Source organism: Kribbella capetownensis, assembly GCF_004331485.1.
Taxonomy (GTDB): Bacteria; Actinomycetota; Actinomycetes; order Propionibacteriales; family Kribbellaceae; genus Kribbella; species Kribbella capetownensis.
The window spans coordinates 686589-744059 of the sequence record NZ_SJKD01000003.1 but is presented as its reverse complement, the minus strand read 5'-3'; the positions used below and the strand labels follow the sequence as shown (position 1 = coordinate 744059).

Here is a 57471-nt window from a genome sequence, read left to right as displayed (position 1 = left end):
AGTCGAAGTACCCCTCCAGCAGGGCGCGCGGCTCGACCTCGCCCAGCGCCTCCTGAGCCACCAGGAATGCCTCTTCCTCGTCGATGATCGGCTGCACGATGCTGCGGACCAGTTCCTCGCGGGAGGAGAAGTGGTAGTACAGCGCCGGCTTGGTGATGGCGAGCCGGTCGGCGATCTCCTGCAGGCTGGTCCGCTGCACGCCCTGCTGGGCGAAGAGCTCGCGGGCGACCTCCTGGATCCGCTGCTTGGTGTCCGAGGGGCGAGGCATGTCGCCAGTTTATCTGACTTAACGATAGGTAAGTAATCATGCTAAGCTTACCGACCGTTAAGTAAGGGAGGCATGCTCATGCGGATCCTGGTCTCCGGCGCCAGCGTCGCCGGTCCGGTACTGGCGTACTGGCTCACCCGACACGGCTTCTCCGTCACCGTCGTCGAACGCTCGCCGGCGTTGCGGAAGACAGGCGGCCACGCGGTCGACCTGTTCCGGCCCGCGATGGACATCTCGGAGAAGATGGGCGTGCTCCCGCGCGTGGAGGAGCGAGCCACCGGCACGAACCGGATGACCCTGTATCGGGAGGGCGTACGGCGTCCCGTCCGGGTGAACCTCGCGAAGATCTTCAGCGCCGCCTCCGAGGGGCACGTCGAGGTGATGCGCGACGACCTGAGCGAGATCTACTACGACGCCGCTTGTGACGACGTCGAGTATCTCTTCGGCGACTCGATCACCGAGATCTCACCCGACGGCGCAGTGCGGTTCGAGAACTCCGCGCCGCGTCGCTTCGACCTGGTCATCGGCGCGGACGGCTTGCACTCCAACGTGCGCCGCCTCGTCTTCGGCGACGAGTCCCAGTTCAGCTCGTACATCGGGGCTTACCTCGGGGTCCTGAACCTGCCCAACACCGCCGGCCTCGACCGCGAGCTCCTCATCCACGTCGGTATCGGTCGCACGGTCGGCATGTACGGCGCTCCGCACCTCGGCGACGCCCGGGCGTTGTTCCTGTTCCGGAGCGAGGGCGAGCTCGAGTACCACCACCGCGACGTACGCCGGCAGAAGGACCTGCTGCGCGGTGCGTTCGCCGGCATGCACCCCGAAGTGGATCGTTGGCTGGACGAGCTCGACCGTACGGCGGCGTTCTACTTCGACTCGATCACTCAGCTCCGCATGGACACGTGGTCGCGCGGGAGGGTGACGCTCGTCGGCGATGCGGGGTACTGCCCCGGCCCGGCTGTCGGTGGGAGCGCCACCCTGGCCGTCGTCGGCGCGTACGTCCTCGCTGGGGAGCTGGCTCGCGCCGGGGGCGATCACGAGCGCGCTTTCCCTGCCTACGAGCGGGCGATGGCGGAGCACGTGCGCGGGAGCCGCGCGGTCGGGCTGAGCGCGGCGAAGACTCTGATCCCCACGTCCCGTCTCGGCGTTGCAGGACTGGCCCAGGGTTCCCGATTGATCTCTGTCCTGCCCGCGGGGCCCAGCCGCGCGCTTCTTCGCCTCACAACCAAGAGCGCACGCGTGTACAACTCCATGATTGTCGACGATTACCCGCCAGCCGCCTCCAGCGCAGCGGGAAGCCAAATCAACCCCGCAGGCGTCCCGGGCAGCAGGATGGAGTGATGAATGCGCGCCGCCCCACCCGGCGACCTAGTCGTGGGATTGTTGACAATGTCTAGCTGAGCAGGCGAAGTGCGGTGAGCGCGTAGGTGCGGGCCGCGGTGACGAGTTCGGTGATGGGGACCGACTCGTCGGCGCGGTGGGCCTCGGTGGTGACCGAGCCTGGTCCGAGTACGACGACGGGTACGCCGAGGTCGCGGGCGACGTACCCACCATCGCAAGCGGCGGTCCAGCCGGCGAGCGGGAGTGCAGCGCCGCCGGCGTCGAGCCGGGCGGCCTCGGTCGCAACGACCAGCGCGTCATCGGCCGCGGTCTCGAAGGCCGGCATCTCCATCGGCATGTCGAGGTCGACGGTGAGACCGCGCGACTTCAGATCCAAGCCCGCGACCCGGCTCCGGAGGTCGTCGAGGACAGTCGCCGGCGATTCGCCCGGGAGCAGGCGGCGATCGGCGACGATGACGCACTCTGCCGGGACGATGGAACCGCCGGTGCCGCCGTTGATCTGGCCAACACTCCACGTCGCCGGACCGAGTAGCGCATGAGGTGCTGCGGCGAGGTCGGCGTGCAGGCGTTCGATCTCGGCGACGACCGCGGCGGCGCCGTAGATCGCGTTCGCGCCATCATCGGGGTTACCCGCGTGACAGGCGCGGCCATGGATCGCGACCCGCAGGTAAGAGTCACCGCGGGCCGCGATGATTGTCTGCAGATCAGTCGGTTCTGCGGTGATGCAGCCGAGGAAGGATCGGGGCCGTCCGCCCGCGGAGGCGACGTACGCGCGAATCCCCTTACCGGTCTCCTCTTCATCGACCACGGCCGCGAGCTCCACCGGACCGCTCAGCTCGGTACCGCGCAAGGCGGCCAGAGCAACAAGCGCCGCGGCCAGACCGCCCTTCATGTCGGACGCGCCTCGGCCGTAGATCCGGCCGTCCCGCACCTCGCCGCCGAACGGAGCCGTCGTCCAGCCATCGCCGATCGGTACGACGTCCGTGTGCCCCAGCAGCAACAGCCCCGGACCGTTGCCCCCGGCAAGCGTGATGCCGACGTTGTCGCGACCTGGCTCGACGGGCGAGGTCGCAACGTCGAGCCCGAGCTCCCGTCCGGCCGCGGCGAGTACGGCGACGGTCGCGGCCTCCTCACCTGGTGGGTTCTGACCGGTCGCCCGCACCAGGTCCGCGGTGACCCGCACCAGTAGGTCTTCGTCGATCCGATCCAGGACTGCCTGCTCGGCGGGCGTCACGCTCATGCCGACCAACCCTAGTCGGACCTCCCGGCCAGGTACGCACGCCAACCGCCGTACGACGTGATGTCACGCCCCACGTCCGCAGCATCGGCCGTGCACACGAACCCGAGCACGCTCCGTCCGTCCGACAGCTCCACAGGCCCGATCGCGAGCGGCGGTTGGATTGTTGACAAAAGGCCACCGAGCTCCGCGGCCGGCAGACTCCACACCTCCACCTCGATTCCCGGGCCGTCCGCTTCCGAGACCGTCGGCGTCAGTCCCGGGCGCGGTCCGTCGACCAGATACATCCGGTACGACGACGCGGTCCGTGCAGCGAACGCGAGTCGAGCACCACGCCGTACCAGCTGATCGTTCAGTGGCTGGCCGGACAGGTGAGCGCCGGCCACCGCGAGCAGTACGTCGGCGTCCGGATCCTCGCGCTCCGGCACAGGCTCACCACACCAGACAGCCGCCAGGTCGATCACTTCGTAGTCGTGACCGGCCGGAGCCAGAAGCTGGATTCCGAAGGGCAGACCATCCGTCCGATCCGGTCCCGGGACCGCGACGGCGCAGAGATCGAGCAGGTTGACCATGTTCGTGAACCGCCCGAGCCGGCTGTTGACGCCGATCGGATCCTCGGCGACCTCGGCCAGGGTCGGATGCCCGGGTGTCACCGGCAGCAGGAGTGCGTCGAGCCCGGTCCAGAGGTGTTCGCTCGCACGGGCCAGCGCGGCGAGTCGATCGAACCCCGCGAACGCCTCGGCGGCCGTCAGGGCTGCGCCACCACCGACGATCGTCCGCACAGTCGGGTCCACTGCGGGCGAGTCGTCGAGCTTGTCGCCGAAGGCGAGCCAGCGCTCGGCCAGCCATGGCCCGGAGTACAGCAGTTCGGCCGCGGCGAGCAGCGGCTGTACGTCCACCTTCACCACGTCGCCGAGACGATCCGCCTGATCGAGCGTCCGCTGCCACGCCTGCTCGTGCAGCGGATCGAGCTCCAGCGCAGCATCGGGTACGCCGATGACAGGGGAGCTCCCCACCCGGCGGCCGGGCCGGCGATGCGGAAGCGCCGACCATCGCCGTGACCACGCATCGTCCGGGTCGAACGCGACCATCACGTCGAAGGCCTGGCGGGCTGTCTCGACCGAGCGGGCCATCACTGTCACGCAGTCGAGCGACCGGCAGGCGGGTACGACGCCTCGGGTCGAGACGAGACCGCGCGACGGTTTGATGCCGACAATCCGATTGAAGGCAGCCGGCACCCGACCGCTGCCGGCCGTGTCCGTGCCGAGCGCGAAATCGACCTGTCGGGATGCGACCGCGACCGCGCTGCCCGAGCTCGAGCCGCCCGAGACATGCTCAGAGGACAGGACCGAGTGGCAAGCGCCGTACGGCGATCGGCTGCCGACCAGACCGGTCGCGTACTGATCCAGATTCGTCTTTCCCAACGGGACGGCGCCGGCCTCCAGCAGCCGATCGACCACGAAGGCGTTCCGCGCAACAGGACGTGAGTTGCGCGGGTCGCCGGCCGTGGTCGGCACACCCGCCAGATCGATGTTGTCCTTGAGAGCCATCGTCAGCCCGTGCAACGGACCGGCGGCCGGCTGGATCGGTTCGACCCGGCTGATCCACTCGTTCATGCTCCCCACCGTGCCCGCTCGGCCTCGAAAGCGGCGCGTCGTTTGGCTCGTACGGTCGCGATGTCCACGGGTGCCTCCTGCTCGATCCGGCGTACGTCGGCGATCGAGAACGTGGCCGGGCCGACCCGCAGGTCCGCTCGTCCGGCGCTGATCTCGGCCCGCTCGTGGGCGAGTTCCTCAGCGGTCACCGGCGTGAATCTGATCAGGTCGAACTGCCTCAGCAACCACGGCTGCTCGTCGCCGGGCGCGAGCCGCCAGACCGGGACGGTCCGTCCGACCAACTGGTACCCACCCGGACCCTCCATCCCGTACACACACAGGTAGATCCCCCCGATCCCGACCGCGTTCTGCGGCGTCCAGGTCCGGGCCGGGTTGTACTTCGTGGTGACGAGTCGGTGCCGGGGATCGATCGGTACGGCGACCGGCGCACCGAGGTAGACGTCGCCCAGTCCGACGACCAGGTACGTCGCGGCCCGGACGATGTCGAACACCTCGTCGCGGTGCTGCAGATCGTTGACACGACGGATGAACTCCACGTTGTCCGGGCACCAGGGAGCGTCGGGCCGGACCGAGGTCGCGTACCGGCGCATCGCTTCGTGGGCTTCCGGGTGGTCGAAGGCAATCGGCAACGTCACCTCACGCGCCGGCAGCACCACCGTCTCGGGATCCGCCAGACCGGTCGCCAGGAACGCGAGCCGCTCGGCCAGCTCGACCAACCCAAGGCGGGCGGAGTCCACCGCGATCAGGAGTGATCGCACCCCTTCCACCATCTCCGTCACGCCGTCCGGCCGGTGGGCTCGCAAGGCCTGGGCGAGGAGGTGAATCCAGACCCGGACGGTGAGGTCGAGCTCGGTCGGCCCGGCCTCGACCAGCAGATGCCGTTCGCCCGCACAGCGGATCGTGTACGGCGGTGTGCCGTCGGACCGATGGAGTACGTCGGGCCGCGCCGGACCGGCTGCGATCGCGACCGGTGGTGCGGGTTCCTGCCGGAGGTCCGACAGCCAGACTCGTCGTTCCTCGATCGCCTCGGCCGCCGTCTCTACCGTCACGGGGACCAACCGGACGGAGTCGCCGGCTCGTAGTTGCCCGAGCATCCACCGATCCGTCTCGATCACCACGGCCGGTACGACGAAACCGCCGAGCGACGGCCCGTCCTTGCCGACGATCACCGGGGTGTCGCCGGAGAGCATGATGCCGCCGACGGGGTAGGCGGAGTCGTGCACGTTGGACGGGTGCAGTCCGGCCTCGCCGCCGTCGGTCCGGGCCCAGCCGGGCATCGGGCCGGTCAGTCTGATCCCGGTGCGATCGGAGCGATGGTCGACTATCCAATTGCTGGCAAAGAACGCGTCGACGCCGTCTGCCGTCAGATGATCCGGCGCACCGTGCGGTCCGGGGATGACCCGGACCTGCCAGCTGTCCGACATCGCCGGCGGCTCGACCGACTGCGGGCTGAGCAGGTTCTCCCGGCGTCCAAGAGGGAGTTGGTCACCGGCCGCGAGAGGCCTGCCTTCGTGCCCGCCGAACCCGCCCAGCACGAAAGTCGCGCGGCTGCCGAGAACGAGGGGTACGTCCAGGCCGCCCTCGATCGCCAGATACCCGCGCGTGCCTGGTCCATCGAGTGGCCCGAGATCGAGGACGGATCCGGCCGGCAGCCGTACGACCAGACCGGGGCGAACGCGCCAGCCGTCGATCGTCGCATTGTGGACAGCGCCGCCCACGCAGATCAATCGATCCTCGTCGCAGGTCAGGACGGGTCCGGTGAGCACACACTCGAGTCCGGCCGCGCTGCTGGGGTTGCCAACGGCGGCGTTCACCAGCGCGAAGCTGAGTTCGTCGGCCGCTCCTGACGGGGGTACGCCGACGTCCCACAGCCCCGGCCGGCCGGCCAGGTCCTGAACGGTCGTCTGCACTCCCGGGGCGACCACGGTGATGACGGCCATCGTCACCACCAGCCCAGGAGCTGGACCGGGGTCGGGTTCCAGCCGTTGCACGGATTGTTGACCTGCGGACAATTGCTGATCAGGACCAGGAGGTCGCGGCTCGCGGTCAGTTCTACGTACCGGCCGGGTGCCGAAAGGCCGTCGTCGAACCTCAGGTCGCCTACGGAGGTGACCGGCACATTCATGAAGAAGTTGACGTTGTGGGTGAGCTGTCGTTGCCCGATGCCGGCTCGCGCGCCGTAGGTGAGAAAGGTCTGGCGGCACGCGTGCTGGTGACGAGTGTGTACGCCGTACCGGATGACGTTGCTCTCCTGGGAGCACGCGCCGCCGACGGTGTCGTGCCGGCCGCAGGTGTCGTCGGTGATCACGGCGAGCTCGTCGCCGCTGGTCGACAGCAGACGCGATCCGGTGGTGAGGTAGACGGCTCGTTGCGCGCGGATCGTGTCGAAGGCGGAGTAGCGGTTGTCGATGTCGTGGGAGTCGTAGAACAAGGTGTCCACGGCCTGGTTGCCGTGCAGGTCGACAATCCGCAGCCGGCCGTTCGCCGGTACGGTCAGCAGGGCGCCGTCGCCGGGTTCCACCACGGTGTCCAGGCTCATGCGATCAACTCCCGGGTCAACTCGAGCGCACGCACGGCTTCGGCCCGGAGTTCCGGACCACCGGGCTCGGCGGGTTCGGTCTGTACGGAGGTTTCGATGTGTACGGCGATCGGCGCGGGTTCCGTGGTGGACAACGGGTGCGCGGCGGTGGAGACGAACACGAGCAGGTCCTGTTCCGCCCGCAGGGTGACGCTGTCGCCGGTGCGAGCGTGGTCCGGATCGAAGGTCAGCGAGGCTCGCGCGTCGTCGGTGACGCGGACCTTCGAGAAGAAGTTGACCGAGCCGTGCAGATCTGCGGCGCCGAAACCGTGTTTGGCCAGCTCGAGCTGCAGCAAGCGGTCGGGCGGGGCTCCGATCAGGCAGTCGTGCCAGTCGGATCCGGAGGCGACGACAGTGGCCAGGGCGAGACCGCGGTCCGACATGAGGACCATGCCGGCCCGGATACGCGCGGACATCTGCGACTTCAGTGTGTCTGGGATGTTGAGGCGGTCGAGTCGGTCGGCGCCGATGATCAGCGTCGAGGCGTTCGCGTTGTCGGCCAACGCGGTCAGGGTGATGGTGCGTCCGGCCCGGACGGGTGCGGACCAGGCTGCGGCGGCGGGAATCTCGTGCTTCATGCGACGGCACCTTCCACACGGGCGCCTTCACCGAGGCTGCCTTCAGTACTGGGGACGATCGATGCGTGGTACGCACGCCGCTGACCGCGGTACGCGATCAGCCCACCGACGGCCACGATTCCGAGCGTGAGCAGCGGCAGATAGTGCAGGTACCACCCCTCGCCCGCAGGGTCGTAGACCTCCGCGCGCGGCCACCCGAGGTTGATCGCCATCGCGAGTCCGTAACCGACAGCAAGAATGTTGACAATCAGACCGAACCGCCCGAGCGAGAACAACGGGCGCCCGTTCTCGTCCACGCCGGAGGACAGTCCGCCGGTCGTCAACCGCCGTACCAGCAGCGGCGTGGTCACCATCAGATAGGCGACGTACAGCAGCATGATGCAGACGCTCGCGAGGCCGAGGAACAGGCCCGTGTTGCCCACGTTCACCAGCAGGCACACGGCGGCCAGCACCCCGGGCACGATCGTCGCCGCGACCGGAGTGCCGGTACGACGCGACACCTGATGCAACTGGGCCGACGCCGGCAGGACGTTGTCGCGCGCCATCGAGAAGATCATCCGGGCGGCCGCGGTCTGGATCGCCAGCGTGCAGACGCACACCGCGAGCGCGACATCGAGGAGCAGCAGCTTGCCGGGCGTCGTACCGAGGCTGCTGGTCAGGACGTAGGGGAGGCCCTGGGTGGCGAGATCGCCGTCGGTCAGCGACGGCGCGGCCATCAGCGCGGCGATGATCAGGAACGCGCCGCCGATCCCGGAGGCGATGACGGCGCGGATGATCGTCCGCGGGGTGGTCGCACGCGGCTTGTGCGTCTCCTCCGACAGTTCGCCCGCACTGTCGAACCCGACCAGCACGTACGCCGCCATCAAGGTCGAGATCAGCAGTGGCACGACGTACCCGGTGGTGCTGTCGAGGTTCGTCGTGTGCAGGACGACCGACGGACCGCGCTCGGCTCGGCTTGTCAACAAAACTACGATCAGTACGACGCCGACGAGCTCACAGGTCACGCCGACCGAGTTGACGAACGCGGTGATCCGGACGCTGGTCGCGTTGAGCAGCGTGGTCGCGGCGAGGAGCAGGCAGCCGAGGACGACGGCGTTCGTGGCGCCGTCCTTCGAGGACAGCGCGGAGTCGGTCCCGACCAGCTGGAAGCCGGACCAGACCGCGGGCAGGACGACCTGAAGCGCGATCGCCGCGGTGGCCAGCGTGATGATCTGCGCGATCACCATCGCCCAGCCGGCGAACCAGCCGATGACGGCGCCGCCGAGCCGTCGGGCCCACTGGTAGATCGCCCCGGACAACGGGTAGCGGGTGGCGAGCTCGGCGAAGCACAACGCCACCGTGAGCTGACCGGCCAGCACCGCGGGCCAGGTCCAGAAGAAGGCCGTTCCACCGAAGCCGAATCCCAGGCCGAACAGCTGGAAGACGGTGGTGAGGATGGACACGAACGAGAAGCCGGCAGCGAACGACGCATAGCTGCCGACCCGGCGTGAGAGCTGCTGGGTGTAGCCGAAGCGGCCCAGATCGGTTTCAGAAGTGGCTGACATTCCGGTCTCCGTCGGATCGGCCCGGAATGCGCACGGCAGCCCGGGGCCTTCAAGGCCTCCCGGGCTTTTGTCCCGCCGTGGAGCGGTGCCGCAGCACCGCCTCCCCTCTCGGACCAGGCCTGCCGGTCAGCGGCAGCGGAACCCTAGGGGCGCCCCGCCTCAGGCGGGTCTGTTCCAGTTCAGGGCGCTCCGGTTTCAGCGGGCGTCCTCGCGTGTAACGGCGGCGTAAAGGAATCCTCTCACCGGGGGCGGACCTGGCGAGAGAGCGGAGAGGCTGTCCGTCTGCTGCTGTGGCTCCGTGGATCGCCAGGCGTTGCTTAGGGCAACAACTTGTCGGCGGCGCGGCGCAGGCGGGCGACGCCTTCGTGGATGCGGTCGGGTGGGGTGGAGGCGAAGCAGAGCCGGAGGGCGTCGGTGAAACGGCCGGTGGGGGAGAACGCCGGGCCGGGGATGAAGGCGACACCTTCGGCGAGCGCGATCTCGAACAGGTCGGCGGTGTTGACGCCGTTCTCCAGGGTGACCCAGAGGAAGAAGCCGCCCTCGGGGTCGGTCCAGCGGGCGATGTCGCCGAAGTGTTCCTGCAAGGCCGAATACATCGCGTCCTTGCGCCGTTTGTACTCGAGTCGCTGGGTGACCAGGTGGTCCTCGAGGTGCCCGCCGGTCAGGAAACCAGCGAGCAGTCGCTGGGCCGGCAGGTTCGTGCAGGTGTCCATTGCCTGCTTCGCGTTGATGAGCAGCGGCTGCAGTTCGGGGTCGGTGTCGACCCATCCGACCCGGAGTCCGGGCGCGATGATCTTCGAGAACGTCCGTACGGCGAAGACGAGCGGGTCACCGGCGCCGAGCTCACGCAGCGTCGGCAACGGGTCCCCGGCGAAGCGCAGGAGTCCGTACGGATCGTCGTCGATCACCATCGATCCCCAGCTCCTGGCCAACTCGAGCAGCCGATGACGTCGTTCCAGGGAGAGGGTCGCGCCGGACGGGTTCTGGAACGTCGGGATCGTGTAGATCGCCTTCGGTCGACGATCCCCTAGTAGGCGCGGTAGATCGTCGACAATCATCCCGTTGTCGTCGACCGGGGCCTCCAGCAGTTCGGCGCCGTACGAGAGGGCTGTGGCGCTGCCGTTCGTGTACGTCGGTGATTCGACGACGGCCAGATCGCCCGGGTCGACGAAGATCTTGCAGAACAGGTCGAGGCCCTGCATCCCGCCGGCTGTGATCGTGAGCCGGTCGGCCGTGGTCTCGTCGCTGGTCCCGCGGAGCATCTCGAGCAGGGCGTCGTGCAGCGGCGGGTCGCCCTCGGTGGCCGCGTAGTCGTACGCGTCGGGGCGGTTGAGTTGCTCGGCGGCGATCGCGGCGAGGATTGTCGACGGTACGGCTTCGGCGGCCGGCGACCCCATCGCGAACCGGACGATGTCATGGGTCTGCTTGTGCAGCAGCGACGTACTCGAGTCGATCACCGACCCGACCAGCCCGGCGACACGTCCGGCGTACGGGAGACGTTGGGTGGTTCCGGCTCCTGGCACCCGATCACTTCCTTGCACGGGCTACCTCCTGATCGTGAGTTCGTGGGGGAGACCGGTCAGGCGTGCGACGCCGTCTTCGGTGACCACAACGGGTTCGGACAGTTCGTAGCCCCAGCCGTCCATCCACATGCCGAGGATCACGTGGAACGCCATGCCTGCGGTCAGCACCGTGGTCTCGCCAGGGCGCAGGCTGACGGTGCGCTCACCCCAGTCGGGCGGGTATCCGATGCCGATCGAGTACCCGATCCGCGAGTCCTTCACCAGACCGTGCGCGGCGATCACGTCGTTGAACGCGGAGTGGACGACGCTGCCGGTGACGCCTGCGCGGATTGTCGACAATGTGGCGCGCATACCTTCAGCGACGATCTTGGCGGTTTCGCGCAGTCGCTGTGGTGGATCGCCGAGCATCACGGTGCGGGCGAGGGGAGCGTGGTACCGGCCGAAGACACCGGCCAGCTCGATCGTGGTCGCCTCGCCGGACACGAACGGGCGGTCGGTCCAGGTCAGATGCGGCGTACCGGCGGCGTCGCCAGTCGGAAGCATCGGCACGATGGCGGGGTAGTCGCCGCCGTGCTCGGGTGTGCCGGTCGCCTGCGCGGCGAGGATCTCGGCGACCAGATCGCATTGACGCTTGCCCGGCTGGAGTTGGTCGAGGGCGATGCGCATCGCGTTCTCTGCGATCGCGCCGGCGATTCTGAGTTGGCGGAGTTCGTGCGGTGACTTGACCAGGCGGATCCAGTTCACGAGCTCGGTGGAGTCGACCAGCCGATGGCCGGGCAGGCCGTTGCCGAGGGCAAGGTAGCCGCGGGCGGAGAAGTAGTGTGCGTCGGCCTCGACTGCGACGTCCACGCCGGCCGGGATCAGGTCGCCGGCCATGCCGGCGATCCAGTCGTACGGATGGACGTCCGGTCGGTGGACCAGATCCTCCGGGTAGCCGTGGATCTGGTCGTCGCGCAGGTTGCAGGTGTACGACGCCCCGGCTGCGTCCATCGCGCGGGCGAACAGGTGTGGTTCCCCATCCGTGGGGACGACCAGGCACTGCGGGGTGTAGAACGACCAGGCGTCGTACCCGGTCAGGTAGAAGAGGTTCGCCGGATCGCTAACCACCAGCGCGCCGAAACCACGCTCGGCCAGGGCCGCCCGGACCCGGCGGAGCCGCCCGGCGTACTCGGTCGGCTCAACCGCCTGCTCCAGCAGGTCCGGCACACTCATCACCTCACCTGGTTGCAGATTGTCGACAATCCTAACGTCAGATCACTCCCAGAAAGAAGAGCAGCCACGCCGCGCGCCCAGCCAGCGCCGGGCGTGTGCGCCGGAGTGCGGAGTGCGGGGAGTGGGATTGGGGAGTGGGGAGTGGGGTCGTGGGGATGGGTGTGTGTGGTCGGGGTGGCTGGTCAGTCAGGTGTGGAGGAGGCGTTGGCCGGGTGCGTGGCCAGCGAACGCGGTCGTGTGCGGACGGCGTCGCTGGGCGGTAAGCGCGTTGGGGGTGGGTGTGGTCGGGATAGCTGGTCGGGTCTGGAGGAGGTGTAGGCCAGGGAGTGCAGTCGTGTGTGGTGAGGGTCGGCGGACGGTAGCGGTGAGCGCGGTCGTGGTCGTTGGGGGTGGCGGGGTGGGTGGTTAGGTGTGAAGGAGGCGTTGGCCGGGGCCTTGAGGGTGGTGGCCCACCAGGTCCAGGGCGGCCCACATGGTGACTTGGTTGGCGGTGAGGACCGGTTTGCCGAGGGTGGCTTCGAGGCCGGCGATGATGTCGTAGGTCGGGAGGTTTGTGCAGCTGATGAAGACTGCCTCGGCGGCAGGGTTGTCGACGCTGCGGACGAGTTCGACCGTGGTCTCGTACGGCACCGCCCAGATCTGTGCAATCAGGCCCAGCCCAGCCGTCGCGACCACCTCGACGCCGGCTTCGGCGAGGAAAGTGGTCAGGCCTTCGGTCAGGTCGTTCGTGTACGGCGTGACCGTCGCGACCCGCGTGATGCCGAGGTGTCGCAGCGCCATCAGCAACGCCCCGCTCGTCGTCACCGCGGCCGGGGCGCCGGCCGCCACCATGGCGTCGACGAGCGCGGCTTCACCCGCCAGACCACCGACGAAGCTCCCGAACGTGCAGGCGTACGCGACGGCCAGCGGTGCGACCGGCAGGACGTTGACCGCGGTCCGGGCGATCAGTTCCGGATCGGAGATGTGAAGCGCCATCTCGACCGTCGCCGCGAGCGGGGCGTACGGGGTCCGGGTGAAGTGCAGCGTGACGTCGTCGGGGACCCAGCGCCACAGCTCGCGGTCGAGCGCGAAGTCGTACGGCGCGACGACGCCGATGCCGGTCTGGAGCAGCCTGGGCACCGGCGCCGGCAGCGGGTGCGTGGGAGGCCGCAGGGTCATGCGGTCAGTGTGCGGCTCACCGAGGATTGTTGACAATCCTACGGACGGGTTTCTAGCCTCGATGCGTGCCAGCCACCTCCGAGCGTCCCGTCGTCGCGGTGCTCTGTGAGCGGGCGACCGACCGGCCGCCCGGGCTGGAGGACCTCGCGGTCGAGTTCCGGTACTGCGCCGCGGACGGTCTGCCGGAGGCCGTTCGCGGTGCCCGCGCGTTGATGCTCTGGGATTTCTTCTCGACTGCGGTCCGCGACGTCTGGGCCGACGCCGGCACGCTGGAGTGGATCCATGTGACGGCGGCAGGCGTCGACACTCTGCTGTTCGACGAACTCCGCGACTCCGATGTGGTCGTCACCAACGCGCATGGGGTGTTCGACCGGCCGATCGCGGAGTACGTGCTCGGTGCGGTGATCGCTCATGCCAAGGACAGCCGGCGCAGTCTCGACCTCCAGCGTCGGCATGAGTGGCGGCACCGGGAGACGCGGAGCATCCTCGGTGCAACCGCGCTGATTGTCGGCACCGGGGCGATCGGACGAGAGACTGCCCGCTTCCTGCGGGTCGCCGGGTTACAGGTGCGCGGTGTTGGGAGGGTCGCTCGCACCGACGACCCGGACTTCGGTGAGGTTGTTGCCAGCAGCAACCTCGCGGACGAGGTGGCCTGCGCGGACCACCTCGTCCTGGCGGCTCCCCTGACGGCGGCGACGCGAGGGCTGGTCGACGGCAAAGTCTTGTCGGCGATGCGATCGGGTGCGCAGCTCATCAACGTTGCTCGTGGTCCGATTGTCGACGAACGTGCCTTGCTCGAGCATGAAGAGATCGCCGCGACGCTGGACGTGTTCGACCGTGAACCCCTCCCGCCGGACCATCCGCTGTGGGACGCGCCGAACGTGACGATCACCGCACACATGTCAGGCGACGTGATCGGCTGGCGCAACACCCTCGCCGAACAGTTCGCGACCAACGTCCGCCGTTGGCTGGCCGGCGAGCCGCTGCTCAATGTGGTGGACAAGAAGCTCGGCTACATCCCCACGAGAAGCCGATGACGCAGACCGACGGGAGAGTGCTGGTGGAGGCAGGCGAACTGGTTTCGGGGTACCGGTCCGGGGCGGTGTCGCCGGTGGAGGCGACGCAGACCGCGTTGGATGCGATCGAGCGATACGACGAGCAGGTGAACGCTTTCGTGCTGGTCGACGCCGAAGGCGCGCTCGCTGCCGCGAAGGAGTCGGAGGCCCGGTGGCATTCCGGGGAGCCACTGGGCCCCGGCGATGGCGTACCGACTTCGATCAAGGACGCCCTGTGGACCAAAGGCTGGCCGACGCTACGCGGCAGCACCATGATCGACGAGGCCGGGCCGTGGAGCGAGGATGCGCCGGCCGTCGCCCGGCTGCGCGAGACCGGCGCGGTGATTGTCGGCAAAACCACGACTCCTGAGTACTCGTGGAAGGGCGTCACTGACTCCCACAAGTACGGCGCGACGGGCAATCCGTGGAATCCGTCCAAGACGCCCGGTGGATCGAGCGGTGGTTCGGCGACCGCGGTCGCGCTCGGGATGGGTACGTGGTCGGTCGGCACCGACGGCGGTGGGTCGGTCCGGATTCCGGCCGCGTTCACGGGCACGGTTGCGCTCAAGCCGACGTACGGGCTGATCCCGCTGTTTCCGCCGAGTGCGTTCGGGACCCTGTCGCACGCGGGCCCGATGACGCGGACGGTCCGGGACGCGGCGGCGCTGCTCGACATCATCACTGGATTCGATGCCCGCGACTGGTCCTCGATGCCGACGCCGACGACCTCGTTCCTGGACGGGATCGATGACGGCGTCGCCGACCTGAGGATTGCCTTCTCGTCTGATCTTGATTTTGTTGACAATGATCCGGAGGTCGAGGAGTTGGTCCGAGCGGCGGTCGGTGTTCTCGCGGCCGCAGGTGCCGAGGTGACCGAGATCGATCCTGGGTTCACCGACCCGATCGATGCGTTCAACGTGCTGTGGTGGTCCGGCGCTGCCAAGGTTCTGGAGGCGTACACAGTCGACGATCGCGTTGATCCCGGACTCCGCCGGGTCGCTGCGATCGGGTCGGCGTACTCGGCGTCGGACTTCCTCGACGCGACCGCGGCGCGGATGGAGCTCGGGTTGCTGATGGGACGGTTCCATCGCAAGTACGACGTACTCCTGACGCCGACGTTGCCGATCACGGCGTTCCCGATTGGTCAGGACGTGCCGGATGGCTCGGAGTCGCCGGACTGGACGAGTTGGACGCCGTACACGTATCCGTTCAACCTGACCCAGCAGCCCGCGCTCAGCGTTCCGTGTGGGTTCACGAAGGCCGGCCTGCCTGTTGGATTGCAGATTGTCGGCGCTCGGCATGCGGACGCGCTGACCTTGCGGGTCGGGCGGGCGTACGAGGCCGCCACTGATTGGCACCAGCGCACACCCACCTTGGAGGCACGATGAGCAAGTACGTCACCGTCAGCCTGGACAAGCGCGGTGTGAGCTGCGTTGCGCAGTTGCTCGAGGACGTCGCGCCGCGGACCTGCAAGGCGGTGTGGGATGCGCTGCCGTTGTCGGCGCCGGTGTTTCATGGGAAGTACGCGCGGAACGAGATCTACACGCTGCTGCCTGGGTTCGCGGCGGCTGATCCTGGCAAGGAGAACACGACTGTCACGCCGATTCCGGGCGATCTGTGCTGGTTCTCGTTCGACTCCGATGATCTGGGGAATCCGGCGTACGGGTACGAGAACACGACGGGGACGGGTACGACGGGGGCGATTGTCGACCTGGCTGTGTTCTACGGGCGGAACAATCTGCTGATCAACGGCGACCAGGGGTGGGTGCCGGGCACTGTGTTCGGTGCGATTGTCGACAATCTGGATGGCTTTGCGGCGGCTTGCCAGGATCTGTGGATGGGCGGCGCACGCGGCGAGACGCTGAGCTTCGACCGCCGCGACTGAAGCACCCGGCAGCACGAGAGCACCCCGGCAGTTGTCTGCCGGGGTGCGGTTGTTGTTGTGGGTTAGAGGCCCTTGCGGAAGCCTTCGCGCCAGGAGGCGTAGCCGGGTTGCCAGTCGAAGGTCGCCTTCGCGAGGGAGTTGTCGGCACCGCGCATCGTGGTGAAGGCGGCGACGCCGACCTCGCCGGCGGCCAGGCGGCCCAGCCAGACGGGGACGTGGCGCGGACCCTTCACGCCCAGGATGCGGGCGAACTCCGGCAGCCAAACAGCAGCCTGAGCCGGGTCGTCGTCGGCGATCTGGTAGATGCCGGTCGCATCGCTCTCGACCGCCTTCACGGTGGCGTCGGCCGCGTCGTCGTAGTGGATGAACGACCACACACCGGCGCCGTCGCCGATCAACGGCAGTTGGCGCTTCCGGATCATCTCGACCATCGATCCACCCTTGCCGATGTCACCGGTCGGACCGTAGAACGCCCCGTACCGCAAGGCGATGCCCTCGATCCCGGCGGCGTTGGTGACCGCCGACTCCACGTGCTTGATCCCGGCCATCGACTGCCGCTGGGCGGCCGCCGGGTTCGGGTCGAGCGGGTCCGCCTCGGTCTTCGTCGCGGATCCGCCGTGTTGCAGGTTCCAGCCGGCGTACGACTGGACGACGAACCGTCGTACGCCGGCAGCCTGGGATGCGGAGAGCAGGTTGTCGGTGCCCTCGATGCGCAGCCGGTTCGTCATCGCGAAGCTCTCGTCGAACTTCTTGAAGTTGATCCCGCTCTTGAGCGCGGTCATCTGATGTACGACGACCTCCGGGCGGACGGTGTCCACCGCGGCCTTCACCGCGGCCGCGTCCAGACCGTCGGCCAGGACGACGTTCGCACCGAGCGCCTTGATCGAGGCCGCCTTCGACTCCGACCGGATCATGCCGACCACCTCGTGACCGGCCGCCACCAGTTGCGGGACCAGCGACCGGCCCAGTCCGCCGGTCGCGCCTGCCACCAATACCTTCATTGTCATTCCTCCGTCGTCTGTTGTTACGACCCGGAGGACACGCGACGGCGGCGCCTTGTGACGTGATCCATGTCACGCGCGTGCGTCGTACCCCGCCAGGCCGGGGTACGACGCACGCTGGGGGAGGGGTCAGCGCGTCAAGGTGATGAGTTGTGCGGTGCCTGGCTGGACCGTGGCGGCGAGGGTGTTGCCGTCCACCGGGACCCGCTGCCCGACCGGTGCGCCGGTGGCCGTGCCGTTCGGACGGATCTGCCGGTCGCCGAGCGTGACCTTGGAAGCGTCCGACGAGGCGAGGCCGGCAACGTCGCTCGAGCGCAGCGTGACGCTCTTGCCGTGACGGAACCGCGAGGGCAGGTCGAGCGTGACACGCGAGGCGGTGCTGTCCGCCGCGGCCGGGTCCTGAACGTTGATCAGTACGACGGTCAGCTCACCGTGCCGGCCCTCGACGCCGTACGCCCGCAGTTTGCCGAGCTCGGTCTCCGGCAGATCCAGGTCGACGAACCGGCCGCGAGGCACCTGACGGAACGCCCAGATGCCGTAGTACAGCGGTGTCGCGGACAGCTCACCCTTGTCCATCGCCGCCTGATCGGCGGCGCAGAACGCACCGTAGTACCGGTACGAGATTGGGTACTCCGGCGAGTCGCGCGGCTTGAAGTCACCACAGATGGCGGCTGTGTTGGTGTGGAACTGCACGCGGCTCACACCGCTCTGAGCGGTCTGGAGCAGGTAGTCGAGCGACCACAGTGACGTCGCGAAGCTGGTGCTGACGCCGGGCTGGCCGCTGCACGACGCGCTGTTGGACTCGTTGATCGTCATCGGGATGCCCGGCAGCCGGCTGCTCAGCTGCATGATGCCCTGCAGCTTGGCGTCGGTATTCGTGTGCGTGGTGGCCGACATCAACTGCGGGATGGTCAGGTTGGACGAGCCGCAGTGACTACCCGGGTACCAGTGCGAGGCGATCTCGCTGATCACCTCGTCCGGCTTGACGCTGGTGTCCGCGGCAACAGCGGCGGTGAACTCGTCCAGTTTCGTGTTCGTCTTCGCGGTGTTCGCCGATGGCCCGGTCACCTTGATCCTTGCGTGTGGCAACCGTTGCTCGATGGCCGCGGCGTACTGCTTCATCGTCTCCCAGTACTGCGCCGGCGTCAGCGTCGTGACGTGGTCGTACTCATTGCCGAGCTCAACCGAGAGCAGGTCGTCGCCGAGCGTCGCGTGGGCGGCGGCGACCTCCTCGACCACCTGGTCGAGGGTGACCTGTCCGTTGAGCACCGACAGCAGCGGCGCTCCCAGAGTGACCTTCCAGCCGGACTCGTGCAGCAGGGAACGGAGCTCGGTGAAGTCGCCCTGGTCGACGGTGCCACCGATGGCCCAGTCGGGTGCCGGGGTGTCCTTCGCGGCGCCGAACGCCGGCCAGACCAGATCCATCGAGTAGCCGCCGAGGCGCAGTACGCCCGGACCCAGGGTCTTCAGCCGCTGCGCCATCCGTTGGCGGGTCAGGTACCCGTGCGCGAAGTCGGCGGACTCGACCGAGAAGCCTTGGTTGTCACCCGTGATCGAGGCGTTGGTCCGGTCGCTGGTGACGGTCAGCCGGACATCGCTGGCGAGCGGCGGCGGTGTGTCGCTGGTAGGTGGCGGGGCGGCGCCGGCGACCAGGGTTCCGGTGCCGGCGAGCGCCACCGCCAGGGTGGTGGCGAGCAGGGATCTCATCGGGGCGGTCTCCTCACGGATGATTGCTGATGACAACGACCTCGCCGGGTACGAGGGTGGTGGCTGTCTGGTGGGTGAGCCGAGGACGGAACCCGGGCCAGCTGCCGTCGGCCCGGACTGCCTGCTCGTCGATACGGACCTGAGGCGCGTCGAGGGTCCGGCCGGCACCAGTCGGGTCGTACGGCGTCAACCGGTCGACAAAACCACGCGGTGTGGCGACGGTGATCGGATGGTCGGTCTTGTTGATCAGGACGAGGCGGCCGTCGGCGCGCCACCCCTGGACCTCGGTGCCGGTGGCAACCGGCCGCAGCGTCTTCGCGCCTTGAACGAAGTGCGAGAAGAGGAGCAGGGCGTAGTACTCCGGTTGCGCGGTGGGCGCACCGATCGCCGGGGACGGGTCGTAGTTGACGGCGTTGTAGTAGCCGTTGCCTTCCTCGGGCTCGAAGAACGCACGAACCTCGGCGTTGTGCAGGTTGACGCCGACCCCGCCGATCCGGCAGTCGGCGTTGCTACCGGGTTCGTCCGGCGGCTGTGGGCAGGCGACGTGGAACATCATGTCCACGGCGTACGTCGCGCTGGCGGCGACGTTGCTCACGCCGTCCGCGCCACGACCGGCGGCCGTGTTGGTCTCCTCGAGGCGGTAGGTCAGGCCGCGCTGAGCCGCGTCGGCGCTGTGCACCGCCACCTGGTAATCGAGGCTCGCGAGGTGTTCGGCGGAGAGAAGCGCTGGGATGGACGGGCAGCGGTACGGCTTGTTCACACAGGTCCGCGCGAGCGGATAGAAGTGGTCGCTGCTGTGGACCGGACGCTGGGTGTCGAGGATCTGTTGCCAGTTCCAGAACCATCGCGTCGGGACTGTGCGTTCATGGATCTGCTCCCAGGGCAGGATGTCCTCGCTCGTGTTCGGCGTGATCGCCTTGGTCGGGCTGATCGCGGCCGCGTACAGGGGCAGATCGGCGACGTACCGGTCGAGCCCGGAGGTGCCGTACGACAGATCGGGTTCGTTGCCGAGTTCGATGCCGATCACCTGTCCGGGCCGGAAGGTCTCGCGGACCGCGGTCGCGAACGCCTTGGCGTGCTCAGGGCTGACGAACGGCCGCGTCTCCTTCGGCGGCGACATCGCCGTGCCGAGCACAACCCGCCAGGCGTCGTGGCCGTGGCTTGCCTGGTCGAGTGTCGCGCGGATGTTGCGGAGATCCTCGGGCGTGATGATCTCGTCGGTGTTCGGCGCGGCCGGGTCGAACGGCATCAGGTCCTGGGACGAACCGCCGATGCGCAGTACGCCGCTGCCGAGGTTCCGCAGCAGTTGCACGAACGCCGGCCGCGCGGTCGGGCCCATGTAGCGCTCGATCAGCGACCACTCGATGCTCAGCCCGACGAAGTCGCTCGCCACAGCTCTCGGTGCCGCAGGGAGTACGTCGGGCGCGGCATCGGCGTCCGGAGTACTGGGTGCGAGCAAGGTCAGGGGGAGGGCGAACAGCGCGAGGGCGGTAACGACCGCCCGGCGCCTGGGGCCGCGTCGGCTCATCAATCAACCTCTGGGGAGGCTCCGGCAGGGCACCGGAGTGGCTGAGAAAACGTTGTCTGATTAGACTTCTGTGAGATTCTAACCATGTCAACCCCTCGGGCGTGGCGAACTTCCCGCGGATCGCTGACCGCGCGCTGCGGGTAGCCTCGTGCCCGCAGACCTGTAGGGGAGGACCGTGACCAGATCCGGGAAGCGCACGACGATCGTCGACATCGCGCGTCAAGCCGAGGTGTCGATCTCCACTGTGTCGCGGGTGCTGAACGGGCGACCGGTCGCCGACGAGGTGCTCGCGACCCGAGTGCGGAAGGCGGCGACCGAGCTCGGCTACCGGCCGAACATGGTTGCGCGAGACTTCCGGCGTGGCGTGACCAGCACGATCGGTGTCGTCGTACCCGATCTGGCGAACCCGTTCTTCCCGCATGTGCTGAAGGGGTTGGCCGAGGAGGTGTCTGCCGGTGATCATCGCCTGCTCGTGGTGGACTCTGGTGAGGACGCTGATCAGGAGCTGCAGCTCGTGGCTCAGTTGGCGGGTAGTTGCGACGGCATCATCCTGTGTTCACCGCGGATGCCGCAGAGCAGTCTCGCCACGTTGCCGGCGCTCGGCGTACCCATCGTCTGCACGAACCGCTCGGTGGGCGACTTGCCGTTCGGGACCGTGGGGATCGACTCCGCCTCGGGCATGCGGCAGGCGGTTGCACATCTCGCGCAGCTCGGGCACCAGCAGATCGGCTACCTCGGTGGTCCGGGTACTTCGTGGTCGGACGGCTTGCGGCGAGAGGGCCTGAGTACCGCGGCCGCGGACCTCGGCGTCAGCGTGTCGTCGACGGAGGCAGGGTCGACGAGCGACGACGGTCACGCCAAGCTGCCCGAGCTACTCGATCAGGGTGTGACGGCGGTGATTGCCTTCAACGATCTGGTCGCGATCGGTGCGCTGGCGCGGTTGCGGGAGCTCGAGATGGACGTGCCGTCGCGGCTGTCTGTTGTCGGGTTCGACGACATCCCGGTCGCTGCGTTCCTCGGCCCGCCGCTGACCACCGTCAGTCTGCCGAAGGAGGAGCTCGGCCGCCGCGCGTGGGCCGGTCTCCATCAGCAGTTGGAGACCGGGCAGGTGCCCCAGGAGGAGCTCCTGCCCGCGTCTCTCGTCGTTCGGCACTCGACCGCCGCGCCCGCCGACTGACGCCGCCCGCCGGCAGCCCCCATCAGCCGACCGTTACTCCGATGTCAGCGTCAGCTCGGTCGGGCCGAAGGACACGTTGAGGTTGACGTCGATCGTCATCTGCCCGTCGGCCGTGCGGCAGGCGAGCCTCGCGACGAACGGCGTTTCGAGCCAACGGATCGTCGCGACGAACGCGTCGCCGTCACCGTAGGCACTGGTCACGACGCGCTGCACCTCCGGGGCGACCGCATCCAGGAGTACGCCGTTACTCGATTGCTCACGCCAGTCGCCGCCCGCGCAAACGATCTCGGTCGGCCCGTCCGAATCCCGCTCGACGCCGAGCAGCGAGAACGTGCCGGTCCCGTCGGGGTCGAGGCGAACTGCCGTCAGCCCGACGATGTTCTCTGCGAACCGGTACGTCTGGCCGTCCCCGCCCGTCGGTGCGGGACCGGTCGGCGGCGGCAGCTCGAGCCGATCGGGCCGCGCCACCGGCGTGACCTCCTTGCCCTCGAGCGCGGGCAGCAGGTGGTCCCAGACCGTGTCGACGATGGCCTGCATGTCGCCCGTCGCGCTGGTGACGATCAGGGCCGCGTCGTGGTCGGGGAGGATCATGACGAACTGACCGAACGCGCCGTCGCCGCGGTAGGTGTTGTTCCGCCCGCGCCAGAACTGGAAGCCGTAGCCCTGCTGCCAGTCCGGGTTCTCCTGGTGGTCGTTGGGCACCTGCTTGGAGGTCGCCGCCTCGTACCACTCGGCCGGGACGAGTTGCTTGCCCTCCCACGCGCCGTGTTGCAGGAGGAGCTGGCCGAACTTCGCCAGCGACTCGGTGTTGATGCTCAGCCCCCAGCCGCCGACGGTGATGCCTTCCCTCGACACCTGCCAGGTCGCCTCGGTGATCCCGAGCGGCTCGAACAGCCGCGGCTTCAGGTAGTCGAACAGCCGCTCACCGGTCAGCCGCTGCAGGATCGCGGACAGCATGTACGTCGCGCCGCTGTTGTAGACGAACACCGTTCCCGGCTCGTGGTCGACGTCGAGACCGAGGAAGATCTTGACCATCCGGCGGTCCCGTGAAAGCGCCGCGACGGTGTCCTCGCTGTGGCCTGTCGTCATGGTGAGCAGATGCCGGACCGTCATCGCGGCCAGGTTGTCGCTGATCGTCTCCGGCAGCTCGTCGGCCTCGAAGAACGAGATCACCTTGTCGTCCAGCGCCAGCAGGCCGGCGTCGATCGCCAGCCCGACCCCGGTCGAGGTGAAGCTCTTCGACACCGAGAACAGCAGATGCGGATCGGCCAGCCGGTACGGCGACCACTCCTCCTCGAGTACGACGTGACCGTGCTGCAGCAGCATCACGGTCTGGATCTCTGGCTCGGACTCGTCCAGGGCGACGACGAACGCATCGAGTGCGGCGCCGGACAGTCCCTGGTCCTCTGGGGTACTCCGTGGAAGGCTGCTCACCCCAGGCACGTTATCTCCCGGATCGGACAAATATCAGGTGCGTTCTACCCAGCGGGCAGCCGTGATCCTGAATCGGTGAAGGTGGCTGATGTCGAGACAGGCGGGGACGCGACCGTGCGGGTGGGTCCTTCAGCCTTGGTTGTCGGCCTGGTCTGAGGGTTGGAGGTGGTCGAGTTTGTCGGGGTTGACGACGCCGTGGATGGTGGTGATCTGGCCCTCGGCAACGACGAAGGACCAGACGGCGGCCGTGCGGTTCGCGAGGTCGCGGATGCGGAGGGCGGGCTGACCGCCGACGTGTACCGGCTCGGCGGTCAGGTCATGACCGCGGAGCTTGACGAACGCACCGACCAGCATCCGGGCAACGTTCCGCGCTCCATGCACCGGCCGTGGGAACCCACCCTTCCCACCACCGTCGCCGGTGAACGTCGCGTCCGGTGTCAACAACTCGACCAGCTCCTCGAGCTCACCACGTTGCGCCGCCGCGACGAAGCGCCGTACGAGCTCGTCTCTTTCCTGCCGGGACGCGTCGAAGCGCGGGCGTTCGTCGGCGAGCCGGCGACGCGCGCGTACGGCGAGTTGGCGGCAGGCTGATGGGGTCTTGCCGATGATGCCGGCGACCTCGTCGTACGGGTAGCCGAAGACGTCGCAGAGGAGGAACACCGCACGCTGATCGGGAGACAGCCGCTCGAGAACGACGAGGAACGCGGTCGATAGCGAGTCCGAGAGCGCGGCTCGGTCGGCGAGATCGACGTACTCGTCGACGGCCGGTTCGGGCAGCCACGGGCCGACGTACAGCTCGCGTTTGCGGCGCGCGGACCGCAGTTGGTCGATCGCGAGCCGGGTCGTGACGGTGGTGAGGAACGCCTTCGGCGACTCGACGTCCTTTTCGCGGTGCAGCCGGAGATAGGCCTCCTGAACGACGTCTTCCGCGTCGCCGAAGCTCCCCAGCATCCGGTACGCGATCGACAGCAGCAGTGGCCTGAGTTCCTCCATCACACCTTCACAGACGATCGAGGCGGTCTCTGAGTGACACTGTCACACGATCGATTGTCCGATCGTCTGCAATCGACATGAACACAGTCACCTGGATCTTCACCGGCGTCCTGGCCGTGGTCTTCACGGTCTCCGGTGTCGCCAAGTCCACGATGTCCCGCGATCGCCTGATCGCGACCGGTCAGACCGGCATCGCGCCGTTCCCGATGCCACTGGTTCGAGCCGTCGCGATCTGCGAGTTGTTCGCCGTCGCCGGCCTGTTCGCGCCATGGCTGACCGACACAGCCCGCGTCCTGACGCCGCTGGCTGCGGTCGGCCTCACGATCGTCATGATCGGCGCCGCGACCTCCCACGCCTCCCTCCGCGAACCCAAACCAGTAGCCGCCAACACCACCCTCCTGGCCCTGGCCGCCTTCGTAGCAGCCACCCGCTTCGCCGCCCTGACCTGAAAGGCACCACCCGCAGAGCCGCCGGAGACCGGCCAGGTGCCGGCCGGTCTCCTCGAGCGACTATCGCTGCACGAGTACGGCGACTGTGCGGGGCGGAACCGTGGCGGTGCCGGTGCTGGAGGTCCAGGTTGTTGCCTTGACCACCGGATCCGAGCCTGCGGCCTGGACGAGGGACAGTGACAGAGATTGGCCGGCCAGGGCCGGAATGGTTTGGGTCACCGCGGAAGCGGTGGTGTTGAAGACGACTACTACGCCCTTGAGGGTTGGGTCGGTGTTGGGGCCGGTGGTGTCGTCGACGTGCATGGTGATGACGCCGGGGGTGGTGCCGCTCAGGGGGAAGCTGAGTTTCTGGTTGATCAGGTTCGCGGTGCCCAGGCGGAACAGGGGAGTGGAGAAGCGGAGCTTCAGGAGGTCGTCTGCGGCAGCGGAGGCGGTCGCGACGTCCGTGGCGGTCGGCTTCAGGGCTGGGTTGGCGAGGAGTGGCTGCATGTACTGCCACTTGGCCTCATTGTCCGGCTTGGGCGGCAGGCCGTGGCCGAAGCCGTTGTCGGCGCCCGTCCAGTCGAGCATGTTGAACCAGTCACCGGAGTCGTACGAGTTGCGATCCAGCGACTTGCTCCGCAGCATGTCCGCACCGGCGTGCCAGAACGACGGGGTCTGCGCCAGCGCGGTCGTTGCCAGCGACACCGTGTTCATCCGGATCCGGTCCGGCATCGTCATTGCCGTCGGCAACTTGTAGGTCAGCGAGTCCCACAGCGTCTCGTTGTCGTGGGCATCGACGTACGTGATCACCTCGTCGGGCTGGTCGGCGTACCCGGCTGGTGAACCGTTGTAGTCGACCCCGTCACCGCGGACGACCGCACCGGTCTCCGCGGACGTGAAGCTGAACGCGCGCAGGTTGCCGGTCAGGCCGAGCTGGACGAGGTCGGTGTCGTGGGCGAGCCGTTTCGCACGGTCCGCTTCCGAGCCGTTCACCGGGTCCCCGTTCGGGTCGCTCGCGGCGCCGGAGCCGAAGCCCTGGATCCGCGGGTTCTCGTCGAACGGACCGCCACCGCGGACCGCGTCCCGGAGCCGGTCGGAGAACGTGCCGATCCCGGTGCCGCCGAGGTTGCCCTGCCGGGCCTGGACGAACAGCGCGTCGTTCGCGACCTCGCCGAAGTTCCAGCCCTCGCCGTACAGATAGATCTTCTTGCCGTCGACACCGTCCTTGGCGAGCGTCAACTTGTCGAGCGCGGCCCGGACCTTCAGCATGTTCGCCTTGCTGTGGTGGCCCATCAGGTCGAACCGGAAGCCGTCGACGCGGTAGTTCCGGGCCCAACTGACCGTGCTGTCGACCATGATCTTCTCGGCCATCGCATGCTCGGTCGCGATGTTGCTGCAGCAGGTGGACGTCTCGACCTTCCCGGTCGCGTTGAGCCGCTGGTAGTACCCGGGCACAACCTTGTCCAGCACCGACGTCGGCGCTTGACCGGCCGCCGGTGTGTGGTTGTAGACCTGATCGAGTACGACGCGCAGCCCGGACTTGTGCAGTCCGCCGACCATCGTGCGGAACTCGGCGACGCGGGCGAGACCGTCGCGCTGGGTGGCGTACGAGCCTTCCGGCGCGAGCCAGTGGTACGGGTCGTAGCCCCAGTTGAACCCGTCCTTCGCCGCGACAGCGGTCACGCACGCCTGCTGCTGGTCGGAGTCGGGCGGCAGCGCTTTCAGATCACACGCCGGCGACTGCTGCCCGGTCTCCGGGATTGATGCAATGTCGAATGTCGGCAATAGGTGCACGGTGTTGAGCCCGGCGGCCGCGAGGGCGCGCAGATGCTTCGTCCCGTTCCCCTCGTCGGCGAAGGCGAGGTACGTCCCACGGTGTGCGGCCGGGACGGTGCTGTCGCTGATCGAGAAGTCGCGGACGTGCAGTTCGTAGATTGTCGAATCGACCGCCTGCGCGAGTTTCGGCGACGGCGTACTCGACCAGAGCGCCGGCTTCCCGGCCGGATCGTTCAGATCGACCGCCACCGAGTACGCCGAGTCGGTCGTGAGCGCGACCGAGTACGGATCGGTGACGACGTTCGTCTCCACCTTGCCCGTCGACGGTGCGAAGGCGGTCACCTGGTAGCGGTACGCGGCGTTCTTCCACGACCGTGGCCCGCTGACCGACCAGGATCCGTCGTCGCCGCGCTTCATGGCGATTGTCTGCAATCCGACGAGAAGATTGACCTTTTGTGCAGTCGGCGCCCACAGCGTGAACCGCGGCGCGCCACCCTGCCAGGTCACGCCGTACGAGCGCCCAGCCGCCGACCTGCCGTACAGGTCGTCGAGGACTCCAGGGATCTGTACGCCGGTCGCATCGAGCAGACGCCCGGCGTCGTCGTACTGTGCGAGGCCGAGCTGCCCGGTCAGGATCTTGCGGGCATCCGCGTGGTCCAGTCGGAGCGCGGTGTACCCCTTCAAAGCAGGGAACTTCGCCAGCACCGCAGCAGGGATCCCAGCGCTGTCATAGCGCAGTCCGGCCGACGTACCACCGATGTCGTCCGCATCCACCTTCAGAGAACCGTCATCCGACCAGTGCAGCCGCCAGCGCGACCGCTCCGGGTGGGCAACCGGCGGTACGGCGAGCAGGTCGCGGCCGAGCCAGTAGGCCTTGGCCTGGCTCAGGTCAGGCTGCGCACCGGGTTTGGACGTGGTCACAGTGAGGGCGTGGGTCGCGAGCACGTACGAGAACGTGACGACCAGCCCGTCCGACGGCACGGTGATCGGAACGTTGTTGGCCGGGTAGCTCTCGTCGAAGGACAGGTTGTGTGCGACCTTCGCCTCATAACTGCCCGCTTTCAGCTCGCTGGTGGACCAGGTGTAGGTGCCGTCGCCGTTCTCGTCCGTCAGCCAGGGTCGCATGCAGGCCGGATCCCAGTCGGCCGGACAGCCCAGCTCCGACTGGAACGAACCGGGCACGGTGATGATCGGCCCCTCCGCACTGGAGGTGGCGAAGTGCCTGCCGTGCTCGTAGTAGAACGTCACCGGTCCGGCGGGCGCGGTGTACGAGATGTTGGCGCCGTTCAGGTTGCCACCGGCACCGTAGTTCTCGTCCCACGCCTTGTTGATCGCCGCCTTGTAGGCGTGCTCACCGGCCGGGATGGTGTAGGTGCCCTTCCACACGTTGTCCTTCGGGTCGCGCGTCAGTTGCGCCTGGTCGCAGTCCGGCGACCAGTCCGCCTGGCAGCCCATCTCACTGTTGTGGTCGCCCGGCACGCTGACGTTGGCGGGCTGCACGACCGGACCGGTGCCGCCGCCACCGCCGCCCGGAGCAGCAGGGTCGCCGACGACGCCGTACGACCCGGACACCGAGTAGTGGCCCGACACATCCCGCAGCACCGCGCGGTACTCGAGTAGCGTCCCCTTCGGCACCCCGGACACGTCCTGGAACACCCGGTACAGCGCATTGTCGTCAGAGCCGAGCCGCTTCCACGCAGTCGTCCCCACGGGCCGGTAGCCAAAGGTCACTGCCACCGGAGTGTTCGCGGGAACCGCGGCCGCGATCTCAGCACGCCCGCCGACAGTCGCACCGAGCTCCGGCGAGCTGATGTAGACAGCTGGTGCCTTGGACGGCGATGGCACCTTGCTCTGGGCCTGATAGACGGTCACGGACAGCGGCGCCTGGCTCAGCAGCACCCGGCCCTCGCGGTCGGTCCGCACCGACTTGGAGCCACCGTAGACCGGCTTGAACGAGGTGTTCGCCCCGTACGTCGGGATCGTCGCAGTCGCGGCGGACTTCGAGTTGTTCGCGACCACCAGATACTCGACGTTGTCGCTGCCGAGCCGGCTGAACGCGTACAGCCCACTGGTGTTCGACGAGTACCGGTGCACCTGCCGCCCGTCGGCCAGCGCCGGGTACTTCGCCCGCAGCTTCTGCAGCGCCGCGATGTGCTTGTACATCACCGCGTTGCCGTCGTACCTGTCCTGGCTGCCGATGGTCGTCGTACCGGTGCCGTCCACGATCTCGTCGTCGGTGTAGTCGCTCGTCTTGGTGGCGAACATGTCCTGCCGCGCGTCCTTGTCACCACCCGGACCGGTGAAGCCCTGCTCGTCGCCGTAGTAGATGACCGGCTGACCGCGAGTGAGGAACATCAGCGAGTGCGCCAGCTTGTCGCGGGCGAGCAACTCCTGGCCGTTCGCGCCGCCCTGCTTGAGGAACGTTCCGACGCGGCCCATGTCGTGGTTGCCGAGGAACGTCGGCAGTTGGTACGCGTTCGAGTCGGAGTCGGTGTAGTAGTCGTCGTTCGCGTAGAGGTCGCGCAGCTTCGTACTCGGATCGCCCTTCGCGAACGCCACCGCGTTCTGCTGGAAGCCGAAGTCGAGGGTGGCTTGCAGCGCGCCGGCCGTGGTGTACGTCGACATGAACTTCGGGTCGGCGTCGAACACCTCACCGAACATGAAGAAGTCCTTCGCGCCGGCGCCGTTGGCCGCCTCCAGGATCTGCGGCGAGAACTTCTGCCAGAACTCCAGGTTGACGTGCTTGACCGTGTCGATCCGGAACCCGTCGATGCCGAACTCGGCCCAGCTCTTGTAGACGTCGATCATCCCGTCGCGGACCCGCGGCTGCTCGGTGAACAGGTCGTCCAGGCCGACGAAGTCGCCGTACTCCGCGCTCTCACCGGCGAAGGTCGAGTCGCCGCGGTTGTGGTACAGCGTCGGGTCGTTCAGCCAGGCCGGCACCTTCACGGTCTCGTCGGCCCGAGTCCGGAAGACGGGAACGTTCGGGAAGGACGTGTTCCGGTCCAGCGGCGGGAAGACATCGCCACCGGCATAGGTCTTGTCGTCGAAGACGTTGCCGGCAGCATCCTGGTACGGCGAGGTGGACTTCGGGATGTAGCCGTACTGACCGGACTGGTATGCGATCACATCCGCGGTGTGGTTGGTGATGATGTCGAAGAAGACCTTCATGCCCTTGCGGTGGGCCAGGTCGATCAGCCGCTTCATGTCCGCGTTGGTGCCCAGATGCGGGTCGATCTGGGTGAAGTCGGTGATCCAGTAGCCGTGGTACCCGGCGCTCACGTCGGCGCCGGCACCCTGCACCGGCCGGTTCTTGAACGACGGCGTCAGCCAGATGGACGTCGTACCGAGGGCCTTGATGTAGTCGAGCTTCTGGATCACGCCGGTCAGGTCGCCACCGTGGTAGAAGCCCTTGTCGGTCGGGTCCAGGCCGGTCTGCAGCCGGTCACCGGTCAGCCCTCCGGCGTCGTTGGACTTGTCGCCGTTGGCGAATCGGTCCGCCATCAGGAAGTAGAACCGTTCCTTGGTCAGGTCCTGGCGCAGGCTCGGTGACGACAGCGCTCTGTCGGCCGGGGTCACTGCAGACCCGGCCAGGTCGACCGGCTTCACACCGACGACGTGGCTGGTGTCGTCGTAGCTGAACGCGAGCTTGGCCGGTCCCTCGATCCGCAGCGGGATGTTCGGGCCGTTCAGCACCCCACCGGCGCCGTAGTTCTCGTCCCAGCTCCCGTTGACCGCGACCTTGTACTCGTACGATCCGGCCGGCACGTCGAAGACCTTTGCGTACGGCGCGGCCGCGCCCAGACTGGTCGCCGCACACCCCGGATCCCAGTCGCCCGCGCAGCCGAGCTCGTTCTGCAGCGACCCGGCCAGCGTGATCACCCGATCGGCCGCGACCTGCGCGGGCGCCGGTGCCGCCGTACCGAGTCCGAGCACGACCACCGCTACCGCGGTGAACCCTGCCGTCCATCGCCTGAACCCGCGCATCCCGGTCCCCTCCCAGCCGACTGAGCCTGCCGGGACGCTAACCCGCCACTTTCACCGAGAGGAGGCCTCAAATGTCACGGTCGGATCACGAGCCTCGGCAAAGTGCTTTCGATGGGGGTGTGGAGGACGGTGGTCGCCTGGTCGTCGTATGGGGTTGGCTCGGCGTTCAGGATCAGCAGGGGTTTGCCGGCGTTGAGGGCGATGTCGCAGAGGCCGGCGGCGGGGTAGACCTGCAGGGACGTGCCGACGGCCAGGAACACGTCGGCTGCCTCGGTGGCCGCGACGGCGGCGTCGAGGACGCGGCGGTCCAGAGACTGGCCGAAGGAGACAGTGGCCGACTTGAGGATGCCGCCGCACACCTCACAGGCCGGGTCTTCGTCACCGGCGTCGAGACGCAGCAGTACGTCGGCCATCGGGATCCGACGGCCACACCCCAGGCAGTCGACGAAGCGGACGGTCCCATGCAGTTCGTGGACGAGGTCCGGTGACGAGCCGGCCTTCTGGTGCAGGCCGTCGACGTTCTGGGTGATGAGTCCGGTCAGGCGGCCCTGTCGCTCGAGCTCCACGAGCGCGAGGTGGCCCGGGTTCGGCTCCATCGTCCAGACCGGTACGGCGAGACGGTGCTTCCACGCCTCAACCCGGACCGCGCGGCTGGCGACGTATTCGTCGATGTCGAACATCGCCTGCGCGGCCGGGTTCTTCGTCCACACTCCCTGTGGGCCGCGGAAGTCGGGGATCCCGGACGCGGTCGAGATCCCGGCCCCGGTCAGTACGGCAATGCGCTCAGCGTCGATCAATCTGTCGATCACGCAGTCGAACGTACTGCCTTCCACTCGGGGGCCAGGATCGACATCAGGATGTCGTCGTGGCGTTCGCCGTCCAGCGCGACGGCCTGCCGCAGCCGGCCTTCCTCGACGAAGCCGGCCTTCTCGTACACCCGCCGCCCGCGGGGGTTGAAGGCGAAGACGGTCAGCGAGATGCGGTACAGCCCAAGCTGCTCGAAGGCATAGTCGACCACCATCCGGGTCGCTTCGGTCCCGAGTCCCTGGCCGCGGCCGTCCGCACCGATCATGATCCGGAAGTTGCAGGACTGGTCGTCCGGACTCCACTTGTTCAGCACTGCCTCGCCGACGGTCCGGCCGGTCGCCTTCGACACGATCGCCAGGTCGAGGCGATCGGTCTGGTCCTTCCGGGTCCGCAGCCATTCGCGGTACATCTCCTCCTCGACGCCGCTGCCGTCGTCGTGAGGATCGGTGAACCTCGTCACCTCAGGATCGGCCATCGCCGCCACCAGCGCGTCGTAGTCGCTCTCGTCCAGTGGGCGAAGGATCACGAGCTCACCGGTCAGAGTCGGCTTCTCCGCGAAGTCAGTCACGACGCGCAGTGTTTCAGCTGACTCGGCGGATCACATACCTGTTTTCGTCCGCCGACAGCAGGTCTTGGGAGCGCATCCGGCACCACGCTGGGATGTCGGTGGCGGCGGCCGGGTCGTCGGCGAGGACGGTGACGGTGTCGCCGATCGCGACGGTCGGTAGCGCTTTCGCCAGTTTGATCACCGGGAGTGGGCAGAGCAGGCCGCGGCAGTCCAGGTCGACGTTCACATCCCCACCTCCGCGCGGATCCGGCGCACGATCCCAGGCAAGACCGTGCAGAACCGGTCGATCTCGTCGTACGTCGTAGTCCGGCCCAGCGAGATGCGCACGTTCCCGTGGGTGAGTACGCCCATCGCTGCGAGGACATGGGACGGTCGCAGGGTGCTCGACGTACAGGCCGAACCGCTGGAGACAGAGAAGCCTTTCGCGTCGAGGGCGGTGACGAGTGCCTCGCCGTCGACGTACAGGCAGGAGAAGGTGAGGACGTGCGGCAACCGGTCCTCGGGGTCGCCGACCACCTCGACGTCCGGGATCCCGGCCGCCACTCGTTGCCTGAGCTCGTCGATCCAGGCGTGATGGTTCTTGTTCAGTTCGGCGGCTTCGGCGAGACGGGTCTGAAGGGCAGCCGCAGCGGCGAGCGTGTTGGGGATGTCCGGGAAGCCGGGGGAGAGGCCGTCCTCGCGCTCATCCATCGGCCAGGTAGGCGCGATCCGGGTCCCCTTGCGCACCGCCAGCAGACCGACGCCGGCAGGCCCGCCCCACTTGTGAGCGCTTGCCGTCAGCACCGACCATCCCGTCGGTACGGCGTCGTGCCCGATGGACGCGGCCGCGTCGACGAACAGCGGTACGTCGCCACAGACCTCGGCGGCGGCCTCGATCGGCTGTCGCGTACCGACCTCGTGGTTGGCCGACTGCAACGCCGCCACCGCGACACCCGGCGCCCGCACCGCCTCCCCGAACACATCCAGGTCGACCCGTCCGACCATGTCCACGCCGACCTCGACCCCCGCGTCCCCAGCGGTGTGCAGTACGGCGGAATGCTCGACGGCACTGTGGACGACGGCAGTGCCAACGCGCCTGCGGGCAGCCGTGACCGCAGTCAGTCCAGCGTGGATGGCCGCCGTACCGGAGGTGGTCAGGAACAGCTCGTCCGGCCGCACCCCGACCGCGTCGGCGAGGACCGCGCGGGCGTTGTCCAGCAGCAGTCGGGCGGTCCGGCCCTCATGGTGCAGGCGGACCGGATCGGCCCAGCCGGAATCGACTGCCGAGAGCAACATTTCCCGCGCTGCCGGGTGTAATGCCTCGGCCGACGCAGCGTCCAGATACGCACGCTCACTCACACGGGAAACGCTAGAGCATGTCTTCCCCTCCGATGCCGTCGCGAGGAGGTGCTCGGTGCCCCGCAGTCGGCAGCGGAGGGGAAGACATGCTCTTGGCCCTACCTATGCGCGGGAGTGAGAAAGGTGTCCAGTAGTGTTTGGTCGTCAGTCTCACTTGGGAAGGGAAAGGCGCCCCGTGGGTTCGAACGGCACGCCCGGAGTGGACGAGCGCGCGGCAGGTCTTGCCGGCGCCACACGTCCGGCGAAGCGACGCCTGCTGGTCGGTACGGGAGTGGTGGTCGCCACCCTGCTGCTGACCGGTTGTTCGTCGGCGACCACTGAGCAGTGGAAACGACTCGGTCTCCCCGAGGGCGCATCGGACCGGACCGAGGCTGTCCGAAGCCTCTGGGTCGGTGCCTGGATCGCCGCACTGATCGTCGGTGCGATGGTCTGGGGCCTGATCCTGTACGTCTCCGTGCGCTACCGCAAGCGCAACGACGAGGCTCCCCGGCAGGTCCGGTACAACCTGCCGCTCGAGGTGCTCTACACGCTGGCGCCGTTCGCGATCATCGGCGTGCTGTTCTTCTACACCGTCGAGCACGGCAACAAGATCACCGCGATGTCGGACAACCCGGCGCACACGATCAACGTGGTCGGCCAGCAGTGGCAGTGGACCTTCAACTACAAGGACACCGTCGACGGGCAGGAAGGCGTCTGGGAGACCGGCACGCTGCAGAAGCCCGCCGAGCTGTGGCTGCCGGTGAACGAGTCGGTCCACTTCGACCTGACCTCGCCGGATGTCATCCACTCCTTCTGGGTGCCGTCGTTCTACTTCAAGCTCGATGTCATCCCGGGCCGGACCAACCGGTTCGAGCTCACCCCGACCAAGACCGGGACCTTCGCCGGCAAGTGCGCCGAGCTCTGCGGGCTCTACCACAGCCGGATGGTGTTCACCGTCAAGGTGGTCACCAAGGACGAGTACGACGCGCATCTGCGTGACCTGGCCGCCAGAGGCCAGACCGGCGCCGCCACCGGTGGACAAGACGCCACCACCATCCCCGGTCACGGGGAGCAGGAGGGGGAGAAGTGACCGACTTCGCCGAGCGCACCGGCGCCATCGGTAGCACCACCGTGTTGCCGCGGCGGCGCAGCAAGGGCCAGCTCGCGGTCAAGTGGATCACCACCACGGACCACAAGCTGATCGGCCACATGTACCTGATCACCTCGTTCGCGTTCTTCCTGATCGGCGGCGTGATGGCTCTGCTCATCCGCGCCGAGCTGGCCAAGCCGGGCCTGCAGATCGTGAACGAAGAGGTCTACAACCAGCTCTTCACCATGCACGGCACGATCATGCTGCTGCTGTTCGCGACCCCGCTGTTCGTCGGCTTCGCGAACGAGATCATGCCGATCCAGATCGGTGCCCCGGACGTCGCGTTCCCGCGGCTGAACATGTTCAGCTTCTGGCTGTTCCTGTTCGGCGGCCTGATCACGATCAGCGGCTTCTTCACCCCAGGCGGCGCGGCTGACTTCGGCTGGTTCGCCTACGCCCCGCTGTCCAACGCGGTCCGCTCGCCGGGCATCGGCGGAGACCTCTGGATCATGGGTCTGTGGATGGCTGGTCTGGGCACCATCCTCGGTGCGGTCAACTTCGTCACCACGATCATCACCATGCGGGCGCCGGGTATGACGATGTTCCGGATGCCGATCTTCACCTGGAACATCCTGGTCACGTCGATCCTCGTGCTGATCGCGTTCCCGATCCTGGCCGGCGCGCTGCTGATGCTGGAGGCGGATCGAGCCCTAGGGGCTCACGTCTTCGACGCTGCGAACGGTGGGCCACTGCTGTGGCAGCACCTGTTCTGGTTCTTCGGGCATCCAGAGGTCTACATCATCGCGTTGCCGTTCTTCGGCATCATCACCGAGATCCTGCCGGTGTTCAGCCGCAAGCCGGTCTTCGGCTACATCGGTCTGGTCTCCGCGACCCTCGGTATCGCCGTCTTGTCGGTGGCGGTGTGGGCGCACCACATGTTCGTCACCGGCGCGGTGAACCTGCCGTTCTTCTCCTTCATGACGTTCTTGATCGCGGTGCCCACCGGGGTGAAGTTCTTCAACTGGATCGGCACGATCTGGGGCGGCTCGGTGTCGTTCGACACGCCGATGCTGTGGTCTATCGGCTTCCTCACCACCTTCCTCTTCGGCGGTCTGACCGGCATCATCCTGGCCTCGCCGGCACTGGACTACCAGCTGTCCGACAGCTACTTCGTGGTCGCGCACTTCCACTACGTGGTGTTCGGGACCGTGGTGTTCGCGATGTTCGCGGGCTTCTACTACTGGTGGCCGAAGTTCACCGGCCGGATGCTGGACGAGCGGCTCGGGAAGCTGCACTTCTGGTTGCTGTTCATCGGCTTCCACACGACCTTCCTGGTGCAGCACTGGCTGGGTGTCGAGGGCATGCCGCGGCGCTACGCGTCGTACGGCGCGAACGAGGGCTTCACCACGCTGAACGAGGTGTCCAGCGTCGGTGCCTTCATCCTCGGCCTGTCGATGCTGCCGTTCTTCTACAACGTCTACAAGTCGCGGAAGTCGCCGCAGGTGGGCGTGGACGACCCGTGGGGCTGGGGCCGGTCGCTGGAGTGGGCGACCAGCTCTCCGCCGCCGCGGCACAACTTCGAGAAGCTGCCGCGGATCCGGTCCGAGAGCCCGGCGTTCGACCTGCACCACGCCGAACTGGCTCTGGCCGAGTACCCGGACAACCGGGCCGGCAGGGACAACCTGCTGGACGCCGGTGAGGACGAGGGCCGGGTCGAGCACCTGGAGCAGATCGCCGCCGATACCGACGCTGAGGGGAAGGACAAGGCGTGAAGGTCGAAGCCTGGGTCTTCGGGATCCTGAGCGTGTTCGTGCTGGTCGTGACGCCGATCTACTGGCTGATGGCCGAAGACCCGACCGGCACCACCGCACTGGTGATGACGTTCTTCCTGTCGCTGCTGGTGGCGTTCTACCTGAGCATCACGGCGCGGCGGATGGACGCCCGGCCGGAGGACCGCAAGGAAGCCGAGATCGTGGAGGGCGCCGGTGAGCTCGGCTTCTTCCCGCCGTACTCGTGGTGGCCGCTGTGGTGCGGGCTGACCCTGGCGGTCGTCGTCCTCGGCATCGTGTTCGGCTGGTGGCTGTTCATCGCCGGCTGCGGGATCGGCATTGTCACCCTCTCGGGGTTCATCTTCGAGTACTACCGCGGTGACCACGCTCACTAGTTGAAGCTCGTACGGGCGCCATCCGGGAGCCAACCGGATGGCGCTTTCGTGCGTCTTAAGGGGTGCCACCGGAGAATGGGCCGTTGTGGTCCGTACCACTGTGGTGGCGGTGTGCTTGCGCGGGTATTCCGGTACTACGGGTTACCCTTGCGGCGGTTGAAGCAAACAGGGGAGAGCTGGGGAATGGTGAGCGGTTCGGTGAGGAAACACGGCCTTGCCGTGGTGGGGATCTGCGCGTTGCTGCTGGTCGGCACCGCGTGCAGCGACACCGAGGCGGGCGGATCGCCGTCGTCCGGGGCCACACAGACCAGTGGTACGCCGGGTGCCTCGACCAGCCCGGGCAGCTCGTCCAGCCCGTCGGAGAACCCGGCGTCGGCGAGCATCTCGGTCGTCCCGGCCAAGGGCGCCGCGTCGGTCAAGCCGGATCAGCCGGTGACCGTGAGCACCACCGTCGGCACCCTGAAGGCGATCACGCTCAAGGACGACGACGGCGACAAGGTGACCGGCAGCTTCAACGCCGACCGGACCAAGTGGACGTCCACCCCGCAGCTCAAGCCAGGCGCGTCGTACAAGCTGAGCGGCACGGCCGAGGGCACCGATGGCGCCACGGTCCCGATCAGCTCGACGTTCAAGACGCTGAAGGCGGCGAAGAGCCTGAAGGCCTCGGTCGCCCCGCTGAACGGCGAGACCGTCGGCGTCGCGATGCCGATCCAGATCTACTGGAACAACCCGGTCAAGGACCGTGCTGCGGTCGAGAAGCGCCTGTCGGTGAAGACCTCGGTCCCGGTCACCGGCAGCTGGCACTGGGTGAACAGCAAGCAGGTCAACTACCGGCCGATGAACTACTGGCCGGCCGGCACCAAGGTCACCGTCGACATCGCCACCCAGGGCGTGAACGCGGGCAGCAACACCTGGGGTACGGCGAGCCGGACGATCGCCTTCAACATCGGCAAGTCGGTCGTCAGCAAGATCAACGTCAAGACGCACTCGATGACGGTGACGATCAACGGCAAGCTCGCCCGGACGATCCTGATCACCGCCGGCAAGGACGGCTTCACCACCCGCAGCGGGGTGAAGGTGATCATGGAGAAGTTCACCACCAAGCGGATGGACGCGGCGACGGTCGGCATCAAGCCGGGCGACCCGGAGTACTACAACATCAGCAACGTGAAGTGGGCGGAGCGAGTCACCAGCTCCGGTGAGTTCATCCACGGCGCGCCGTGGTCCGCCGGCAGCCAGGGCAGCGCCAACGTCAGCCACGGCTGCGTCGGTATGAGCCTCAAGGACGCCCAGTGGTACTTCGCTCAGACCCTCCGTGGCGACCCGGTCATCGTGACCGGCACCACCCGCCACATGGAGCCCGGCAACGGCTGGACCGACTGGAACACGACCTGGGCCAACTACAAGGCCGGCTCAGCCCTGTCCTGACCCATCAGAGCGATTCTGCCCGGAGCAAGGCCCCGACCACTTCGTCGGCATGGAAGACGGGCAGCGAGTGGTGGGTCGCGGTCTCGATCCGTACGACGCTTGCCCCGGCGGCACTGGCTCGCCGGGCAAGTTGGTCGGGGTTGTGGGCCTTGCTGCGATCCGCGACAACGACCAGGGTCTCGGTCTGGAGTTGATGTACGTCGGGCCTGGGCGGCAGGACCGGTCGGGTGGTGGGCTCGACAGCTGCCAGGCCGGCCAAGCGCAACCAGTCCGGGTCGACCGGCAGGCCTTGCGTCTCCCAGCGCAGGAACGACTCCGTACGGGCGGGGCTGGGCCGCAGGAGCGAGGGGAGTGCTCTGGCGACGTACCGCGGCTTCAGGCCGGTGAAGCAGTCGGTCGGGTCGATCAGCGCGAGCCTGCTGACCCGCACCGGATGCCGGAGGGCGTATGTCAGTGCGATCCGGGTGCCGTAGGAATGCCCGCACAGCGCAGCCTGCCCGATCTCCAAGGCGTCCAGTACGCCGGTCAGCCAGGCCATCAGGTCCTCGACCGTGCTCGGTGGGGTCGCCGTACTGCGGCCTGCGTCGCCGGGGAGGTCGAGGGCGTAGACGCGGTACTGCTCCGCGAGTCGGGGCGCGACGGTGAACCAGACCGGTGACGTGGCGCCGTGGCCGGCGAGCAGGACCAGTGGAGGGGCGTCGGCCGGGCCGCACGCGTTCACGTGGGTGCCGGCGAGGTCGAGCTGTTCCACCGGGACACCCCAGCGGCGGAGGAGAGCGTCGTACGCGTCCTGGAAGGTCATGGCGCGAGAATAGCTCACTGAGTGAGGTAAGTTGACGGGCATGCGTGAAGGAGTGATGCCGGCCGACCCGGGGCGGGCCGCGGCGCTGGAGCTGGTGCACCGACTGCGGGAGGTCGCACTGCGGCTCGAGCGGGCAGTGGGGGAGTTCGCCCGCGCGACCGGTCTGCACGCGACCGACGTACGGGCGCTCACGCGGCTGCTGGACGCCGAGCGGGCCGGTGTGGAGGCGACGCCGGGATGGCTCGCCCAGCAGCTCGGAATGACCTCTCAGGCGACGACGGCGGTCATCCACCGCTTGGAGGCCGCCGGGCACGTCGAACGCCTCAGAAGCCGCTCAGACGGCCGCAGCGCTCGCCTGCAGGTGTCCGAGACGGCAGTCGACCTCGGCTGGCAGTTCTTCGGGCCGCTCCTCGAGCGCCTGATCGGCATCACCGAGCACCTGGACCAGCGCGACAGATCGGTCGTCAGCGACTACCTGTCCGCGGTTGCTGACACCCTCGAATAAACCAAAAGACCCCGGCATCCCGGCCGGGGCCTTTTGGGTCGTGCTGCGATCAGGAGCGGTCGCTGGTGACTTCGCGATACGTCTCGGTCTCGCTGATGTCGTGGATCTCGTCCGAGTCGTGAGCGTGCTCGTGAGCCGCCTCCAACTCGTGCGTCGTCGGCTTCTGGATCGCGTCGGCGTAGTAGAAGCGTGACAGCCGGGCGCGGAGCTTGTTCAGGGCCCGGCGTGGTGCGCGGACGCCGTTGTCGTCGGTCTCCGGACCGATGTCCAGCGGCAGCATCCGGTCGTGCGCCGTGAGGCTGTACGCCTCGTAGTTCGAGATCGGCGCGTGCTTCTCGGTGTACTTGCCCTCGGGGGAGCGGACGATCACACCGGTCTCCAGACCGTGCATCAGCCGGTCGTTGTCGGCCCGCTGCAGCGAGATCGCGACCCGCCGGACCACCCAGAAGGCGAGCACCGGGCCGATGAACACCGCGAACCGGAGGAACCAGGTCACGTTGTTCAGCGAGAGGCCGAAGTGGGTGGCGATCAGGTCGTTACCGCCACCGATCCACAGCAGCGCGTAGAAGGTGATGAACGCGGCACCGATACCGGTCCGGGTCGGCATGTTCCGCGGCCGGTCGAGTAGGTGGTGCTCACGCTTGTCACCGGTGATCCAGCCCTCGATGAACGGATAGAGCGCGACCAGGGTGACGAAGGCAGGAGGTATCAGCAGGGCCGGGATGATCAGGTTCCAGCTGAGCGTGATGCCCCAGAAGTGCGACTCGAATCCGGGCATGATGCGGACCGAGCCTTCCAGCCAGCCCATGTACCAGTCCGGCTGGGATCCCGCCGTCACCTCCGCCGGGTTGTACGGCCCGTACAGCCAGACCGGGTTGATCTGGAGCAGCGCACCCATCAGCGCGGTGATGCCGAAGACGACGAAGAAGAAGCCGCCGGCCTTGGCCGTGTAGACCGGGAACAGCGGGTAACCGACCACGTTCTTCGCGGTCCGGCCGGGACCGGCGTACTGCGTGTGCTTGTGGTACACGACCAGGAACAGGTGGACCGTGACCAGGGCAAGGATCAACCCCGGAATCAGCAGCACGTGGATGGTGAAGAAGCGGGAGACGAAATCGTCACCCGGGAACTCGCCGCCGAAGATGAAGAAGTTCAGGTACGTCCCGATCACCGGGGACGCCCCGATCATCCCCTGGGTGATGCGTAGACCGGTGCCGGACAGCAGGTCGTCGGGGAGACCGTAGCCGATGAAGCCCTCGATGATGCCGAGGAACAGCATGGTGAAGCCGATCACCCAGTTCAGCTCACGCGGCTTGCGGAACGCGCCGGTGAAGAAAATGCGGAGCAGGTGCACCATCATCGCGGCGATGAACAGCACGGCCGCCCAGTGATGGATCTGCCGCATCAGCAGACCGCCGCGGACGTCGAAGGTGATGTCCAGCGTCGAGGCGTAGGCCTCGGACATGTGCAGGCCCTTGAGCAGGCTGTACGAGCCCTGGTACTCGACCTCGCCCATCGACGGCTTGAACCAGAAGGTCAGGAAGATGCCGGTCAGGATCAGGATGATGAAGCTGTACAGCGCGATCTCGCCGAGCATGAACGACCAGTGGTCCGGGAAGACCTTGCGCAGGTTCTTCCGGCCGATCTTCGCGATCCCGAGGCGATCGTCGAGATATTTGACCGGTGGCGGGAACTCTTTGTCTGACACTGCAGTCACCCTCGTTCGAAGAAGCTCGGGCCGACCGGCTCGGTGAAGCCGCTCTGCGCAACCAAGTAGCCCTCTGCGTCCACTGCCAACGGTAGCTGAGGAAGTGGCCGGGCCGCAGGGCCGAAGACGACCTTGGCACCGTCGGCCAGGTCGAACGTCGACTGGTGGCACGGGCAGAGCACGTGGTGGGTGGTCTGCTCGTACAGGGAGATCGGGCAGCCGACGTGGGTGCAGATCTTGGAGTAGCACAGGATGCCGTCGACACCCCAGTTCTCCCGGCCCGGCGGCGTACGGATCTCGCTGGGCTTGATCCGGACCACGATCACCGCGGCCTTCGCCTTGGCGTTCTGGTACTCGACCGGGCTCTCCTCCTGCAGCGGAGCCAGGTTGGCGGGCGCGGCGTTGACCAGCTGGCCGACGATCATGTCGGAGGGCTTGATCGGGCGGTCGGTGACGTCGTTGACGACCCGGATGCCCTTCGCCCAGATGGTGTTGAAGAGGGCGCGGCCCGGCAGCGGACCGAGGTCGCGCAGCAGCACGATCGCCGGCAGGCCGAGCAGGCCCAGTCCGGTGAACAGCCCGCGGCGGATCAGCTTGCGCCGGGTGAAGCCCGACTCCGCGACACCCTGCTTGAAGGCGTCGCTGATGTCGGCGATCTGCTCCGGCGAGGAGTGGGCCGGGTGCCGGTCCTCGGAGATCTCCTCGTCGACCATCAGCTTCTTGGCCCACTGGATCGCGCCGGCGCCGAGCAGGAACAGGGCCAGGCCGATGCACAGGCCGATGATCATGTTGTTGGCGTTGCCGGACAACGGCCCGAACGCGATGGTGGAGTCGCGCGGGATGGCGAAGTACGCCACGCAGGACCCGAGGGCGAGCAGACCGGCCAGGGTGAACATCGCCGAGACCTGGCGCTCGACCCGGTCGGCCGCCTTGGGGTCGATGTCGGTGATCCGGTACTCGTGCGGCTCGATACCCGGGTCCGGGATCGGCTCCGCCACCTGCACCTGACTGTGCTCTTCGTCTGCCTTCACGGCAGGAAGGTTCTCGTCACTCATTCGGCCTTCGCTCCCTTGGCCTTGACGCCCTTGGCGCCGATCCACACCGCTACACAGACCAGCAGGCCGATACCGATCAGCCAGCCCCACAGACCCTCCGAGACCGGGCCGAGCCGGCCGAGGCCGAACCCGCCCGGGTCCTTCTGCTGCTGAAGCGCGTTCAGGTAGGCAATGATGTCGCGCTTGTCCTCAGGCTGCATCACCTGGTCGGAGAAGACCGGCATCTGCTGCGGACCGGTGAGCATCGCTTCGTAGATGTGCTTCGGGTCGACGTTCATCAGCGACGGCGCGTACTTGCCGTTCGGCAGTGCGCCACCGCGGCCGGCGAAGTTGTGGCACGCCGTGCAGTTGGTCCGGAACAGCTCGCCACCGCGGGTGATCTGCTCGTCGGTGGCCTTGCTGATGTCGTACGACTCCTGCGCCGGAACCGCCGGGCCGGGGGCGAGCGAGGCGACGTACGCGGCCAGGGCCTCGATCTCCTCCTGCGTGTACGTCGGCGTCTTGCGCGGCACCTGGGCACCGGGCTGCATGGCGGGCATCCGGCCGGTCCCGACCTGGAAGTCGACGGCGGCCGCGCCGACCCCGATCAGCGACGGGCCGGCCATCTTGCCCTCGCCGTTCGCGCCACCCTCGGCGTTCAGGCCGTGGCAGCTGGCGCAGCCGACCGCGAAGAGCTTCTTGCCCTCTTCGATCTGCTGGGACTGGGCCGAGTTGTCCGCCACCGCGTCGTCAGGGGCGAACGCGGCGTACGCCGAGCCCACTGCCAGGAGGCCGAAAAGAAGCACGACGAGGCCGGCGGACCGGTGCCGTCGTCGCGCGGAGAGAAAGCGCGCCGGTGACAAGGAAGGTCTCTTCTCACTCATTTGAGCAGGTAGATGGTCGCGAACAGGGCGATCCAGACCACGTCGACGAAGTGCCAGTAGTACGACACGACGATCGCCGAGACGGCCTGTTCGTGGGTGAACTTTCGAGCCATGTACGTCCTGGCGAGGACGAACACGAAAGCGATGAGGCCGCCGGTCACGTGCAGACCGTGGAACCCGGTGGCCAGGTAGAAGACCGACCCGTACGGCGACGACGAGATCGTCACGCCCTCGTGGACCAGCTTGGCGTACTCCGTCACCTGGCCGGCGATGAAGACCGCGCCCATCAGGTACGTGAGGATGAACCACTCACGCATGCCCCAGGACCGGATGTTCGCCAGTGCGCCGGACCGGCCCACCTTGCCGTGCTCGGCGGCGAAGACACCCGCCTGGCAGGTGAACGACGACGCGACCAGGACGAACGTGTTCACCGAGGCGAACGGGACGTTCAGCATCTCGGTGGACGCCTGCCACAGCGTCTCCGTACCCGGAGCGGCGGCAGCGGTCGTCACCGACCGGATGGTGAAGTATGCCGCGAACAAGGCGGCGAAGAACATCAGCTCGCTCGAGAGCCAGACGATCGTGCCGACACTGACCATGCTGGGACGGTCGTGGTGTCCGTGTTCACGAGACGCTGGGAGCGCGGTTGCAGTGGCCACGCGGTCATTATGTCGTTCCAGGTATCCACCGCCACGACCACCCCCATGCATGTCGTGAACTCGGTGTTCCTACTGTGGAAGCGTGCTTCCTCTCCACGCCGGGCCCGGCGACCAGATCGAGCCGTTCACGGCCCTCCGGTTGCTGACGGGCTGGACCCTCGAACCGGTGTTACTCGCCGTGATCGTTGTCCTCGGCGCCCTCTATCTGTACGGCGTCCACCGGCTCCGCAAGCGGGGTGACAAATGGTCCCGCGCCCGGACGTTCGCCTTCGTCGGACTGGGCCTGGGCAGTGCCGTGATCGCCACCCAGTCGGCGCTCGGCACCTACGACACGGTGCTTCTCAGCGTGCACATGGCCCAGCACATGATCCTGTCGATGCTGACGCCGCTGATGCTCGCGCTCGGTGCGCCGATCACGCTGGCCCTGCGGACCCTGCCGCAGCGACCGCGGAAGTGGTTGCTCTCCGTATTGCACTCGCGGCTCGCGAAGGTGCTCTGCTTCCCGCTGATCGGCTTCACGCTGTTCGTGCTGAGCCCGTGGGCGCTCTACTTCAGCAGCTGGTACGACGCGACGCTGCACTCCGCCGTACTGCACGACTTGTTGCATCTGCACTTCATCCTGGTCGGTTCGCTGTTCTTCTGGCCGCTGCTCGGCCTCGACCCGGTGCCCGGCCGGGTGATCTACCCGTTCCGGCTGATGCTGACCTTCCTCACGCTGCCGTTCCACGCTTTCCTCGGCATCACGATCATGTCCGCGAACAAGCTCATCGCCGAGGACTGGTACACCAGCTTCGGCCGGTCCTGGCCGCCGTCGCCGCTGCACGACCAGTACATCGCCGGCGGCCTGCTCTGGGGGTCCGGTGACATCGTCGGGGTGGTGTTCTTCGGCGTGCTGTTCGTCCAATGGGTGCGTGAGTCGCAGCGGGAAGCCCGCCGCGAGGACCGCCGGCTGGACCGGTTGGAGGAACAGGCTCGCCGGGCCGGACAGGCACCCCGGTAGCATTCGCCGTGTCCAGTCTTCTTAGAACACAGCTTGGGATGGATCGATGAGTTCAGAGCGTCCGCTGAAGGTGCTGGTCTACAGCGACGACCGCACGACGCGGGAGTCCGTCCGGCTGGCGTTGGGCAAGCGGCCCGCCGCTGATCTGCCCGAGCTCGAGTACGTCGAGTGCGCGACCGAGCCGGCCGTGATCAAGTCCATGGACAAGGGTGGGATCGACCTGGCCATCCTGGACGGCGAAGCGGTTCCGGCCGGCGGCATGGGCATCGCCCGGCAGCTGAAGGACGAGATCTTCGAGTGCCCGCCGGTCCTCGTCATCACCGGCCGCCCGCAGGACGCGTGGCTGGCGACGTGGTCGCGGGCCGAGGGCGCGGTCTCGCACCCGATCGACCCGGTGCGGATGGCCGAGGTCACCGCGGACCTGCTCCGGCAGCGGCTGGCGACCCTGCCTGCCACCACCGCCTGACGCACCATGCCTGCCTACACCTGGCCCCAGGTGCTCAATCCGCTGTTGCGGCGCGAGGACCTGGAGGCGTCCGCCACCGCGTGGGCGATGGAGCAGATCCTGTCCGGCGCGGCGTCGCCGGCGCAGCTCGCGGGGTTCGTGATCGCGCTGCGGTCCAAGGGCGAGACGGTGACCGAGGTGGAGGGCCTGGTCGCGACGATGCGCGACTTCGCCACCCGGGTCTCGGTCCCGGGCCGGACCCTGGACGTGGTCGGCACCGGTGGTGACCAAGCCCACACAGTGAACATCAGCACGATGTCGGCGATCGTTGCCGCGGGCGCCGGCGCGAAGGTGGTCAAGCACGGCAACCGCGCGGCCTCATCGGCTTGCGGTGCGGCCGACGTACTCGAGGAGCTCGGGATTCCGCTCGACCTCACTGCAGCGCAGGTCGCGGAGGTGGGGGAGCGGGCCGGGATCACGTTCTGTTTCGCGCCCGCGTTCCACCCGGCGCTGCGGCATGCCGCCGTACCTCGGCGGGAGCTCGGCGTACCGACGACGTTCAACTTCCTCGGCCCGTTGGCGAACCCGGGTGATCCGTCCGCACAGGCCGTTGGGGTCGGGGACGCGCGGATCGCCGGGCTGATGGCCGGGGTGCTGGCGCGGCGTGGGATTGACGCGTTGGTGTTCCACGGCGATGACGGGCTGGACGAGTTGACCACCCGGACCACGTCGCAGGTGTGGATTGTTGGCGGGGGAACGGTCGACGGTCCGTTCACGGTCGACCCGCGGGAGCTGGGGATCGAGCCGGTGACTGCGGAGGCGTTGCGTGGCGCGGATGCTGCTTTCAACGCGAAGGTTGTGCGGGCGCTGCTCGAGGGCGAGCCGGGTGCCGTGCGGGACGTCGTACTGCTGAACGCCGGTGCTGCGCTGGCGGCGTACGAGCCGACCGAAGGACCGATCACCGCGCGAATCCGGGCCGGGATGGACCGGGCCGCGGAGGCGATCGATTCGGGGGCGGCGAAGGAGACTTTGGATCGGTGGATCGCGGCGTGTGCTGAGGTGCGCTGACTGCTTGGGTGATCCGGATCGGGCCGACGGGGGTGCTCCCCGCCGGCTCTTCTGTTTTCGGTCGCCCGGTGGCTAGCCGTTGAGCTTGATCTGCTTGACCTTGTTGCGCCAGATCTGCTGCCAGGCCGGGGTGCTGCCGGCGATGTCGGCGATCGACACCATCGCGGTGCCGTCGCCGCGGTCGATCACCACGATCATGATCGTGGAGAACGTCTCCTTCAGCTTGGGTACGCTGACCGCCACCTTGGTGGTGATCTCGTGCCCCTTGTGGCCGTTGATCGTGATCGCCTTGTGCGTGGTGCCGGACAGCTTCGCGTCCTTCGAGTACAGGCCGACGATCGCCCGCGTACCCGCCTGGACCGCGGCCTCCTTCAGGCCGGCCGGCGTCGTACTGAACTTGATGTCCGGGGCGAGCTGGCCGAACGAGACATAGTTGCCCCAGTCGACGCCCTTCTGGCCGGTGTAGTCCTTGTGGACGACGAAGAAGATCGCGGCGCCGCCGTACACCCCGGACCGCTGCGCGTCCTGGTTCTGCCAGGCCGAGCTCATGATCGGCATCGTGTCGTTGTTGGCGGCAATCAGTTCGGTACCGAGCACCTTGCCGATCGGCGGCGGGGTCTCCGACGGCTTCACCGATGGGGACACCGTTTGCAACGGCTTCGAGATCCCGGTCGGCAAGGCGACCGGGGTGACCGCGTCGGCCTTCGTCCAGATCCAGCCGACGCTCAGCCCGGTCGTGGCAAGCGCGGCGACGACCAGCACCAGAGCCCCAATCAACCGAGCCCTCGCAGCCGCATCCAGCGAAGCCTTACCACCACCACTCCGCCGCCGTGGCTTCGTAATCCCATACCCCTCGTCCTCACCACCCGAGCCGTACCCCGCCTGCCCGTGCGACGCCTGTCCCGCATGCTGTCCCGACGGCAGTTGCCCATACGCCTGCGCCCCCGCCCCGGACTGCTGCCCGTACGCCTGACCGGCCGGCCCGTACGACGGCTGCCCGGCCTGTCCATACGGCGCCGGCCCGGGCTGCTGCCCGTACGACGCCTGCCCAGCGTGCTGGCCCGCTCCCGGACCCCCAAGACCCTGCGCACCCGCACCCGCGCCGTACGCCTGCGACCCGGACGGCCCGTGCTGCTGCCCCGCCTGCGCGGGCTGCTGTCCGTACGGCGGCTGACCCGGGCGCTGCGTCTGCGGTTGCTGCGCCGGACCCTGCCCGGAGTGCTGGGCAGGCGGCGGCTGCCCGTAGGCCCGCTGACCCGGCTGCTGAGCCTGTGGCTGCTGCCCATACGGCGGCTGATCCGGCTGCTGCGGCTGACCCGGGTGCTGGGGCTGTGCCGCGGACGCTGGCCGTTGCGGCTGAGCGCCATACGGCTGCTGACCTTGCTGAGGCGAGGCCGGCGGCTGAGCCGCGTGCTGCGGCCGGCCCGGCTGCTGCGCCTGCTGATAGCCAGGCTGCTGGCTAGCACCCTGCTGGGTTGGCTGCCCGACTCCCGACTCCCCGCCGTACGGCTGGCTCTGCGGCTGTCCGCCGTACTGCTGACTGGGCTGCTGCGGCTGGCTGTACTGCTGCGCCGGCGGTTGTCCGTGCGACGGACTGGATGAACGTGGCGGCGGGGGAGGAGGCGGCGGCGCAGGGGCGGGGGACTGACCGAACAACGGATCAGACGACGCACCCAGCCCACCAGACGTCCCACTCAGCGGCTCATGATCCAGCGGATCCGGGACCGCGTGCCGCCGATCCGCGGCCGACGGCGGTGCAGACGTGAACCACGCATCCGGTGCCGCCGGCGCAGGCGACGTACCGGACAACGAGTCCCCAGACTGCCCAAGCGACTCACCCGCCTCGGACTGCCCGAGCGCATCACCCGGCCGGGACTGCCCGTGCGCATCAGTCGCGTCGTACGGCCCGCGCGGATCTCCTGATGAGGGATCGCGAGGGTCAGCGTCCGAGCGGTTGTAGCCGGCGGGCGGTTGTGGGGGTGCGCTGTGCCGCGCCGGAGGGCGCTGGGGCGGTTGTGGGGTCTGGTCTTCGTTCTCAGCCAACGTTGATTCCCTTGTAGGCCTGGCTCTCGGCGGTCCTCAGATCCGGCCGGTTGATCGGTATGTCGCTGATGTACGCGACGGCGGTCCCGTCACCGAGGTCGAAGACGGCCACCGTTAGCCTAAGCACTCGGGCGGTCAACTGGGTCGACTTCGCCGTCACTGTCTGCTGGATGAACCACCCCGGCTTGCCGGACCGCGTCACCGCCCCGCTCCCGGCGCTCTTGAACGTGACCGGTACGTCGCCGTACATCGACGTCTGCACCTCGCGCGAAAGCCATCCCGCGGTCGCCTTCGGCTCGCCGTTGAAGCCTGAGGCGGTACCGAGCGCGCCGACGAAGATGTCGGCGTACCAGTCGTTCTGGCCGTCGAAGTTCGCCTGCAGGAGCATGTACTGGCCGCTGGAGTTCTGCAGTTGCGGTACGAGCCGCTTCCGGTCGGACCACGGCGAACTACGGCGCGGGAACGAGATCGCGTCCGACGAGATCCGCTCACCCTCATGCAACTTCGGATTCTTCGACTGCCCCGGCGTGGTAGTCCCCGAGGCACTCGGCTGCCCCGTCGGCTGCGTCCCACTCGGCTCAACCGTCGGCTGACTGGTCGGCTGGTTCTCCGGCTCGGCCTTCTCGTCGTCCCCCGAAGTGATCACAAAGAACCCAGCAATCACCAACATCACGCACGCGACAGCCCCACCCACCATCAACCAAACCCTGCCCCCAGCCCCACCAGACCTCTTCCTCCCACCCTGCTGCCTACCCGATCCGCCGCCCTGTTGCTGGCGGCCCCATCCGTCAGCCCCACCCTGCCGCCTGCCCGACTCGCCAACTCCACCACCCTGCTGCTTGCGGCCCCATCCGTCAGCCCCACCTTGCTGCCGACCCCAGGTGCCATCGGCGGCTTGCCCACCCCAGGCCCGACTACCAACTGCCCCTGCACCGGCCGCCCCTGCACCAGCCGCCCCTGCACCAGCCGCCCCTGCACCAGCACCCTGCTCCCGCCGCCCCCAGCCCGCACCGCCAGCCGCCTGCGCACCCCATGCCTGTCCACCGCTGGCCTGCTCCCCGCCACCCCACGCCCCGCCGGCCGCGTGCTCACCACTCGCCTCCGGCTGACGACCCCACGGTCCAGCAGTCACCGACCCACCACCAGCCGCCTGCTCGCCACCAGCGTCCGACCCACCACCCGCCGGCCCGCCACTCCGGGCTCCAGAAACCGTCTGCTCGCCGGCCTCCGATCCACCACCCCACCCATCACCACCGGCGCGCCCGTCACCACCGGCCCGCCCACCCTCCCGCGGTTCCCGCCCCCAGCCGCCACCACCTGCCTGACCACCGCCACCCCAGGCCCCAGCGCTCTCCTGACCACTACCAGCTCGCTGCCCGCCACCCCACGACCCGACTCCAGCCTGGCCACCGCCCTGCTGTTCACGACCCCAGCCGTCACCACCGGTCTGCTCGGCGCCGCGCGAGGGGCCACCGTTCGCTTGGCCATCACCTGCCTGCTGTCCGCGCTCCCACGCCCCGGCTCCGGCCTGACCGCCGGCCTGCGGTTGACGCCCCCAGCCGTCACCGCTTGCCTGTCCACCGTCACCCCACGACCCGGCGTTCGCCTGACCACCGGTCTGCTGACCACCACCCCATGAGCCAGCGCTGCCTCGCGCGTCGTCCGCCTCCGGCTGCTCTCCGCCTCCCCGAGCCGCACCACCAGTCGGCTCTCCACCCCACGAGCCACCAGCCGACTGCTCCCCGCCGCGGGCTCCGGCATCCGTCCGGTCGGCGGTCACTGCTTGGCCGTCGCCCCAAGGTCCGGCGGCCACAGACCTACCGCTCGTCGTTTGCTCACCGCTATCGGTCTGCTGGGTGTTCGGCGGTACGGCGTTGTCCCGGCCGGCACCCGTCTGCTCGCCGTCGGTCCAAGGACCGGCGGTCACCGAGCTACTAACCGTCGTCTGCGCGCCGCTCGGCGGTACGGGGTTCTCGCCGGCGGTAGGCGTCTCGTCCGCGCCGCGGGGTGGTCCGGCGGCGGTCGGCGTACCGGTTCCTGTCTGCTCGTCGCTCTCGGTCTGTCCGCCGCTCGATGGCTCGGCGGTCGCCTGCTGCGCGTCGTCCGGGTGCTGCTGTACGTCGTCAGCCGATGGGGCAGCGGTCGGTTGCGGGTTGTTCGCGTCCGTCTGGTCGTCGGGATCCGTTGCTGGGCTACCAGGCCGCGCTACGCCCAATGGGACAACGTTTGTGGGCTGCGGGTCGTCGGCTGCCTGATCGGGACGACTGCTGGAGGTCTCGTCGGTTGCCTGTTCCGCACGTGCGTCCGTGGTCTCGTCAGTTGTTTGTTCTGCACCAGCCGGGGTCGGGTCGTCCACCTGGCCTGCGTCGGTCGAGTGGTCGTCGCTGGGCGTCTGCCCGCTTGGCTCGGTGTTCGGCTGGTTGGTGGCCTCGTTGGAATCGCGGACCCACGGGTTGTGGTTCGCCTGCGGGGCGCCGTTGGTCGTTTGCTGTATTGCTGACCCGGCGTCGGCCGGCTCGGCATCGGCGTTCGTTTGTACGGCGGTTGTCGGGGGCTGGTCCGGTGCTTGCTGCGCCCTGCCGTGAGGATCAGCGTTGGTCCCGGCGTCGCCGGCTGCGTGCTGGGTCGGCGACTCGGCGGTCGCCTCGGCACCGATGTCGGTGCTGGCGTCGCCGGTGGTCGGCTGGGGGTGGCTTTGCCAGGCCTCGTCGGCTGCTTGTTGTGCGGTGCGCGGACGGGTGGCGGTTGACTGGTCAGCGTCGATGGTCTGGGGTGCCTGTGGGGCGGTTGGTTGGTTGCTGTCCCCTGAGGTTTGCTGGGTTGGCGACTCTGTCGGTGCCTGATCGCTGGCGTCGCTGGGCTTCTGCTGCGCGAGCGGTCGCGAGGTCTCGTCGGTTGCGTTGCGGCGAGGGGCGTCGGTTGCCTGGTTGGCCGAGCTGGTGGGGACTTGTTCGCGGCTTGGCGAGGAGTTGTTGGGTTGCTGCTCCGCCTGAGGCTGCGCGGTGGGGTGGTCGGCTGGGGGATGTTGGACCGACGGGGTGGTGTTCGGGGCGTTGGTTGAGGTGCGGCCGGTTACTTGTGGGGTTTCGCCCCATCTTTCAGCGGCTGTTTCTTTTGCGGTTGCCTGGCGCGACGGGTGTTCTCCGGGCGGAGTTTGGTCGTCGCTGGGAGTGCCGGGGTTCTGCTTGTCGTCGGAGGTGGGGGGTTGCTGGACGCCCCAGAGGCGCTGGGCTTCGTTGGCGTCGGCTTGTTTGACTCCCCAGGTTTGGCTGGCCTGGTGGGTTGCCCAGTCGGGCGGCTGGCCCGCGTTTTCGTTGGGTTGGTTCGCCGGGTCCTGCGGCTTGAGGGTCTGGATGTCGGGGTGGTCTTGTGAGGGGTCCTGGGGGTTGCGGGGGGCCCACTGGTCTGGGGACGTGGGAGTAACCAGCTGGGGGTTCCAGGTCGCGCGGGGGCGGTCTGCTGGGTCCAGGTTGGCTTGTGGCGTGTGCTGCTCGACGGACGGCATGTGGTCAGCCGGCTCGTTGGCACTCGGTGCCGAACTCGTGGTGGTCTCGCCCGCAGGCTGTGCCTGGGTGGTGCTGCCGCCGCCCGCGGGCTGTGCGGGGTCGGCGGTGGGGTGCTCGTGTTCGGTGCGGTTGGTCCATTGGGTCCCGTTCCACCAGCGGATGGTGTTGGGCTGGCCGGTGGGGTCCGGGTACCAGCCTGCGGGAGGGTTGCTCATGAAGTCACGGTAACTTCGGCGCGTGTCAGTCGAGCGGTCGTTTTACTGCGTCAGATGCCGTCCTCTTGGCCGAGGCTGAAGGCTGCCTCGAGGTCGTGCGAGGAGTACGCCCGGAACGCGATGTGGGTCTCGGTACTGACGACGCCGGGCACCCGGTTGACGTGGTCGGGGATGACGGTGGCGAGGTCCTCGTGGTGGGCGACCCGGACCATCGCGATCAGGTCGAGCCCGCCGGTGACGGAGTACACCTCGCTGACACCCTCGATCGCCGCCACCTGCTCGGCGACCTCCGGGATCCGTGCGACGTCGGCCTTGATGAACACGATCGCGGTGACCATGCCGTCCTCTCCTCGAGCTCACATCCCAACCCGCTGAAGCATAATGCCGGCCCCGCTGCCGGCACGTCCGGGATCAGACCGGATCCAGCCGCTGGAGCGCAGCGGCGGTCGAGGGATCGGCGGGAAGGAACGCCTCCATGCGCAGCTCGGACACAGTGACGTCCACAGCCGTGCCGAAGCGCGTGAGGGTCGTGATGAGGCGCAGGTCGCCCTGGGCGGATCGGAGCCGCAGCGGTACGGCGAACCCCAGGTGGTCGGGCGTGAGGTCGGGTCGCGGTGGGACCAGGGCGGTGAGTTCCTCGATGAGGGCATCGGACTCGGGAGCTGGGTTCTGCAAGGCCTCGCGCGTCAGTGCGTCAATGACATGCCAGGACCATTGGGGAAAGTTGAGGATCCGGGGCGCAAGTCCGTCGGGGTGGAGGAGCAGGCGCGGGACGTTGATCGGCGCGGTCAGCAGAGCGTCCGAGCTCCCGGCGGTGAGGACGTGGAAGGCCCGGTTCGCGAGCACCAGGTCACCGCGCCGGTCGACGACGACAGCCGGGTACGGGCGGTGGCCCTCGAGGATCTCGGTCAGCGCCGTCCGGATCGCCCCAAGACCCACATCGTCGTACGGCGTCTCGTCGTACGCAGGGGCGTACCCACCCGCCAGCAGCAAAGCGTTGCGGTCGCGCAGCGGGAGTTGGAGCGACTCGGTCAGCCGGATGACCATCTCGCGGCCGGGGACCGAGCGGCCGCTCTCGATGAAGCTGACGTGGCGTTGGGTCGTGCCGGCGCGTACGGCGAGCTCCAGTTGGCTGACACGTCGGCGCGTCCGCCAGTGGCGGAGGCCGGCGGACAGCTCGGAGGGACGTGTCGAGATCAGCACCTGTCCTGTCTAACCGATGGCACCGACAGTTCCGCTGCTATACCTGGCAGGGAATTGTCGCGAGCAGGGCTCCTCGGCAAGGTCGTAGTCAGGGCGGCACCACGTCGTCCCGGTTGCGAGGAGGAACGTCTTGTCCGATGTGAAGAACCCGGCCGAGGAACTGGCCGATCGGTACGTCGCGGTGTGGAACGAGCCCGATCCCGACGTACGCCGGAAGGCGGTCGAAGAACTGTGGACCGAGGACGGTGTGCACCTGCTCGAGCCGCCGGAGGAGATGGTGACGCGGGCGGCAGAGATCGGGGTGGTCGCGGCGTTGGAGGCTCGTGGTCATGACGCGCTGAGTCGACGGGTGACGCGGGCGTACGACGAGTTCGTGGCGCCGGGGGAGTTCGTGTTCCGGCGGCGGGGTGAGGCCGCGGTGCTGAGCGACCTGGTGAAGCTGCGCTGGGAGATGGTGCCGGCGAGCGGGGGAGAGGTGCTTGCCGTGGGCATCGACCTGTTGGTGCTCGGCGCGGACGGCCGGATCCGGAAGGACTATCAGTTCATCGAGGGCTGAGTGCGGGGCCGACTGGGCGCATCCGCCGGCGGCGCTCGGTGGGGTGTTGGTGCTGCTCGGAATGGGAGTTGTCGAGGCGGGTCAGGTGGCGGGCGGCGCCGGAGATGGGGCAGGTCCAGGTGCCGTCCATCTCGACCAGCCGGATGCCGGGCTGGTCCAGCCAGCGAAGCACGAGGTCGATCTCCTCGGGAGAGGCGGACGCGACCGGACCGATGCCCGGAAGGACCGTCTCGGCAGACGCACGCAGCATGTCGAGGTACTTCCGCGGATCCGTGCCCCGCGGGCTGATCCCGGCGGCCGCGAGCCGGCCGCGGCGGATCACGTGGAGCTCCCAACCACCGTCGTCGGTACGCCGGGCCGCGCAGATCTCCGCGCACGCGGTCACCGACGCCATCCGCTGCATCCGTGCCGAACTCCGCACGAACGCACTCAACCGATCCCGCTGGACGGCGGCGTCCTCGAACCGCTCGTCCGCCGACAGTAGGTCGATCCGCCGGTCCAGCGCCTCGACCACCGGTGTCGGGTCCGCGGTCAGCGCCGTCCGCAGCGCCGTCACGAACTCGCCGTACGAATCCGCGGAGATCCGCCCGTCGCACGGCGCCACGCAGCGGCCCATCTCCGCCAGCACACATGGGGACAGCTGTGGCGTACGCGACATCCGCGCCGTGCACTGCCGGATCGGGAACGCCTCGTGCAGCGCAGCCATCGCTCGCTCGGCCGTCTTCCGCGAGCTGAACGGGCCGAGATAACCAGCGTCGTCGTCCTTCACCTGTTTCACCAGCGACAGTCGCGGAAACGGTTCGACGGTGACCTTCAGCCAGTGTTGCCGCTCCGGGAACTTCGACCTGCGGTTGTACCGCGGCTTGTGCTCCGCGATCAGCCGCAGTTCGCGGATCTCCGCCTCGAGCGACGTCCCGCACTCGATCCCCCGGACGCCGGTCGCGATGCCGATCATCTCGCCGATCCGGGTGCGGGTCTCGGAGGCGGTGAAGTACGACCGCACCCGATTCCGCAGGTCCTTCGACTTGCCGACGTACAGCACCTCGCCGCGGTCGTCGGTGAACAGGTACACGCCCGGTGCGTGGGGCAACGTTTCGGACAGATGCCGCTTGGCCCGCACGGCCGGTGCGACCCGGGACGAGAACGTCTGCAGGTCCTCGAGCGTCTGCACGCCCAACGAGCCGACGCGTTCGAACAGTCCGTGCAGCACGTCGACCGTCGCGCGGGCGTCCGACAACGCGCGGTGGTTGGGTGTCGTGGTCGTGCGGAACAGCTTGGCCAGCGTGCCGAGCTTGCAGTTCGGCGCCTCGTCCGGCGTGATCACCCGGCGCGCCAGCAGCGCCGTGTCGACGACGGCGAAATCGGGCCAGTCGTACCCGTGCACCAGACTGTCGTGTTTGAGGAAGCCCATGTCGAACGGCGCGTTGTGCGCCACCATCACGCAGCCCCGGGCGAACTCGAGGAACGCCGGCAGGACCGAATCGATCCGGGGTGACGAGGCAACCATCAGGTTCGTGATCCCGGTCAGCACGGCGATGAACGGCGGGATCGGATCGGCCGGGTTCACGAGCGTCTGGAACTCGCCCAGCACCTCGCCGCCGCGCACCTTCACCGCGCCGATCTCGGTGATCCCGGATTCGCCCGGCGCGCCACCGGTCGTCTCCAGGTCGACGATGCAGAACGTGATGTCGCGCAGCGGCGTACCCAGGTCGTCGAAACTCGGCTGGACGCCACGGATCGGCATCAGCGGTTCCGGTTCCGGCGCGCGCACTGGGCTGGTCATGTCCAAGACGCTAAGAGCCCCCACCGACAATTCCGCAGGTGACACGCGAGAGAGTCGACTACGCTCTCTGTATGCGTACACAGGCGATCACCGCGAAACCGGCCGTAGCGCCGGGCCGTTGTGGTCTGCATCACTGGCCACGGTCTTCGTGCCGCCAGGCCATCGTCCGGGCCGGACTGCGGACCGGTGACTGAGACAGGCACCGCCGCGAGCTCCGCCGCTACCTCCTTGCCCGAACCGGTCCGGCAACGGGTTCTTGCCCTCGCCGCGCACGCTCTCGGCCAGCTGCCCGCGTCCGACATCCCGGCACCGCTGCGCCGGTTCGCGAGCTTCGCGCCGGCCAAACGCGCGAAGCTGTCGGCGTCCGTGCTCGGCCCGATCCTGGAGACCGACGACCACTTCCGCCGGCTCGCGGCCTTCCAGGTACGCCGGGAGCACCCGGAGCTGGGCGACGCGGTGGCAGAAGGAGTGCCGGTGCCGGCCGCGGACCCGGTCGAGGTCGCGGCGCTGGCGTACCTGCTGCGTCCTGACGACTGGGAGCAGCACGTCGCCGCGGCCGCACAGGTCCCGGTCGAGTCGCCGCGCGCCGACGAGGAAGCCGTCAGCAGACTGTCGGACCAGCTCGACCAGGCCCGGACCGAGGCGCGGCAGGTCCGCGAACGGCTTCGCGAACAGGTCAACGAGCTCAAGGCCGAGAACGTCACGCTCCGGCGCAAGCTGAACGAGGCGCGGCAGCGGATCAGCAGCCTGCACAGCGATCTCGAACTGCGGACGACCGAAGCCGAGACGGCCGACGAACGCGTCGACGCCGCACGTGCCGAAGTTGAGCGTGAGCTGCGCAAGCTCCGCGCCCGCATCACCGAACTGGAAGCAGTCGACTACGCGGCCCGTCGTACGGCGGGACAGGAACGGGAAATGGCGTCGACGCGGACCAGACTGCTCCTGGACACGTTGCTGGAGGCAGCGAGTGGGCTGCGGCGTGAACTGGCGCTGCCACCCGGGGGAGACCTCAGACCGGCCGACACGGTCGCGGGGACGGAGCCTGAGGCCGCTCCGATGGGACGGACGGCTCCGGACGACGATCCGGCCCTGTTCGACGAACTGCTGGCGTTGCCGCAGGTGCATCTGATCATCGATGGCTACAACGTGACGAAGACCGCATGGCCGAACTCACCGCTGCATTCGCAGCGTCAGCGGCTGGTGACGGCGTTGGGTGCGCTGGTGGCGCAGCGCCGGATCGAAGTGACGGTGGTGTTCGACGGGGCCGAGCTGTCCGGACCGGTCCAGTTGAACCCACCACGCGGTGTGCGGGTGCGGTTCAGTCCGGCCGGAGTGATCGCGGATGAGGTGATCCGGCAACTGGTCCGGGCCGAACCGCAGGGGCGCCCGATCGTTGTCGTCTCGACCGATCGCGAAGTTGCCGAAAGCACCATCAAGCTCGGTGCCCGCTCACTCTCCGCCACCAGCCTCATTTCGCGTATCGCCCGCGCCTGAGTTCAGAAACTGTCGGCGGGGCTCTCTAGCGTCCTTCTCAGCCGGATGCAAGTCCGGGTGCTTCCCCACTTTGGAGGACGTTGTGCTGATCGACTGCGACGCTTGTGTGATGAAGGGTCCGGGTTGCCAGGACTGCGTGGTCACGGTGGTGCTGGGCTTCTCGGCGGAACGGTCCGGCACCCTGCGGATCGATGACGACGAGCGCGCCGCCCTGGACGTGCTGGCCGAGTCCGGACTCGTGCCGCCGTTACGCCTCGTGCACGCTGTCAGCAGCATCGAGCCGGACGCTGCTGCCCCAACCCCTGACGGAGAAGGTGAAACGGCCGTTGGGTCGGGATGATCCTTCGTTAATTTTGGATCAAACCCGAGGGGCGAATTGCACTGGTCACGAAACGGTCACTACTGTTACGTCTCGTTGCCTCAGGGTGTCGGCTGATCGGGCCGGCCGGGCAGCGGCAATGCCGAGGGAGTGACCCGTCGGCGGACGTGGGTGCAGACCCGCGGCCGGCGTGGTCGACGGGGACGGCGTCGAGCAGAGGAAGGGACCGACCGGGCTGTGTCCATCGGACGCATCAACCGCACCAAGGGAATCGCCCTCGCCGCCATCACCAGCACGGCTGTCGCTGCGGGCGTGATCTTCATCCAGACGGGAGCGGACGCGGATCCGAAGCCCACCCTGGACCAGGCCAAGAAGCAGGTCGCCACGCTGCAGCACAAGGCGGAGGAGGCCGGTGAGTCGGCCAACGATCTGCGCGGGCAGATCAGCGCGTCGGCTGTCCGGGTGAAGGCGCTGCAGGCTGGGATCGCGAAGCAGCAGGCCCAGGTGGACGCGGTGAAGCGGCAGATCGGCTCCCTGGCGGTCGCCGGGTACCAGACTTCCGGGATGACGACGACGGCGCAGTTGCTGCTGTCGACGAACCCCGACCAGTTCCTCAGCCAGGCCTCCACCGCGCAGGCGTTCGCCGGCCAGCAGAACTCGGCCCTCCGCAGGTTCCAGCAGGCCCAGGGCAAGCTCGGCGACCTGCAGGCCAGCGAGCAGTCCGAGCTGGCCTCGCTGAAGGCCGTGCAGGCCCAGCAGGACACGCTGAAGAAGCAGATCCAGACCAACCTGGACGCGGCCGAGAAGGTCCTCGACAAGCTCAGCGACGCGGAGCGGGCGAAGA

The 57471-nt window shown here is 68.1% G+C and carries 50 protein-coding genes and 1 riboswitch (2 of these 51 running past the window's edge); of the genes, 20 read left to right on the top strand and 30 right to left on the bottom strand.

All coding sequences use genetic code 11. The features are described from left to right. Positions 1-268, bottom strand: partial view of a TetR/AcrR family transcriptional regulator gene (locus E0H75_RS18190; protein WP_131514706.1) — the 5' end (the start) only. 296 nt of this gene lie to the left of the window's left edge; the window shows 268 of its 564 coding nt (coding positions 1-268); it begins with the start codon at positions 266-268; the stop codon falls past the left edge of the window. 78 nt (positions 269-346) lie between these two features. On the opposite strand from E0H75_RS18190, the gene E0H75_RS18185 reads away from it, so the two are divergent. Beyond that, entirely contained in the window at positions 347-1609 is a 1263-nt protein-coding gene (locus tag E0H75_RS18185) for an FAD-dependent monooxygenase (RefSeq protein ID WP_131514795.1), read from the top strand. 52 nt (positions 1610-1661) lie between these two features. Here the strand turns inward: E0H75_RS18185 and E0H75_RS18180 are convergent, their stop codons facing one another. The 9 genes from E0H75_RS18180 to E0H75_RS18140 all read right to left on the bottom strand — a co-directional run bounded on the left by E0H75_RS18180 (position 1662) and on the right by E0H75_RS18140 (position 13055). Next, a complete protein-coding gene (locus E0H75_RS18180; RefSeq protein WP_131514705.1) occupies positions 1662-2849 on the bottom strand; it encodes a M20 family metallopeptidase in 1188 nt (395 codons plus the stop codon). 11 nt (positions 2850-2860) lie between these two features. Beyond that, positions 2861-4462: an allophanate hydrolase gene (gene atzF, locus E0H75_RS18175; RefSeq protein WP_131514704.1), complete on the bottom strand. Its 1602-nt coding sequence runs from the start codon at positions 4460-4462 to the stop codon at positions 2861-2863. Then, positions 4459-6402 carry a 5-oxoprolinase/urea amidolyase family protein gene (locus E0H75_RS18170; protein ID WP_131514703.1) on the bottom strand — a complete coding sequence of 648 codons (1944 nt, stop codon included), beginning with the start codon at positions 6400-6402 and terminating at the stop codon, positions 4459-4461. The genes atzF and E0H75_RS18170 overlap by 4 nt, the downstream gene beginning before the upstream one ends. A 2-nt stretch (positions 6403-6404) precedes the next feature. Beyond that, positions 6405-7001, bottom strand: coding sequence for an urea amidolyase associated protein UAAP2 (locus E0H75_RS18165; RefSeq protein ID WP_131514702.1), 597 nt, complete (start codon positions 6999-7001; stop codon positions 6405-6407). Continuing rightward, positions 6998-7618, bottom strand: a complete 621-nt coding sequence (locus E0H75_RS18160; protein WP_131514701.1) for a DUF1989 domain-containing protein — start codon at positions 7616-7618, stop codon at positions 6998-7000. The genes E0H75_RS18165 and E0H75_RS18160 overlap by 4 nt, the downstream gene beginning before the upstream one ends. Next, a complete protein-coding gene (locus E0H75_RS18155; RefSeq protein WP_131514700.1) occupies positions 7615-9162 on the bottom strand; it encodes an amino acid permease in 1548 nt (515 codons plus the stop codon). The genes E0H75_RS18160 and E0H75_RS18155 overlap by 4 nt, the downstream gene beginning before the upstream one ends. A gap of 54 nt (positions 9163-9216) precedes the next feature. Next, positions 9217-9320: riboswitch (guanidine-I (ykkC/yxkD leader) on the bottom strand. 159 nt (positions 9321-9479) lie between these two features. Beyond that, positions 9480-10685 (bottom strand): aminotransferase-like domain-containing protein, encoded by a 1206-nt coding sequence (locus tag E0H75_RS18150; protein ID WP_131514699.1) that lies wholly within the window; start codon positions 10683-10685, stop codon positions 9480-9482. 21 nt (positions 10686-10706) lie between these two features. After that, a complete protein-coding gene (locus E0H75_RS18145; protein WP_131514698.1) occupies positions 10707-11897 on the bottom strand; it encodes a M24 family metallopeptidase in 1191 nt (396 codons plus the stop codon). Positions 11898-12302: 405 nt separating this feature from the next. Beyond that, positions 12303-13055, bottom strand: coding sequence for a maleate cis-trans isomerase family protein (locus E0H75_RS18140; RefSeq protein ID WP_131514697.1), 753 nt, complete (start codon positions 13053-13055; stop codon positions 12303-12305). Positions 13056-13120: 65 nt separating this feature from the next. Here E0H75_RS18140 and E0H75_RS18135 point away from each other — a divergent pair, with 65 nt between their 5' ends. The 3 genes from E0H75_RS18135 to E0H75_RS18125 are packed head-to-tail and all read left to right on the top strand — an operon-like array spanning position 13121 to position 15995. Continuing rightward, a complete protein-coding gene (locus tag E0H75_RS18135; RefSeq protein WP_131514696.1) occupies positions 13121-14092 on the top strand; it encodes a D-2-hydroxyacid dehydrogenase in 972 nt (323 codons plus the stop codon). After that, positions 14089-15498: an amidase gene (locus tag E0H75_RS18130; RefSeq protein WP_238163102.1), complete on the top strand. Its 1410-nt coding sequence runs from the start codon at positions 14089-14091 to the stop codon at positions 15496-15498. Before E0H75_RS18135 ends, E0H75_RS18130 begins: the two co-directional genes overlap by 4 nt. Next, positions 15495-15995 carry a DUF3830 family protein gene (locus E0H75_RS18125; protein ID WP_131514695.1) on the top strand — a complete coding sequence of 167 codons (501 nt, stop codon included), beginning with the start codon at positions 15495-15497 and terminating at the stop codon, positions 15993-15995. Before E0H75_RS18130 ends, E0H75_RS18125 begins: the two co-directional genes overlap by 4 nt. 62 nt (positions 15996-16057) lie before the next feature. On the opposite strand, the gene E0H75_RS18120 is transcribed toward E0H75_RS18125, so the two are convergent. The 3 genes from E0H75_RS18120 to E0H75_RS18110 all read right to left on the bottom strand — a co-directional run bounded on the left by E0H75_RS18120 (position 16058) and on the right by E0H75_RS18110 (position 20231). Continuing rightward, on the bottom strand, positions 16058-16996 hold the full coding sequence (locus E0H75_RS18120) for an NAD-dependent epimerase/dehydratase family protein (RefSeq protein WP_131514694.1): 939 nt from the start codon (positions 16994-16996) through the stop codon (positions 16058-16060). Positions 16997-17125: 129 nt separating this feature from the next. Continuing rightward, positions 17126-18703, bottom strand: coding sequence for a hypothetical protein (locus tag E0H75_RS18115; protein WP_131514693.1), 1578 nt, complete (start codon positions 18701-18703; stop codon positions 17126-17128). Between the two features lie 13 nt (positions 18704-18716). Next, positions 18717-20231 (bottom strand): hypothetical protein, encoded by a 1515-nt coding sequence (locus E0H75_RS18110; protein ID WP_131514692.1) that lies wholly within the window; start codon positions 20229-20231, stop codon positions 18717-18719. Positions 20232-20406: 175 nt separating this feature from the next. On the opposite strand from E0H75_RS18110, the gene E0H75_RS18105 reads away from it, so the two are divergent. After that, complete coding sequence (locus tag E0H75_RS18105; protein WP_131514691.1) at positions 20407-21408, top strand: LacI family DNA-binding transcriptional regulator; 1002 nt, start codon at positions 20407-20409, stop codon at positions 21406-21408. Positions 21409-21441: 33 nt separating this feature from the next. Here the strand turns inward: E0H75_RS18105 and E0H75_RS18100 are convergent, their stop codons facing one another. Continuing rightward, a complete protein-coding gene (locus tag E0H75_RS18100; RefSeq protein WP_238163101.1) occupies positions 21442-22842 on the bottom strand; it encodes a serine hydrolase domain-containing protein in 1401 nt (466 codons plus the stop codon). 129 nt (positions 22843-22971) lie between these two features. Next, on the bottom strand, positions 22972-23835 hold the full coding sequence (locus tag E0H75_RS18095; protein WP_131514689.1) for an RNA polymerase sigma-70 factor: 864 nt from the start codon (positions 23833-23835) through the stop codon (positions 22972-22974). A 77-nt stretch (positions 23836-23912) separates the two neighbouring features. Between E0H75_RS18095 and E0H75_RS18090 the strand changes: the two genes are divergently transcribed. Continuing rightward, positions 23913-24284 carry a DoxX family protein gene (locus E0H75_RS18090; protein ID WP_131514688.1) on the top strand — a complete coding sequence of 124 codons (372 nt, stop codon included), beginning with the start codon at positions 23913-23915 and terminating at the stop codon, positions 24282-24284. A 60-nt stretch (positions 24285-24344) separates the two neighbouring features. On the opposite strand, the gene pulA is transcribed toward E0H75_RS18090, so the two are convergent. The 5 genes from pulA to E0H75_RS18065 all read right to left on the bottom strand — a co-directional run bounded on the left by pulA (position 24345) and on the right by E0H75_RS18065 (position 32742). Next, a complete protein-coding gene (gene pulA / locus E0H75_RS18085; RefSeq protein WP_131514687.1) occupies positions 24345-30029 on the bottom strand; it encodes a pullulanase-type alpha-1,6-glucosidase in 5685 nt (1894 codons plus the stop codon). Positions 30030-30103: 74 nt separating this feature from the next. Then, on the bottom strand, positions 30104-30838 hold the full coding sequence (locus E0H75_RS18080; RefSeq protein ID WP_202873028.1) for an SIR2 family NAD-dependent protein deacylase: 735 nt from the start codon (positions 30836-30838) through the stop codon (positions 30104-30106). Next, the gene (locus tag E0H75_RS18075) at positions 30835-31404 is read right to left on the bottom strand and encodes a GNAT family N-acetyltransferase (protein ID WP_131514685.1); all 570 of its coding nucleotides are present in this window, start codon (positions 31402-31404) and stop codon (positions 30835-30837) included. Before E0H75_RS18075 ends, E0H75_RS18080 begins: the two co-directional genes overlap by 4 nt. A gap of 13 nt (positions 31405-31417) precedes the next feature. Beyond that, positions 31418-31630, bottom strand: a complete 213-nt coding sequence (locus tag E0H75_RS18070; RefSeq protein WP_131514684.1) for a sulfurtransferase TusA family protein — start codon at positions 31628-31630, stop codon at positions 31418-31420. Then, complete coding sequence (locus tag E0H75_RS18065) at positions 31627-32742, bottom strand: cysteine desulfurase family protein (protein WP_202873027.1); 1116 nt, start codon at positions 32740-32742, stop codon at positions 31627-31629. The genes E0H75_RS18070 and E0H75_RS18065 overlap by 4 nt, the downstream gene beginning before the upstream one ends. A gap of 175 nt (positions 32743-32917) precedes the next feature. Here E0H75_RS18065 and ctaC point away from each other — a divergent pair, with 175 nt between their 5' ends. From ctaC to E0H75_RS18045, 4 genes are all read left to right on the top strand, one after another. Then, positions 32918-33811: an aa3-type cytochrome oxidase subunit II gene (gene ctaC / locus E0H75_RS18060; protein WP_131514683.1), complete on the top strand. Its 894-nt coding sequence runs from the start codon at positions 32918-32920 to the stop codon at positions 33809-33811. Positions 33812-33837: 26 nt separating this feature from the next. Further along, on the top strand, positions 33838-35583 hold the full coding sequence (gene ctaD / locus E0H75_RS18055; protein WP_475009178.1) for an aa3-type cytochrome oxidase subunit I: 1746 nt from the start codon (positions 33838-33840) through the stop codon (positions 35581-35583). Further along, complete coding sequence (locus tag E0H75_RS18050; protein ID WP_131514681.1) at positions 35580-35975, top strand: cytochrome c oxidase subunit 4; 396 nt, start codon at positions 35580-35582, stop codon at positions 35973-35975. Before ctaD ends, E0H75_RS18050 begins: the two co-directional genes overlap by 4 nt. 198 nt (positions 35976-36173) lie before the next feature. Beyond that, complete coding sequence (locus E0H75_RS18045; protein WP_238163100.1) at positions 36174-37403, top strand: L,D-transpeptidase; 1230 nt, start codon at positions 36174-36176, stop codon at positions 37401-37403. A 4-nt stretch (positions 37404-37407) separates the two neighbouring features. On the opposite strand, the gene E0H75_RS18040 is transcribed toward E0H75_RS18045, so the two are convergent. After that, complete coding sequence (locus E0H75_RS18040) at positions 37408-38205, bottom strand: alpha/beta fold hydrolase (protein ID WP_165553815.1); 798 nt, start codon at positions 38203-38205, stop codon at positions 37408-37410. Positions 38206-38245: 40 nt separating this feature from the next. On the opposite strand from E0H75_RS18040, the gene E0H75_RS18035 reads away from it, so the two are divergent. After that, positions 38246-38710 carry a MarR family winged helix-turn-helix transcriptional regulator gene (locus E0H75_RS18035; protein ID WP_202873026.1) on the top strand — a complete coding sequence of 155 codons (465 nt, stop codon included), beginning with the start codon at positions 38246-38248 and terminating at the stop codon, positions 38708-38710. 49 nt (positions 38711-38759) lie between these two features. Here E0H75_RS18035 and qcrB read toward each other — a convergent pair whose 3' ends face one another. From qcrB to ctaE, 4 genes are read right to left on the bottom strand one after another with little or no spacing between them, the layout of a single operon-like run. Beyond that, on the bottom strand, positions 38760-40418 hold the full coding sequence (gene qcrB, locus E0H75_RS18030; protein WP_238163099.1) for a cytochrome bc1 complex cytochrome b subunit: 1659 nt from the start codon (positions 40416-40418) through the stop codon (positions 38760-38762). Between the two features lie 5 nt (positions 40419-40423). Continuing rightward, on the bottom strand, positions 40424-41473 hold the full coding sequence (gene qcrA / locus E0H75_RS18025; protein WP_131514678.1) for a cytochrome bc1 complex Rieske iron-sulfur subunit: 1050 nt from the start codon (positions 41471-41473) through the stop codon (positions 40424-40426). After that, on the bottom strand, positions 41470-42336 hold the full coding sequence (gene qcrC / locus E0H75_RS18020) for a cytochrome bc1 complex diheme cytochrome c subunit (RefSeq protein WP_131514677.1): 867 nt from the start codon (positions 42334-42336) through the stop codon (positions 41470-41472). Before qcrC ends, qcrA begins: the two co-directional genes overlap by 4 nt. Further along, entirely contained in the window at positions 42333-43046 is a 714-nt protein-coding gene (gene ctaE, locus E0H75_RS18015; protein ID WP_202873025.1) for an aa3-type cytochrome oxidase subunit III, read from the bottom strand. The genes qcrC and ctaE overlap by 4 nt, the downstream gene beginning before the upstream one ends. A 31-nt stretch (positions 43047-43077) precedes the next feature. Between ctaE and E0H75_RS18010 the strand changes: the two genes are divergently transcribed. The 3 genes from E0H75_RS18010 to trpD are packed head-to-tail and all read left to right on the top strand — an operon-like array spanning position 43078 to position 45508. Next, positions 43078-43995, top strand: coding sequence for a cytochrome c oxidase assembly protein (locus E0H75_RS18010; RefSeq protein ID WP_131514676.1), 918 nt, complete (start codon positions 43078-43080; stop codon positions 43993-43995). A gap of 46 nt (positions 43996-44041) precedes the next feature. Further along, positions 44042-44461, top strand: coding sequence for an Rv3143 family two-component system response regulator (locus tag E0H75_RS18005; RefSeq protein ID WP_131514675.1), 420 nt, complete (start codon positions 44042-44044; stop codon positions 44459-44461). Positions 44462-44467: 6 nt separating this feature from the next. Continuing rightward, positions 44468-45508: an anthranilate phosphoribosyltransferase gene (trpD, locus tag E0H75_RS18000; protein WP_131514674.1), complete on the top strand. Its 1041-nt coding sequence runs from the start codon at positions 44468-44470 to the stop codon at positions 45506-45508. A 72-nt stretch (positions 45509-45580) separates the two neighbouring features. On the opposite strand, the gene E0H75_RS17995 is transcribed toward trpD, so the two are convergent. Then, a complete protein-coding gene (locus E0H75_RS17995) occupies positions 45581-46285 on the bottom strand; it encodes a hypothetical protein (RefSeq protein WP_238163097.1) in 705 nt (234 codons plus the stop codon). A 111-nt stretch (positions 46286-46396) separates the two neighbouring features. Here E0H75_RS17995 and E0H75_RS17990 point away from each other — a divergent pair, with 111 nt between their 5' ends. After that, entirely contained in the window at positions 46397-47110 is a 714-nt protein-coding gene (locus tag E0H75_RS17990) for a hypothetical protein (RefSeq protein ID WP_165553813.1), read from the top strand. A gap of 433 nt (positions 47111-47543) precedes the next feature. Here E0H75_RS17990 and E0H75_RS17985 read toward each other — a convergent pair whose 3' ends face one another. Then, the gene (locus tag E0H75_RS17985; protein WP_131514672.1) at positions 47544-48197 is read right to left on the bottom strand and encodes a hypothetical protein; all 654 of its coding nucleotides are present in this window, start codon (positions 48195-48197) and stop codon (positions 47544-47546) included. A 438-nt stretch (positions 48198-48635) separates the two neighbouring features. Here E0H75_RS17985 and E0H75_RS17980 point away from each other — a divergent pair, with 438 nt between their 5' ends. Then, positions 48636-49190, top strand: coding sequence for a hypothetical protein (locus tag E0H75_RS17980; protein WP_131514671.1), 555 nt, complete (start codon positions 48636-48638; stop codon positions 49188-49190). A gap of 2132 nt (positions 49191-51322) precedes the next feature. Here the strand turns inward: E0H75_RS17980 and E0H75_RS17975 are convergent. Both E0H75_RS17975 and E0H75_RS17970 read right to left on the bottom strand, forming a co-directional pair. Then, positions 51323-51610, bottom strand: coding sequence for an Lrp/AsnC family transcriptional regulator (locus tag E0H75_RS17975; protein ID WP_131514670.1), 288 nt, complete (start codon positions 51608-51610; stop codon positions 51323-51325). A 73-nt stretch (positions 51611-51683) separates the two neighbouring features. Then, on the bottom strand, positions 51684-52475 hold the full coding sequence (locus E0H75_RS17970) for a helix-turn-helix domain-containing protein (protein ID WP_131514669.1): 792 nt from the start codon (positions 52473-52475) through the stop codon (positions 51684-51686). 130 nt (positions 52476-52605) lie between these two features. Between E0H75_RS17970 and E0H75_RS17965 the strand changes: the two genes are divergently transcribed. Next, entirely contained in the window at positions 52606-53031 is a 426-nt protein-coding gene (locus tag E0H75_RS17965; protein WP_165553810.1) for a nuclear transport factor 2 family protein, read from the top strand. Here the strand turns inward: E0H75_RS17965 and E0H75_RS17960 are convergent. Further along, positions 53018-54814 (bottom strand): DEDD exonuclease domain-containing protein, encoded by a 1797-nt coding sequence (locus tag E0H75_RS17960; RefSeq protein ID WP_131514668.1) that lies wholly within the window; start codon positions 54812-54814, stop codon positions 53018-53020. The genes E0H75_RS17965 and E0H75_RS17960 overlap by 14 nt on opposite strands. Positions 54815-55000: 186 nt before the next feature. Between E0H75_RS17960 and E0H75_RS17955 the strand changes: the two genes are divergently transcribed. The 3 genes from E0H75_RS17955 to E0H75_RS17945 form a co-directional block, all read left to right on the top strand. Continuing rightward, positions 55001-56308: an NYN domain-containing protein gene (locus E0H75_RS17955; protein ID WP_131514667.1), complete on the top strand. Its 1308-nt coding sequence runs from the start codon at positions 55001-55003 to the stop codon at positions 56306-56308. 109 nt (positions 56309-56417) lie between these two features. Next, positions 56418-56648 carry a hypothetical protein gene (locus E0H75_RS17950; RefSeq protein WP_337589509.1) on the top strand — a complete coding sequence of 77 codons (231 nt, stop codon included), beginning with the start codon at positions 56418-56420 and terminating at the stop codon, positions 56646-56648. A 216-nt stretch (positions 56649-56864) separates the two neighbouring features. Beyond that, a protein-coding gene (locus E0H75_RS17945) for a C40 family peptidase (protein WP_131514665.1) crosses the window boundary here: on the top strand, positions 56865-57471 show its 5' portion. Its footprint extends 446 nt past the window's final position; 607 of the gene's 1053 nt are visible here — the first part of the coding sequence; its start codon is at positions 56865-56867; its stop codon lies off the right edge, out of view.

Bases quoted from the DNA above. Each gene is read 5' to 3' on its own strand.
- E0H75_RS17975 (WP_131514670.1), bottom strand. From the start codon at position 51,610: ATGGTCACCGCGATCGTGTTCATCAAGGCCGACGTCGCACGGATCCCG.
- E0H75_RS18095 (WP_131514689.1), bottom strand. From the start codon at position 23,835: ATGGAGGAACTCAGGCCACTGCTGCTGTCGATCGCGTACCGGATGCTG.
- E0H75_RS18160 (WP_131514701.1), bottom strand. From the start codon at position 7,618: ATGAAGCACGAGATTCCCGCCGCCGCAGCCTGGTCCGCACCCGTCCGG.
- pulA (WP_131514687.1), bottom strand. From the start codon at position 30,029: ATGCGCGGGTTCAGGCGATGGACGGCAGGGTTCACCGCGGTAGCGGTG.
- E0H75_RS17950 (WP_337589509.1), top strand. From the start codon at position 56,418: ATGAAGGGTCCGGGTTGCCAGGACTGCGTGGTCACGGTGGTGCTGGGC.
- E0H75_RS18145 (WP_131514698.1), bottom strand. From the start codon at position 11,897: ATGAGTGTGCCGGACCTGCTGGAGCAGGCGGTTGAGCCGACCGAGTAC.
- E0H75_RS17960 (WP_131514668.1), bottom strand. From the start codon at position 54,814: ATGACCAGCCCAGTGCGCGCGCCGGAACCGGAACCGCTGATGCCGATC.
- E0H75_RS18035 (WP_202873026.1), top strand. From the start codon at position 38,246: ATGCGTGAAGGAGTGATGCCGGCCGACCCGGGGCGGGCCGCGGCGCTG.
- qcrA (WP_131514678.1), bottom strand. From the start codon at position 41,473: ATGAGTGACGAGAACCTTCCTGCCGTGAAGGCAGACGAAGAGCACAGT.
- E0H75_RS18090 (WP_131514688.1), top strand. From the start codon at position 23,913: ATGAACACAGTCACCTGGATCTTCACCGGCGTCCTGGCCGTGGTCTTC.
- E0H75_RS18165 (WP_131514702.1), bottom strand. From the start codon at position 7,001: ATGAGCCTGGACACCGTGGTGGAACCCGGCGACGGCGCCCTGCTGACC.
- E0H75_RS18140 (WP_131514697.1), bottom strand. From the start codon at position 13,055: ATGACCCTGCGGCCTCCCACGCACCCGCTGCCGGCGCCGGTGCCCAGG.
- E0H75_RS18155 (WP_131514700.1), bottom strand. From the start codon at position 9,162: ATGTCAGCCACTTCTGAAACCGATCTGGGCCGCTTCGGCTACACCCAG.
- E0H75_RS18005 (WP_131514675.1), top strand. From the start codon at position 44,042: ATGAGTTCAGAGCGTCCGCTGAAGGTGCTGGTCTACAGCGACGACCGC.
- qcrC (WP_131514677.1), bottom strand. From the start codon at position 42,336: ATGAGTGAGAAGAGACCTTCCTTGTCACCGGCGCGCTTTCTCTCCGCG.
- E0H75_RS18180 (WP_131514705.1), bottom strand. From the start codon at position 2,849: ATGAGCGTGACGCCCGCCGAGCAGGCAGTCCTGGATCGGATCGACGAA.
- E0H75_RS18125 (WP_131514695.1), top strand. From the start codon at position 15,495: ATGAGCAAGTACGTCACCGTCAGCCTGGACAAGCGCGGTGTGAGCTGC.
- E0H75_RS18130 (WP_238163102.1), top strand. From the start codon at position 14,089: ATGACGCAGACCGACGGGAGAGTGCTGGTGGAGGCAGGCGAACTGGTT.
- E0H75_RS18115 (WP_131514693.1), bottom strand. From the start codon at position 18,703: ATGAGATCCCTGCTCGCCACCACCCTGGCGGTGGCGCTCGCCGGCACC.
- E0H75_RS18040 (WP_165553815.1), bottom strand. From the start codon at position 38,205: ATGACCTTCCAGGACGCGTACGACGCTCTCCTCCGCCGCTGGGGTGTC.
- E0H75_RS18110 (WP_131514692.1), bottom strand. From the start codon at position 20,231: ATGAGCCGACGCGGCCCCAGGCGCCGGGCGGTCGTTACCGCCCTCGCG.
- trpD (WP_131514674.1), top strand. From the start codon at position 44,468: ATGCCTGCCTACACCTGGCCCCAGGTGCTCAATCCGCTGTTGCGGCGC.
- E0H75_RS18120 (WP_131514694.1), bottom strand. From the start codon at position 16,996: ATGAAGGTATTGGTGGCAGGCGCGACCGGCGGACTGGGCCGGTCGCTG.
- ctaE (WP_202873025.1), bottom strand. From the start codon at position 43,046: ATGCATGGGGGTGGTCGTGGCGGTGGATACCTGGAACGACATAATGAC.
- E0H75_RS18170 (WP_131514703.1), bottom strand. From the start codon at position 6,402: ATGGCCGTCATCACCGTGGTCGCCCCGGGAGTGCAGACGACCGTTCAG.
- E0H75_RS18185 (WP_131514795.1), top strand. From the start codon at position 347: ATGCGGATCCTGGTCTCCGGCGCCAGCGTCGCCGGTCCGGTACTGGCG.
- atzF (WP_131514704.1), bottom strand. From the start codon at position 4,462: ATGAACGAGTGGATCAGCCGGGTCGAACCGATCCAGCCGGCCGCCGGT.